Genomic DNA, 56,741 nt, shown 5'->3' with positions numbered 1-56,741 from the left:
GCGGCCTCACCGCCGCCGACGCCCACGCCGTCCTCGACGTCAACGTCATCGGCGTCGTCCGCACCACCACCGCGTTCCTGCCGCTGCTGCGCCGCTCGGGCGAACCCGTGATCATCAACGTCAGCAGCGGCATGGGGTCCCTCGCCCTCACCCACGACCCCGGCCGGCCCGAGTCCCACGTCATCGCGCCGCTGTACACCTCGTCGAAGGCGGCGCTGACGATGTTGACCACGCAGTACGCCAAGGCGCTCGAGGGCATCCGCGTCAACGCCGCCGACCCCGGCTACACCGCGACCGACCTCAACGGTCACAGCGGCCCCCAGACCGTCACCGAGGGCACGGACGCGATCGTCGCCCTCGCCACCGAGGAACCCGGCGCCGGTACCGGACGCTTCGTCTCCCGCCATGGCGAGATCGCCTGGTCCTGAGACACCGACCCGGGTCACCCAACGGCGTCGGTGGCTCAGGCTGCCGCCAGTGCGGTGGGCCGGTCCTCCTCCCCCACTGCCTCAAGGGCGTGGGAGGTGCCCCCGTCGTCCAGCAGGTCCATCAGGGTCGCCCGGGCACGGGCCACTCGGGAACGGACGGTGCCGACCGGGCAGTCGCTGACCGCGGCCGCCTCCGCGTAGGGCAGGCCGACCAGTTGGGTGAGGACGAACGCCTCCCGGCGCTCGTCGGGCAGGGCGGCCAGCAGGTCCAGCAGGGCGATGCCGTCGTCGAAGCCGGGCAGGTCCAGCGGTTGGGCCAGCTCGACGGCCATCTGCCAGTCCGGCACGTGGGACAGCCGGGGCCGGGCGGCGGCGTACCGGTAGCTGTCGATGACCGCCCGGCGGGCGATGGACAGCAACCAGGCGCGCGCCGAGGAACGGCCCTCGAAGCGGTGGAGGCTGCCGAGCGCGCGCAGGAACGTGTCCTGGGCGAGGTCGTCGACGGCCTGGGGATCGCCGCACAGGTGGGCGACGTAACGCTGGACGTCGCGGTGGAGGGCGCGTACGAAGTGCTCGACCGCGTCCGGGTCGCCGCCTCGGGCGGCGAGCGCCCAGGCGGTTATCGAGTCGTCGTTCAGGGCAGTGGTGATCACCTGGTGTCCTTCGCGGATCCGTGATCCGGACCGGGGCGCGCGAGGGCGCGGACGGTCCGGTGAGCGGGGAGACGGCCTTACGGCGCGGAGGCGCTGCGACACGGAGGCGCTACGGCGCTTGCGCGGGCGTACGGCCGAGGCCCGGGGCGCGCACGGGCAGCCCCGGGAATCCAGCTGTCGTCAGATGACAGCCGTCCCCACCGGTGGCCCCCGGGAGGTGATCGCGTGGACGAGGAGGAGAAGGCCCGGCGCCCGGTCCGAGCGGGGGCGCCGAGGCCGGGCGAGCGGGCGGCACGGCGGGACGGGCAGCGCGAGCAGCAGCCGCAGTGGCGCCGCCAGCCGTCCGGCGACGGCCCGCACGATGCGGAAGGCTGCCTTCTCCCCGTACGCCAGCCACAGGCCGGTCAGGAGCGCGGCGAGCAGGTGGGCGGCGAGCATGCCGGACGACGACGAACCGCCGCCGCCGGCCAGTGACTGCCCCATGTCCGTCATGTGGCCCGTGGAGGACATGGAAGGCATGGAAGGCATGGAAGACATAGGGGGCATGGAGCTCATCCCCATGCTCCCCATGTCCATGGAGTCCATCCGCATGGAGCCCATGGACATGGCGCCCGGCCCGCCCGACGACGGCTGCGCGAGCCAGAACGCCTCGTGCAGCACGGTCTGGACGGCGACCACGACCGTCACGATCAGCGGCAGGCCCCGTTCCCGGCCCGCCAGGCACCAGCCCGCGGCGCCCGTCCCGGCCACTGCGGCGGCCAGCGCCCATACGGGCACGCGGCTGCCGGACATCATGACGTGGCCCAGGGCGGCGAGCACCACACAGACGGCCGCGAACACCACGGCCCGTACTGTGCGAGAACACCACCCTGCTGTCATGGCGCCTCATCCTCGCACTCGGGCACGGTCGACATGCGGAGGTACGGAAATCCACAGGGGGCCACGCTCAATCCACAGCCTGTGATCCAGGTCTCGCGCCGCTCGGCGGACGCCGACGGCACCGCGCCCGCGCCGGAGGAGGGCCGGCGGGACTCCTTCATGCTTCAGGAGTCGGGTGAGGCTGGAAGGAAGTTCCCCGGGCCGGGCCCGGTCAGGAATCGAGAAGCGCCGGCCCCCGAGCCGCCTCTAGGGTGCGTGCATGGCCACGAACACGGACACCCAGCCGCCCGCGTCGCACGTAGCCGACAGCCACGATCTGATCCGGGTGCACGGCGCGCGCGAGAACAACCTCAAGGACGTCAGCATCGAGATCCCGAAGCGCCGGCTGACGGTGTTCACCGGTGTCTCCGGCTCGGGCAAGAGCTCGCTGGTGTTCGACACGATCGCCGCCGAGTCGCAGCGGCTGATCAACGAGACGTACAGCGCGTTCGTCCAGGGCTTCATGCCGAACCTGTCGCGGCCCGAGGTCGACGTCCTCGACGGTCTGACCACCGTGATCAGCGTCGACCAGCAGCGGATGGGCGCCGACCCGCGCTCCACGGTCGGCACCGCGACCGACGCCAACGCGATGCTGCGGATCCTGTTCAGCCGGCTCGGCAAGCCCTACGTCGGCCCGCCCGGAGCGTTCGCCTTCAACGTGCCCTCGGTCTCGGCCTCCGGTGCGATCAAGGTGGAGCGGGGCGCCAAGAAGGCGGAGAAGGTCACCTTCAACCGGGTCGGCGGCATGTGCCCGCGCTGCGAGGGCCGCGGCTCGGTCTCCGACCTCGACCTGACCCAGCTCTACGACGACAGCAAGTCGGTCAACGAGGGCGCCTTCACCATCCCCGGCTACACCGGCGGCGGCTGGAACACCCGGCTCTACGCGGAGTCGGGCTTCTTCGACCCGGACAAGCCGATCCGCGAGTTCACCAAGAAGGAACTGCACGACCTCCTGCACCGCGAGCCGACCCGGATGAAGATCGCGGGCATCAACATGACCTACGAGGGTCTGATCCCGCGCATCCAGAAGTCGATGCTGTCCAAGGACAAGGAGGCGATGCAGCCGCACGTCCGGGCGTTCGTGGAGCGCGCGGTCACCTTCGCCACCTGCCCCGAATGCGACGGCACCCGGCTCGCCGAGCACGCCCGCGCCTCGAAGATCGGGAAGATCTCCATCGCGGACGCCTGCCGGATGGAGATCAGGGACCTGGCCGACTGGGTACGCGCCCTCGACGAGCCGTCGGTGGCGCCGCTGCTCACCGCGCTCCAGCAGAGCCTCGACTCGTTCGTGGAGATCGGCCTCGGCTACCTCTCGCTGGACCGGCCCGCGGGCACGCTGTCGGGCGGTGAGGCGCAGCGCGTCAAGATGATCCGCCACCTCGGTTCGTCACTCACCGACGTCACGTACGTCTTCGACGAGCCGACCGCGGGTCTGCACCCGCACGACATCCAGCGGATGAACGGCCTGCTGCTGCGGCTGCGGGACAAGGGCAACACGGTGCTCGTCGTCGAGCACAAGCCGGAGGTCATCGAGATCGCCGACCACGTGGTCGACCTCGGCCCCGGCGCCGGTACGGCGGGCGGCACCGTCTGCTTCGAGGGCACCGTCGGCAAGCTGCGCGGCAGCGACACCGTCACCGGCCGCCACCTCGACGACCGCGCCTCGCTCAAGGACGAGGTGCGCCGGCCCACCGGTGCCCTGGAGATCCGCGGCGCCTCGGCGAACAACCTCCGGGACGTCGACGTGGACGTCCCGCTCGGCGTGCTCACCGTGATCACCGGTGTCGCGGGGTCCGGCAAGAGCTCGCTCGTACACCGGTCCATCCCCACGGACCTCGGGGTCGTCTCGGTCGACCAGAGCCCGATCCGGGGTTCGCGGCGCAGCAACCCGGCGACGTACACCGGTCTCCTGGAGCCGATCCGCAAGGCGTTCGCCAAGGCCAACGGGGTCAAGCCCGCCTTGTTCAGCGCCAACTCCGAGGGCGCGTGCCCCACGTGCAACGGCGCCGGCGTCATCTACACCGACCTGGCGATGATGGCCGGGGTCGCCAGCACCTGCGAGGACTGCGAGGGCAAGCGGTTCGACGCCTCGGTCCTCGAATACCGCCTCGGCGGCCGGGACATCTCCGAGGTGCTCGCGATGCCGGTGTCGGAAGCCCTGGAGTTCTTCGCCGAGGGCGAGGCGCGCACCCCGGCCGCGCACAAGGTCCTGGAGCGCCTCGCGGACGTCGGGCTCGGCTACCTCACCCTCGGCCAGCCGCTCACCACGCTCTCCGGCGGTGAGCGGCAGCGCCTGAAGCTGGCCACGCACATGGCGGAGAAGGGCGGCGTCTACGTCCTCGACGAGCCGACCACCGGTCTCCACCTCGCCGACGTCGAGCAACTCCTCGGTCTGCTCGACCGGTTGGTCGACTCCGGCAAGTCCGTGATCGTCATCGAGCACCACCAGGCGGTCATGGCGCACGCCGACTGGATCATCGACCTCGGCCCCGGCGCCGGCCACGACGGCGGCCGCGTCGTCTTCGAGGGCACCCCCACCGACCTCGTCACCACCCGCACCACCCTCACCGCCGAACACCTCGCGACGTACGTCGGCGCCTGAGCCGCGACCGGCCTTGGCCAGGGCCAGGGCCGGGGCCGGCGATCGGTGCACGACAGCCGCCGGGCACGACAGCCGCCGGGCACGGCAGCCGCCGGCACGGCTACCGACCGCCTCCGCGGCCACGGCGGACGCGGCCCCGGCCGGGCGATCTCCCGGCCCGCCCGCCTGCGGGCCACGCCCGGCGGCGCACAGCGGCGCACGCCGGCACACGGCGACCGTCGGCTCCACGGCGCCGGCGGACGACAGTCCGCCGTGCCGAGACCACGGCCGGACGCCGGCCGGACCCGCCGGGTGGGCGCCGTCGCCCCCGCGCGGCCGGGGCGGGCCGACAGGTGTCATCGCCCGCGCCGCCGGTCACGGCGAACGCCGCGCACCGTCGCGGCAACGACGCGGCGGCGGTGCGGCCGGAGAGCCGCACCGCCGCCCGGCGGGTCCTGGACCCGGGTTCCCTCCGGCGGATCACGCCGCGGACGCGGGGCCCGGCGTGCCCCTCGCGCTGAGGGGCACGGCCCTTCCCGCGGCCTGATCCGCCGGACAGGCGCTACCCGGACAGGCGCTACGCGGAGGGGACCGCGTCGCGTGTCCGCCCGAGGCGTTCGCGGACCAGTGCGACGGCCACCACGCCGACGGCCACCAGCGTGGACAGGACCACCTGGTCGCGGCCGCCGCCGTCGGCGGTGTCGGTGAGCATGTAGCCGAGCACGAAGACGATCAGGGTGATGGTGGCCCAGGTCAGGTAGGGGTAGAGCCACATCCGGACGATCAGCTTCTCGGGCGTCTCCCGCTCGATGATCTTGCGCATGCGCAGCTGGGAGAAGCAGATGACCAGCCAGACGAAGAGGGCGATCGCGCCGGAGGAGTTCAGCAGGAACTGGAAGACGGTGTCCGGCCACAGGTAGTTGAAGGCGACGGCGACGAAGCCGAAGACCACCGAGGCGAGGATGGCCGTACGGGGGACGCCCCGGTCCGTGGTGCGGCCGAAGGAGGCCGGCGCGTCGCTGCGGCCGCCGAGGGAGAACGCCATCCGGGAGGCGGTGTACAGGCCCGAGTTGAGACAGGACAGCACCGAGGTCAGCACGATGGCGTTCATGATCTCACCGGCGTGCGGGATGCCGATGGAGCTCAGGGCGGCGACGTACGAGCCGTCCTTGAGGATCGCCGGGTCGTCCCAGCGCAGCAGCGACACCACGATGAGGATCGAGCCGAGGTAGAACACCGCGATCCGCCAGATCACGCTGTTGGTGGCCTTGGTGACCGCGCCGCGCGGGTCCGCGGACTCGCCGGCGGCCAGGGTGACGATCTCGCTGCCCATGAAGGAGAAGACGACCATCAGGACGCCGGTGAGGATGGCGCCGGGGCCGTGCGGCAGGAAGCCGCCGTGCGCGGTGAGGTTGGAGAAGCCGGACGCCGGGTGGTCCGAGCCGGGCAGCAGGCCGAAGATCGCGAGGGCGCCGAGCACGATGAACGCGGCGATGGCGACGACCTTGATGCCGGCGAACCAGAACTCGAACTCGCCGTAGGAGCTGACCGAGGCCAGGTTGCTGGCGGTGAGGACGAGCATGACGATCAGTGCCCAGCCCCACTGCGGGACCGCCGGGACCCAGCCGGCCAGGATCTTCGCGCCGGCGGTCGCCTCGACCGCGAGCACCACGACCCAGAAGAACCAGTACAGCCAGCCGATGGTGAATCCGGCCCAGCGGCCGAGCGCACGGTCGGCGTAGGCGGAGAACGAGCCGGAGGTCGGGTTGGCCGCGGCCATCTCGCCCAGCATGCGCATGACGAGGACGACGAGGGCGCCGACGAGGGCGTACGAGATGAGGATGCCGGGGCCGGCGGCGGCGATGCCGGAGCCGGAGCCGACGAACAGGCCGGCGCCGATGACACCGCCGATGGCGATCATCGACAGATGGCGGTTCTTCAGTCCGGCTTGCAGGCCGGAGCCCGCCGAGGTGCTCTCGGCGGTGGTGCTCGGCTGGTCCGTGTCGGGGAGCGGGGGACGCGCGGTCATCTCGACATCCTGGGAGGAAGTGGGGACGAGGACATGCGTCCGGAAATTAGTTCAGTGCGATCTAAAAAAACAAGAGCTGTTCGCCTTGTTTAAGTGTTCAGTGTGCTCTATTTTTCACGCATCCCCGCTCAGCAGGACGGTTAGGGTGACGCCGTGGCGAATGCAGCGGGCAAGTTCGGACCCTACGGCGGCGCGGACACCCGCCTCCTGCCCGGCAGGGGGCCCACGGGATCGGAACTCGTCCGGTCCCGGATCGCCCTGCGGGTACGTCTGAAGGCCGTCTCCCCGGGAGACCGGCTGCCGGACGTCGGCGTCCTCGCCGAGGAACTGGGGATCAGTGAGATCACCGTGCGCCGCGCACTGGAGGGAATGTGCCAGGACGGCCTGCTCGACCGCCGGCGGGGCCGCGCGGGCGGCACCTTCGTCGCGCCGGACTGGGACACCGTCGTCGCCCTGATGCACGACCCCGACGAGGCGGCCGCGCTGGACGGTTTCCACCTGCTCCTCGAGTGCGGCCTGGTCGCCCACGGGGCCGGCGAGGTCCCGGCCGGCCGGCTGGACGGGCTGCGGTCGCTGGTCGACGCGATGGACATGGTGACCGACCCGGCCCGGCTGGTCGAGATGGAGACCCGCTTCCACCTCGACCTCGCCGAAGCGCTCGGCGGCGCCGGGGTCCGCGAGTTCGCCGCCGACCTGCTCGGCCGGCAGTGCCTGCTGCGGCCCGCCCCGGAACCCGACGTGGTACGGGCACGCAACCGCTGCCACGCCGACCTGCTCACCGAACTCGACCGCGGCGCCCTGGGCCCGGCCGTGCGCGCCGTCAAGGCCCACCGGCACGCCCGCCCGGACTGACGCCGTACCGACCGCCCCCACCGCAGAAGGAGCCGCCGCCATGTCCGACCTCGGAGCCGCCGGCCCGTCGTCGACGCCGGGCCCCGCCGGCGGCACGCCCCAGCGTCTGCGCGGCGGCGTCCTCGGCATGGCGGACATCGCCGCCGCCACGATGGCCAACGTCGGCCCGGCCATGAGCTTCTTCTTCGGCTTCGCCTTCCTCGCCACCACCGCGGGGATCGCGTCACCGCTGACCATCGTGGCCGCCGGCATCGCGGTCGCGCTGCTGGGCAACACGCTCGCCGAGTTCTCCCGGGCACACCCCTCCGCGGGCAGCTTCACCACGTTCGTGGGCAAGACCTTCGGGCCGGTCAGCGCGGTGACCACGGCCCTGCTGGCCGGGCTCGGCTACATCATCGCGATGGCCTCCGTCATCGCGATCTCGGGCGGGTTCGTACAGATCACCCTGTACCACTACACCGGCGTCGACCTGCCCTGGATCATCTGGACGCTGCTGCTGACCGGGCTGGCGGTGGTGCTGATGCTGCGCGGAGTGGTGGTCTCCACCAAGTGGGCCGGCTACTTCTTCGGCGTGGAGATGCTGGTGCTGGTCGTGGTCTCCGTCGCGGCGCTCGTCGAACACCGCGGCCACCTCTCCGCGGACCCGTTCCTGCCCGGCCACATCAGTCACGGCCTCAGGGGCCTGGCCGCGGGCTTCCCGCTGGCGGTGTACCTGTTCATCGGCTGGGAGAACTCGGCGGCACTGGCCGAGGAGACGGAGAACCCGCGCCGCAACGTCGGCCGCGCCGTGTTCTTCTCCGTCGCGATCATGACCGTCAGCTACGTCCTCTTCTCCTACGCCACGGTGACCGGCTTCGACTACGACGTGGCCAGGCTCGGCGACGCCCGCATCCCCTTCGTCGACGTCGCCCACGACACCCTCGGAGGACTCGCCTTCCTCGCCTACCTCGGGGGCCTGACCTCCACCCTCGGCGTGCTGATCGCCGGTATCAACTCCCAGGCCCGCCTGGTGTTCAACGCCGGACGCGAGGGCCTGCTGCCGTCCTTCTTCGGCTACGTGCACCCCACCCGCCGGACGCCGACCAACGCGATCGTCACCTTCACCGCCATCTCCCTGCTGATCATCGGCGGCTGGGGCCTGGGTCATCTGCTCGGGGCGGACGGCGGGCCGATGAACCCCGTGGTCTTCTTCGCCGAGTCCTCCAGCCTGGGCTCCATCCTGATCCTGCTGGTCTACCTCGCGTCCAACATCGCCCTGCCGCTGTACTACCGCCGCTACCGGCCGCAGGAGTTCCGGACGGTACGGCACCTGGTGCTGCCCGCGACCGGCGCCCTGGCCATCCTGGTCCCGCTCTACTACCTCGCCAAGCCCGGTCAGCCCGCGCCGTACAACTGGTTCCCCGTCGCGGCGCTCGTCACCCTGCTGGCCGCCGTCGGCTACGCCACGCTCCTGGTCCGCCGCGATCCGAGCCTGGCCGAACGGGTCGGTTCCGTCGTCGCCGACGCGGCGGAGTGAGCGAGGCTTCGGGGGTGGTCCGGGGCAGTTCTGCCCCGCCGCTCGTGGGCAGTTCTTTCCCTTGATCCACTCGCGCGGAAGCCGGACGTTGGGAGGGAAGCCGACAAGCTAGGAGTAGCCATGCGCCATCGCATCGCCATTCTCGCCGTCGCGGCGGCCCTCCCCCTGACCGGCGTGACCGCGCTCGCGGCGGCGGGCCCCGCGGCGGCCGACCCGGGAAGCGGAGTGGTCACGGTCTCGGGATCGGTCGACGACTGCGCCGACGGGGCCTCACCCGTCAGGGTGTCGATGACGGCGGGCTCGGAGACCCGGGTGGACCAGCGAGCGGACCTGGCGGACACGAACGACTACTCGGTCACCTTCAAGAGCATCACCCAGGACCCGCGGGGCACGATGGCCGTAGCGATCGTGAGCTGCGCGAACGGCTCCTCCTACACCGCGAAGAGCTTCACGATCACGCGGCCGAACGGCACCGCGACCAGTATGGAGCGCCATCTCCAGTCGCCCGGCTGAGGCCCTACGTATTGTAGGTTCCCAACCGCTTCCGGGTAGAGATGGACCCGGAGACGGACCGGCAGGCGATGATCAACGGCGGCGGTTCACACGTATCCGTGCCCAGGCATCTGTTCGACGGGGGAGATCATGCAGGACACACGGGAAGCCTGTCCGCCGCAGCCGGGCATGCCGCCGGCCGCGCGGGTGCTGGCGCCGACGGTCGTCGTGCTCGTGGTGAGCCTGACGATCGCCGCCGCCGGGGTGTACGAGTTGTGCGGGTTCGGGCTGCACAGCCTGGACCGGCGGCCACACCTGTTCAGCGACGGGCTGACCACGGCCGGGGTGATCGCCGCCGTGGTGGCGGCCGGGGCCGCGGTGGGCAACCTGGCCTGGCTGCTGACGACGGCCCGGCGCCGCACGGAGCAGCGGAGCGACTAGGGTCTGTCCGGCCCGGACCGGTCCGGGCCGCTCGCCGGTTGGGTCCGTGGTCACGGACCGGCGCATCAACCGGCGCGTCAACCGCCGCACACGCCCCCGCGCGCCCCTGTCCGCGTGGCGCGTTACCGAGGGTGCGGGACGGCGCAGCCCTATCCGCAGTACCCTACAAAATGTAGGGTCTGCGGTGGCCCGGGCGCACGACGGACCGCGCGACCGGCTGCCCACCCGTCCCCCGAACCGCCCCGTCCCAAGGTGACCGGTCACCATGCCCCCACTGCCCGCTCAGCAGTCGACCACGCACCCGCCGCGGCCCTCCGCCCAGCACCCCCCACGCCGTACGCCCGGGTTCCCCGGCCCGCGGCTGCGGGCACGGGCGGCCGCGGCCACCGTCTGGTACCTGCGGGTCCTCGCCGCGCTGAACATCGCCGCGGTCATCTCCCTACCCTTCCGCGAGGAGGTACACGAGCACAACGCGGGCGAGTACTTCACGCCGTACCTCGCCACCGCCGGCCTGGTCTCGGCAGCGCTGGCCTCCTTCCTCGCCCTCGTGATGCGGCGCCGCAAACGGGCCGCCTGGGCCTTCAACCTGCTGCTCTCCGGCGCCCTCCTCGGCCTGTACACCCTCGCGCTCACCCGCGACTCCTACCGCGAGCACCTGTTCAACTGGCTCTCCGCCCTGCTCACCGCCCTGTTCGTGGCCGCACTGCTGATCGGCCGCCGGGAGTTCGACGCCATCGGCGACCGCTCCAACCCCAGGCTCGCCCTGGCCGTCGGCGCCGGCGGCATCCTGGTCAGCGCCACCCTCGGCACCCTGCTGGTCGGCGCGACGAACAAGGTGCCCGGCGCCACGCTCCAGGACCGGATCGCGTACACCCTGCTGCGCGGCATCAGCGTCGGCCCGCTCGCCGACCGGATCGACACCGTGCACGCCCCCCGCTGGGTCGACGTGATCATCAACGTCCTGATCGCCGCGACCTTCCTCCTCGTCCTCTACGCCTGCTTCCGCGCCCCGCGCGGCCAGGCACTCCTCGGCGAGGACGACGAGAAGCGCCTGCGGGACCTCCTCGACCGGCACGGCGACCGCGACTCCCTCGGCTACTTCGCCCTGCGCCGCGACAAGGCCGTCATCTTCTCCCCCAGCGGCAAGGCCGCCATCGCCTACCGCGTCATCGGCGGCGTCAGCCTCGCCTCCGGCGACCCCATCGGCGACCCCGAGGCGTGGCCCGGCGCCATAGACGCCTGGCTCGCCGAAGCCCGCAGGCACGCCTGGACACCCGCCGTCATGGGGGCCGGCGAGGAGGCCGGCACGATCTACTCCCGCCACGGCCTGGACGCCCTCGAACTCGGCGACGAGGCGATCGTCGACCTCGCCGACTTCACCCTCGAGGGCCGGGCGATGCGCGTGGTCCGCCAGGCCCACAACCGTGTCCGCCGGGCCGGCTACACCGTCCGCGTCCGCCGCCACGAGGACATCCCCGAGGCGGAGATGTCCCTGCTCGTCGACCGCGCCGACCACTGGCGCGACGGCACCACCGAACGCGGCTTCTCCATGGCCCTCGGCCGCCTCGGCGACCCCGCCGACGGCCGCTGCGTGATGCTCGAATGCCGCGACGCCCAGGGCGAACCGCGCGCCCTGCTGAGCTTCGTACCGTGGGGCGAACACGGCCTCTCCCTCGACCTGATGCGCCGCGACCGGGACTGCGAGAACGGCCTGATGGAGTACATGGTGGTGGAACTGCTGCTGCGCGCGGAGGAACTGGGCGTACGCCGGGTGTCCCTGAACTTCGCCATGTTCCGGTCGGTGTTCGAACGCGGCTCGCGGCTCGGCGCCGGGCCGGTGCTGCGCCTGTGGCGGTCGGTCCTCACCTTCTTCTCCCGCTGGTGGCAGATCGAGTCCCTCTACCGCGCCAACGCCAAGTACCGCCCGGTGTGGGAGCCGCGGTTCCTGCTCTTCGCCAAGAGCGGCGACATCCCGCGCATCGGCCTGGCCAGCGCACGGGCGGAGGGGTTCCTCACGGCACCGGCTCTGCCGGGGCTGCCCGGTCTTCGGGGACGCCGCAGGTCCGCACCCTGCCCGTGACCGCGACGGCCGGGCCTGTCACGGCCCGCCGCGCGCCGCCCACCGCCCCGGACAGCCGCCCGCGCATCCCGATCCGCTCGTGCGCGGCGACCGCGGCGGCGTCCCCCGCGGCCACCATCAGCGCCGCGGGCCCGTGGTCCCGTACGAGCCGGTCGACCACGAGACGACCACTGCCGCCAGGAAAGCGCGGTCCCTGGCGGACCAGGCGCCGGCTGCCACCGCCGGGGGCCCGCCGCGTCCCCGCCGTCCTCGGTGCGGGCGCCCGTCCAGCGCCGCGCCCCGGGCGTCCGGCCAGGTGACACGGGCGGGTAGCACGCCGGGCCACCGCGTCCTCGCCTGCTCCCGGGCGGGCCCGGCCGCCGCAGGTGCCCCTCAGCTCCCGCCGTGCGTCCCGCCCGCGGCGCCGCCGCCCACCGTGAAGCCGATCACCGAGCCGCCGCCCTCGCGCCGGAACGCGAACGGGGACCCGCCGTGCGCCATGGCCACCTCCCGCACGATGGACAGCCCGAGACCCGAGCCGGGCAGGGAACGGGCGTCCGCGGCGCGGTAGAAGCGGTCGAAGATGCGGATGAGGTCACCGTCGGAGACACCGGGACCGCGGTCGAGGACCTCGATCCGGACCATGCCCGACCGGGCGGGACCGGCGAGGCTGACCTCGATGGGGGCCTTGCCGTCGCGGTCGAACTTGGCGGCGTTCTCCACCAGGTTCGACATGGCGCGCTGGAGCATGCCGGGGCGGCCGTCCGTCGTCGTGTCGCCGCACGCCCGCAGGACGATGTCGCGGCCGGTACGGCGCCGGGCGAGGCCCACCACGTCCTCGGCGATGTCGGCGAGGTCAACCCGCTGCGGCGGCTCGCTGTCGGACTGCCCGGCGGCGAGATCGACGAGCTCGTTGACCAGGTCGGTCAACTCCCGGGCCTCCTGGGTGAGGTCGGCGACGAGGTCCTCACGGGTGGCCGGCGGGAGCTCGTCGATGCGGCGCAGCAGCGAGATGTTCGTACGCAGCGAGGTCAGCGGGGTGCGCAGTTCGTGGCCCGCGTCCTGGACCAGGCGGCGCTGGTCCTCCTCGGACTGGGCGAGCCGGCCCAGCATGCGGTCGAAGGCGCGGCCGAGGCGGCCCACCTCGTCGTATCCGGCGACGGGCACCTCGATGCCCAGCTGCCGGGTGCGGGCGACGTCCTCGGCGGCCGAGGTGAGGCTCACCAGGCGGCGGGTGATGCGGCGGGCCAGCCACCAGCCGAACAGACCCGCGGCGACCACGACCGCGGACATCAGCGCCAGCGTGCGCTGCTGGAGCGCCCGCAGCAGGTCCTCGGTGTCGCTGAACTCCTGCGCCACCTGCACCGCGCCCCGCCCGTCACCGAGCGCGACCGTCGCGACGCGGAAGAGGTCCTCGCCGACCCGGACGTCCTTGTGCTCGACCAGCTTCCCGGCCGCGGCCGCACCGGCGATGCTCCGGTCGCGGGCGGTGACGGGCAGTACGGGACTGCCGTGGTCGACGATCTCGCCCTCGGCGCCGAGCACCTGGACGTCGGTGCGGGCCGGCCGGACGACGTCGTGGCCGGGGCGGGAGGAGGAGAAGTCGTCCGGCACCATGTCGTGCTGCCGTACCTCGTCCTGCACGTCCTGCACGACCTGCGTGAAGACCGACTGCTGGTCGACGCGGACCAGGCGGGCGGCGGCACTGTAGGAGAGGATGCCGACGAGGATCGTGACGGCGGCGGTGACGGCCGCGAAGGACACGGCGAAGGTCGTGCGCAACGACACCAGCTTGGGCCGGCGCCGGGCCAGCAGCCGCCCGAGGCGGCCCACTCAGTCCTCCCGCAGCACGTAACCGACGCCTCGGACGGTGTGGATCAGCTGCGGCGCGCCGGGCTCGTCGAGCTTGCGGCGCAGGTAGCCGACGTAGACGGCGAGGTTCTTGGAGCCGGGCCCGAAGTCGTAGCCCCAGATGCGGTCGTAGATGGTGGAGTGGTCGAGGACGATGCCCGCGTTGCGGACGAGCAGCTCCAGCAGCTCGAACTCGGTCCGGGTCAGCTCCAGCTCGCGGCTGCCCCGCCAGACCCGGCGGGCCTGGAGGTCCATGCGCAGCCCGGCGGCCTCGACCTGCCGGTCGGAGATCTGGGGGTCGGCCCTGCTCACCTCGGGGGCGCCGCCGTTGCCGCCCGCGGGGCCCGCGGCACCCGCGGTGACCGGGCTGGTGCGGCGGAGCAGGGCACGCAGGCGGGCGAAGACCTCCTCGACGTCGAAGGGCTTGACCACGTAGTCGTCGGCGCCGGCGTCCAGGCCCGCGATGCGGTCGGCGGTCTCCACCAGCGCGGTGAGCATCAGGATCGGGGTGCGGTCGCCCTCGGCGCGCAGGACCCGGCAGACCTGGAGGCCGTCGATGCCCGGCATCATCACGTCCAGGACGAGGACGTCCGGCGGGGTCCGGTGCGCCTGCGCGAGCGCCTCGACGCCGTCGGCGACCGCCGTGACCTCGTAGCCCTCCAGGCTCAGGGCACGCTCCAGGGCATGACGGATGGCACGGTCGTCTTCGGCGAGCAGCACAGTCTGGGGCACGTTCCCAGTCTGCCAAGGCCTCCGGCGGTTCGGCCGGGGCGAGTGGGCCTACGATCACCCTTTTTACCTGGCTCTCACCGTGTGCCAGGCAACCGCCTGGGGGCTGCCGCCCCCAGACCCCCGCTTCGGCCTGAACGGCCTCGTCCTCAATCGCCGGACGGGCTGAGTGATCCTGACCCCGGTCAGTTCCTCAGCGCCGCCAGCTGCTCCTCGAACGGCACCACCGCGAGCCCGCCGTCGTCCTCGGCCCTGGCCGAACCGACCCCCGACAGCCCCGCCATCAGCGCGGCCAGCTCCCCACCGGCCCGTTCGATCCGCTCGGCCAGCCCCTCCGCACCCCAGTCCTCGGAGGCCGCGTACACGGCGGTCGGGACGACCACGGCACGCAGGTAGGCGAACAGCGGGCGCATCGCGTGCTCCAGCACGAGCGAGTGCCGCCCCGTCCCACCCGTCGCCGCGATCAGCACCGGCTTGCCCGCCAGGGCGTCCTTGTCGAGCACGTCGAAGAAGGACTTGAACAGCCCGCTGTAGGAGGCGGTGAACACGGGGCTGACGACGATCAGACCGTCGGCCGAGGCCACCGCGTCCAGCGCGTCCGCCAGCGCCCGCCCGGGAAACCCGCTGGTGAAGTTGTGCGCGATCTCCACCGCGAGGTCCCGCAGCTCGATCACCCGCACCTCCGCCGGGGTCCGCTCGGCGGTGGCGTTGGCCAGCCGGTCGGCGAGCAGCCGGGTGGAGGACGGGACGCTGAGTCCCGCCGAGACGACTACGAGCTTCATGCGACGGTCACCTCTTCGGAAGCGGCGGCGAGCAGGGACTGGTGGGTGGGCGCGTCCGGCACGTCGGCCGGGCGGCCGACGGCGAACTCCTTGCGCAGGACCGGCACGACCTCCTCGCCGAGCATGTCGAGCTGCTCCAGCACGGTCTTCAGGGGGAGCCCGGCGTGGTCCATCAGGAACAGCTGGCGCTGGTAGTCGCCGGCGTACTCGCGGAAGGACAGGGTCTTCTCGATCACCTGCTGCGGCGAGCCGACGGTCAGCGGGGTCTGCTCGGTGAAGTCCTCCAGGGACGGGCCGTGCCCGTACACGGGGGCGTTGTCGAAGTACGGGCGGAACTCGCGCACCGCGTCCTGCGAGTTCTTCCGCATGAACACCTGGCCGCCGAGGCCGACGATCGCCTGCTCGGGCGTGCCGTGGCCGTAGTGGGCGTACCGGGTCCGGTACAGCTCGACCATCTGCTTGGTGTGGTCGGCCGGCCAGAAGATGTTGTTGTGGAAGAAGCCGTCGCCGTAGTACGCGGCCTGCTCGGCGATCTCCGGCGAGCGGATGCTGCCGTGCCAGACGAAGGGCGGGACCCCGTCCAGCGGGCGCGGGGTGGAGGTGAAGCCCTGGAGGGGGCTGCGGAACTTGCCCTCCCAGTTCACCACGTCCTCGCGCCACAGCCGGTGCACCAGGGCGTAGTTCTCGATGGCGAGGTTGATGCCCTGGCGGATGTCCTGGCCGAACCAGGGGTAGACCGGGCCGGTGTTGCCGCGGCCCATCATCAGGTCCACCCGGCCGTCGGCCAGGTGCTGGAGCATCGCGAAGTCCTCGGCGATCTTCACCGGGTCGTTGGTGGTGATGAGGGTCGTGGAGGTGGAGAGGACCAGCTTCTCCGTCCGCGCGGCTATGTAGCCGAGCATCGTGGTCGGGGACGAGGGCACGAACGGCGGGTTGTGGTGCTCGCCGGTCGCGAAGACGTCCAGGCCGACCTCCTCGGCCTTCAGCGCGATGGCGACCATGGCCTTGATGCGCTCGCGCTCGGTCGGCGTACGCCCGGTGGTCGGGTCCGGCGTGACGTCGCCGACGCTGAAGATCCCGAACTGCATGGTCGCTCAACCTCCAAGTTGTTGACCGTTCAACTATAGCCCTCCAACAGGTCCCAGTGTCCGTCTATTCCGACCCCTCCGGCGGGTCCCTCCGTGCACAGCCTCAGGGGACGAGCACCAGCCGCCCCCGCACCCCGCCCTCCGCCTGCCGGGCGTGGGCCTTGGCCGCCTCCTCCAGGGGGTACGTCTCCGCCACCCGCAGGGTCAGCACCCCCTCGTCCACCAGGCGGACCAGCTCGGCGAGCCGGGCACCGTCGGCGCTCACCTCGACGGCCGCCGTACGCACCCCGCGGGCCGGCGCCGGCTGGGCCTGCGGGATGACCCCGACGTACACGCCCCCGTCCCGCACCCACTCCAGCGCCGTCTCACCCAGCACCGCCGCGTCGAGCACCGCGTCGAAGCCCGCCGGCGCGAGGTCGCCGGACGTGAAGCCGGCGGAAATGAAGTCGGCGGCGCCCAGGGAGCGCACGAACTCCTCGTCGGTTTCCCGGGCCAGCGCGGTCACCGAGAAGCCCTGGCGCGCGGCGAGCTGCACGGCGTACCCGCCGACCGCGCCCGCCGCACCCGTCACCAGCAACGACCGGCCGGGCGCCGGCTCCAGCAGGTCCAGGGCCTGGGCGGCGGTCAGCGCGTTCAGCGGCAGGCCGGCCGCGTGCACCGCGTCCACCGTGACGGGCGCCTTCGCCACCGCGTCCGTGGACACGACGACGTACTCGGCGTGCGCGCCCAGCGGCTTCACCATGCCGTAGTCGAGCGCCACCACCTCGTCACCCACGTTCCAGGCGCTCGCCACACCCACCGCGTCCACCGTCCCGGCGACGTCCCAGCCGAGCCCGATCTGCTTGCCGGCCCCGCCGAAGGCCCCGGACCGCGTCCCCGCGTCCACCGGGTTCAACGCGCTCGCCGCCACCTTGATCCGCACCTGCCGCGCGGCCGGCTCGGGCACCTCCGCCTCCACGACCTCCACGGCCTCGGGACCGCCGAACGTCCTCACCACAGCAGCACGCATGTCAACTCTCCTCGGGTAGTGGGCAGTTCGCCCTCGTTCGCGGTGCTTCCCGACCGCTGCGACAACCCTAGGAAGAGCTACTATCCATTGGTAAGTAGTTACCCAAAGGTGCGTAGAGGACCCGGAGGAGAGCCCATGGCGACCATGACGGCGGCCCAGCGCCGCGAGCAGGCCCGCGCCGAGTACGACGCCTTCATCCGCAGCTGCCCCACCAACCAGCTGCTCGGCCGGCTCAGCGACAAATGGGTCAGCCTGGTCGTCGCCGCCCTCTCCGCCGGCCCCATGCGCTACAGCGACCTCGGCCGCAAGCTCGCCGGCGTGAGCCCCAAGATGCTCACCCAGACCCTCCGCTCCCTGGAACGCGACGGCATCCTGACCCGCACGGTCACCCCGTCCGTCCCGGTCCGCGTCGACTACGAACTCACCCCGCTGGGCAGCAACCTCGCGCTGCTGCTGACCGCGGTCAAGGACTGGGCGGAGACCCACTTCGACGAGGTACGGGCGGCGCGGGAACGCTACGACGCGGAGTACGCGGAGGACGCAGTGGAGGCTCCGGAGAGCCAGGCGGTCTAGACGCGGCCCTCCCGGAGCCGGGCGATCTGCTCCCCGCTCAGCTCCACCGTCCGCCTCATGTGCCGGACGATCAGCGCGAGTTCGGTGTCGTCCAGGTCGTCGAAGAGCGTCTCCCAGGTGCCGCCGAGGCGGTCCCACACCCGCCCGAACTCGGCGACCTTCTCCGGCACGGTCGCCACCAGCACCCGCCGCCGGTCCACCGCGTCCCGCTCCCGGACGACGTACCCGGCCTTCTCCAGCCGGTCCACCAGCCGCGTCGCCGACCCCGTGGTCAGCCCCGTCAGCTCCGCGATACGGCCGGTGGTGACCGGGGCCTCCTCCAGGGTGAGCAGATTCAGGCACTGCAGGTCGGTGGGGTGCAGGCCGAGATGGTCGGCCACGGCCTGGTTGAACAGGGCGTACGACGCCATGTACCGGCGGGAGACCGTGGACAGCTCCGCCAGCAGCCGCGACCGGCCGCCCCCCGCACCGCTCCCGGACATGACCGCCCCTTTCCTCCGCGCCGTGATCATCTGCGCCGTGCAGATATCGTACGGCGCAGTGTCCGCGCCGGCCCGGCGCCCCGGCTCAGAACGCGTACGTGTCGCCGGTGGCCAGCACCAGCACCCGCTCCACGTCATGCGCCTTGCCGGCATCGGCGGCGCCGCCGTGCCACGCCGTCTCGACCTCCATCGTCACCTCCGACGGCTGCCCCTTCAGCCGCACCGAGAGGGCGATCTGCTCACCCAGCCCGTGCGCGGCCAGCGCCCCCGTGCGGCACACCACCGCCCGCTCGTCCGTGCGCGCGCACCCCGCCGGGAGCTGCTGGAGATCCGCGAGCTCCGCCGACCAGCGCAGCCGCACGCTCGCCTCCGGCACGGCGGACGGCCCGTCGTTGCGCGGGGTCAGCCACACGTCCACCTGGTCACCGACCAGCACCGCGGAACCGTGATAGGCCAGGCCGGCCGAGGGATCACCGGAACCGGCCCAGGCGGCCCCACCACCCGCGACCACGGCCGGCCCGGACACGGCCAGCCCGGACACGACGAGACCCAGCAGACTCCGCAGACCCCGCACACCGCGCACGACACCCATCTCCTCACATACAAGTACCTGACGCGCCTGACATATACGTATCTACGGGATATATGCCACGATAAGCGGGCGGCAGGCGCCCTCCATCAGGTGACGCGCCCGTGCGAAGCTGCCCCCATGCTCGTCCTCCGCTCCGCCGCCCTCTTCGTCGTCGCCGCCGTATTCGAGATCGGCGGCGCCTGGCTCGTCTGGCAGGGCGTGCGCGAACACCGGGGCTGGCTCTGGGCGGCCGGCGGCGTGCTCGCACTCGGCGCCTACGGATTCGTCGCCACCTTCCAGCCCGACGCCCACTTCGGCCGCGTCCTCGCCGCCTACGGCGGGATCTTCATCGCCGGCTCCCTGCTGTGGGGCGTGATCGCCGACGGCTACCGCCCCGACCGCTGGGACATCACCGGCGCGCTCATCTGCCTCGCCGGCATGGCCGTCCTCATGTGGGCGCCGCGCAGCGGGGGCTGACCGCCCGCAGGGCGGACGGCCCCGCCGTGGGCCCGGCGCGGTCACCTACCCTTGGGCACGGACCGATCACCGTACGCACGAGGAGCCGCCCCATGGCCACCGCAGCCCCGTCCGCCGCCTCCCGCATCGCCGTCGTCACCGGTGCGAGCAGCGGAATCGGCGCCGCCACGGCCCGGCAGCTCGCCGCGGCCGGCTACCGCGTCGTCCTCACCGCCCGCCGCAAGGACCGCATCGAGGCACTCGCGGAGGACCTGACGGCGGCCGGCCACTCCGCCACCGCGTACCAGCTCGACGTCACCGACCGCGCGGCCGTCGACGAGTTCGCCGGCGCCTTCAGGACCATCGGCGTCCTCGTCAACAACGCCGGCGGCGCACTCGGCGCCGACCCCGTCGCCACCGGCGACCCCGCGGACTGGCGCACGATGTACGAGACGAACGTCATCGGCACCCTGAACCTGACCCAGGCCCTGCTGCCCAAGCTCGTCGCGAGCGGCGACGGCACCGTCGTGGTGGTCTCCTCCACCGCCGGCCACGGCACCTACGAGGGCGGCGGCGGCTACGTCGCCGCCAAGCACGGCGCCCACGTCCTCGCCGAGACCCTCCGTCTGGAGATCGTCGGACAGCCGGTCCGCGTCATCGAGGTCGCGCCCGGCATGGTCCGCACCGACGAGTTCGCCCTCACCCGCTTCGGCGGCGACCAGGAGAAGGCGGCCAAGGTGTACGAGGGCGTCGCCGAACCCCTCACCGCCGACGACGTCGCCGACACCATCACCTGGGCGGTGACCCGCCCCAGCCACGTCAACGTCGACCTCCTGGTCCTGCGCCCCCGCGCCCAGGCCTCCAACACCAAGGTCCACCGCGAACGGTGACACCCGACGACGACAACACACTGGAACGGCGCCGCCTGGACCAGGAGACGAAGGACGAGCGCAAGGTCTGGTACTTCCTCGCCTACTTCCTCTTCGGCATCCACTTCGTGGCCTTCGTCATGATCTACGCGGTGCGCCACGCCCATTGAGCACACGAGTGCACACTGGGGTGTGGACAGACACATACCTTTCGACTGCCTGCACAACTTCCGTGACCTGGGCGGCTATCCGACCCCGGACGGCCGCCACCGCATCCGCCCCGGCCGCCTCTACCGCGCCGACTCCCTGGGCAAGCTGACCGAGGGCACCCCCGACTGGGACCGCTTCCTCGCCCTGGGCATCGGCACGGTGATCGACCTGCGTCACGACCGGGAAGTGGAGGCGCGGGGCCGTGTCCCGGCGCACGACTCCTTCGCCTACCAGAACCTCAGCATCGAGCACCGCCCCTACGACCAGGCGGCCCTCACCCCCGACACCGCCCCCGGCCCCTACCTGGCCGAGCGGTACATGGAGGTCGCGGAGGACGGCACCAAGGAGATCCGCGCGGCACTCGAACTCATCGCGGGGGCGGCCGAGTCGGACACCGCGCTGGTCTTCCACTGCGCCTCCGGCAAGGACCGCACCGGCCAACTGGCCGCCCTCGTCCTCTCCCTCCTCGGCATCCCCGAACCCACGGTCATCGAGGACTACACCCTCACCGAGCTCGCCACCCCGGCCCTGCTGGCCGCCTGGCAGTCCAGGAACCCCGGCCGCACCCCCACCTGGCCGGCCTGGGGCCACGCCCCCGCCTCGGTCATGCGCCTGTTCCTGGCCGCCCTCACCGCCCGCTACGGCTCGCCCGAGGCATATGTGAGCGGCGCGCTGGGCCTGGACGCGGAGTCCCTCACGGAGACCCTGCGCACCCACCTACTGGAACCCACGCCCACGTCCTGGCCCCCACTGACGTTCCGCAAGGCCACCCCCGCCGACGTCCCCGCCCTGGTCCGCCTCCACGACACGGCCGCCCTGTGGCAACTGGCCCGCGGCATCGACCAGTGGAAGCCGGGCGCGAAGGACGAGGCCCACTTCCGCACCCGCATACGGGAAGGCGAGGTCTGGCTGGCCCACAGCGGCGACCACCTCGCGGGCGCCTGGGAACTCTGGTGGGACGACCCGGCCGCCTGGGGCCCCCGCCCCCCGGACGCCGGCTACGTCCACCGCCTGATGGCGGCCCCGCACACGGCTCCCCCCGGAACGGGCCGCCGCATGCTCGCCGAAGCCGAATCCCGCATCGCCGCCGCAGGCCGCCCCTACACCCGCCTGGACTGCCTCGCCTCCAACCCCCGCCTGCGCACGTACTACGAGGCGGCGGGCTACACGGTGGCCGGCGCACAGGCCGCGAAGGACGGCGGCTCGGGCAGCCCTTACGCGGTGACCCTGCTGGAGAAGCGGCTGAAGTGACTCAGCCCTTCACGCACACGACCTGCTTCAGCTTCGCCACGACCTCGACCAGGTCCCGCTGCTGGTCGATGACCTGCTCGATCGGCTTGTAGGCGCCGGGGATCTCGTCGACGACGCCGGAGTCCTTGCGGCACTCCACACCCTGCGTCTGCTCTTCGAGATCCCTGGTCGAGAAGCGACGCTTGGCCGCGTTGCGGCTCATGCGCCGACCGGCGCCGTGCGAGGCCGAGTTGAAGGACTTCTCGTTGCCGAGACCCTTCACGATGTACGAACCCGTGCCCATGGAGCCGGGGATGATCCCGTACTCGCCGGAGCCCGCGCGGATCGCGCCCTTGCGGGTGACGAGCAGGTCCATGCCCTCGTAGCGCTCCTCGCTCACGTAGTTGTGGTGGCAGGAGATCTCCGGCTCGAAGGTCGGCTTCGCCTTCTTGAACTCCCTGCGGATCACGTCCTTCAGGAGCGCCATCATGATCGTGCGGTTGTACTTGGCGTACTCCTGCGCCCAGAACAGGTCGTTGCGGTACGCCGCCATCTGCGGGGTGTCCGCCACGAACACGGCGAGGTCTCGGTCGACCAGGCCCTGGTTGTGCGGGAGCTTCTGGGCGACGCCGATGTGGTGCTCTGCGAGTTCCTTGCCGATGTTCCGGGAACCGGAGTGGAGCATCAGCCAGACAGAACCGGTCGAATCCGTGCAAACTTCGACAAAGTGGTTGCCCGATCCAAGCGTTCCTATCTGCTTTTCCGCCCGATCATGACGGAACTTGACCGCTTCCGCGACCCCGTCGAACCGCGCCCAGAAGTCGTCCCAGCCCCCGGTCGGGAACCCGTGCAGTCGCCCGGGGTCGACAGGGTCCTCATGCATCCCCCGCCCCACCGGAATGGCCTGCTCGATCTTCGACCGCAGCCGCGACAGATCCCCCGGCAGATCGTTCGCCGTGAGTGACGTCTTCACCGCCGACATGCCGCAGCCGATGTCGACGCCGACCGCCGCCGGGCATACCGCGCCCTGCATGGCGATGACCGAACCGACCGTCGCGCCCTTGCCGTAGTGGACGTCCGGCATGACCGCCAGGCCCTTGATCCACGGGAGGGTGGCGACGTTGCGGAGCTGCTGGAGGGCCACGTCCTCGACCGTCGCGGGGTCGGTCCACATGCGGATCGGGACCTTCGCGCCAGGCATTTCCACGTACGACATGTCTTCCTCATTCCCCCGGGGGTGCAACAAAAGTCTCAAGAAGTGCAAAACGCAAAAGCAGCGCCAAGGTCAGCGAAAAGGGACAGCGGACCGGCGTTCACAGCAGTGCGTGCGATACACATTGTCTCCAGTGGGCGCCCCGCCGCGGCAAGCGAATTACCAGCGGGGACACTGGATGACCCATCGCCCGGGACACCGTCGAGAGGAGCCTGACCGTGCAGCGGAAGGCGTATGTAACCGGCACCGCCGCCCTCCTCGCGGCACTGCTGGCCGGCTGCACGAGCGGCTCGGGCGACAAGGGCTCGACGGACGACGCGAACCCGGGCGACGCCGCCACGGCGACGGCGGTGGCGCAGCCCGGCAAGTACCGCACGCTCCCCGAGCCCTGCAGCGCGATCGATCACGACACGCTCGACTCGCTGCTGCCCGGTGTCAAGCAGATCGCCGACCAGGACCAGCAGGACAAGGCGTACCAGGGCGAGGCGACGCTCACGTACGACACGGACCGCAAGGTGGGCTGTCGCTGGAAGGTCGGTTCCACGGACGCGACCGATCATCTCCTGGTCGATTTCGAGCGGGTGGTGTCGTACGACAACTCGGTGAGTGACGACAGTCAGGCGGAGAAGCTCTTCGGGGAGCAGCAGACCGCGGCCGATCTTCCCGCGCCGCAGGTCTCGGCGTCGGACTCGCCGTCGGACTCCCCTTCGGGGTCCGCGTCGGGGTCCGGTTCCGGGTCTCCTTCCGGGTCTCCTTCCGGGTCTCCTTCCGTGTCCTCGTCCGCCTCGGCCGCCGGTGGGGAGTCGACGTCGACGGTGGCGCCGTCGGCGACCGCTTCCCCGAGTGCCTCGCCGTCCGACTCGGCCGATCTCCAGCCCCGTGTTCTCGACGACCTCGGCGACGAGGCGTTCATCGACGACCAGCTGACGAGCTCCGGTTCGACGGCGGAACAGCGGACGGTGACTGTGGTGTTCCGCACGTCCAACGTGATCGTGACCATCGAGTACGCGGAGCAGCCGACGGCGATCGGTGTCGCCCCGGACAGCAAGGAAATGCAGGACAGGGCCCGTAATCTGGCCGCCGAACTGGATGACGTGCTGAACGGCTAGGGGTGCCGCGAAGGCCCTGGGGGGCCGTACGCAAAGCCCGTGAAGGGAAGCCGCACAGCTCGCTCAACGCGTACCGTGACCCATCGGACCCGATCCGACCGCAGGAAACACGAGCGTCATGAGTGAAGGAACCATGCAGCGAGCAGCCCAGCGAGACGACCAGCGTGCCCAGCGAGTCCAGCTCCTCCCCCGCCTCCTTGTCTGCGCGGCGGCGGTCCCCGTGATGCTGGTGGCGGCCGGCTGTTCGTCGGACTCCGGGTCCGACGAGGGTGCGAAGGGGTCGCAGCAGACCGCCGCGGCCGGTGCGGACGCCGGCAGTGCCTCCGCGAGTGCCTCTCCGACCGTGCAGGCGGCCGCGTACGCGAAGTTGCCCGAGCCGTGTGCGGTGTTGTCGAAGAAGACTCTGGGCGAAATGGTGCCCGAGGGTGCGAAGTCGGGCAAGGAGGGCACGTCGAGCGACACTTCGTCCCGGTCCAGCTGCTCCTGGAGCAGCCTCGACAACAACGGGGTGAAGGGCTCACAGTTCCGCTGGCTCAACGTCTCGTTGCTCCGCTTCGACTCGGACGCCGGCCGCGGTACGGGTGAGAAGCAGGCGCAGGCGTACTACGCGGACCAGGTCAAGGCCGCGCAGTCGGTGTCGGGTGCGAAGAACTCCAAGACGGAGCCGGTCGCCGGTACGGGCAACGAGGCGTCGGTGGTGCACTACGACCTGAAGAAGAAGGAAGGCAGCTTCAAGCAGCAGACCGTGGTCGCCCGGGTGGAGAACGTCGTCGTCACCCTCGACTACAACGGTGCGGGTCTGGCGGGTGAGAAGACTCCGGACGCGAGCGGTCTGACGAAGGCGGCCGAGAAGGCGGCCAAGGAGGCGGTGGCCGCCGTGCCGAAGGCCAACGGCCAGGGTTCGGGCGGCAGTTCGGACACGGGCTCGGGTGCGGGCTCCGGCGGGGCGAGCTCCTCGCCGTCGAAGTCGGCCTCCAAGTCGGCGTCCCCGTCGTCGTCGGCTTCGCCTTCCAAGAAGGCGTCCGCGAGTGCCTCCCCGTCGAAGTCGTCGGTCTCGAAGGGCTGACCGGCACCACGTTTGCCGTACAGGTGTGCCACCCTATGCGCGCAACAACACGCACTGGGAGGGGAGTGACGAGTGGCCGCGCCACTGCAGCTGACTCGGATGCACCGCATTCTCATCGGTGTGGTCGTGACCGGCGCGGTGATCATCGCCGGCATCGGCTTCGCCGGTTCGTACGCGGCCGTCCGTGAGTTGGCCATCAAGAAGGGCTTCGGGAATTTCTCCTACGTCTTCCCGATCGGCATCGACGCGGGCATCTGTGTCCTGCTGGCCCTGGATCTGCTGCTGACGTGGATCCGGATCCCCTTCCCGTTGCTGCGTCAGACGGCGTGGCTGCTGACGGCGGCGACGATCGCCTTCAACGGTGCCGCGGCCTGGCCGGACCCGCTGGGTGTGGGCATGCACGCGGTGATCCCGGTGCTGTTCGTGGTCGCGGTCGAGGCGGCCCGGCACGCGATCGGCCGGATCGCCGACATCACGGCCGACAAGCACATGGAGGGCGTGCGTCTGACGCGCTGGCTGCTCTCCCCGGTGCCGACCTTCCTGCTGTGGCGTCGTATGAAGCTGTGGGAGCTGCGCTCCTACGACCAGGTGATCAAGCTGGAGCAGGAACGTCTCGTCTACCAGGCGCGGCTGCGTTCCCGGTTCGGCCGGGCGTGGCGGCGGAAGGCTCCGGTGGAGTCGCTCATGCCGCTGCGGCTCGCCCGGTACGGGGTGCCGCTGGCGGAGACGGCTCCGGAGGGTCTGGCGGCGGCGGGCATCGAGCCGCCGGTGCTGCCCGCGGCGCGTGCGGTGGAGGTCTCCGTACCCCCGCGGGCCGTCGAGGCGGCGCCGGCACCCACGCCCGCCCCCGCGCCCGCTGCCGTACCTCGGCAGACGGCGCCTGCCGAGGAGCAGCACCGGCCCGAGCCGGCGGAGGACCAGAGTCCCTGGTTCAACGTTCCCCAGCAGGTCGAGTACCAGGGCGGCTACGACCCCACGTACGACCCGGCGGAGCAGTACGCCACGTGGTACGCGGAGCAGCAGCAGGCCGAGCAGTACCAGCAGCAGCAGCTTCAGCAGTTGCAGCAGCTCCAGTACGAGGAGCCCTCTGCGGAGGAGACCGGCAGCTTTCCCATTCCGGTGAGCCCCGGCCGCACCCGTGAGCTCGGGGAGGGCGGCGGGTCTCCGGAGCCGGACGAGGACGCGTACTACCAGGTGTTCAAGCAGTCGATCAACGGCAGCTACCCGACGCCGCGTGAGTTCGGCGAGAACGTCGAGGCCGAGTTCAGCATCGGCCTCGCGCCGGATGACGCCAAGCGCATGGTCAACCGCTTCACGAACCGCTACAACGCGGAGCTGGAAGAGGACCACATCGCCTAGAGCCGGTGGATCCGCCGAGCGGAACATGCGGAAGGCGCCCGGTGCTGGAGAGCACCGGGCGCCTTTCGCTTGGCCGTACGGCCTTACTCCCCGAGCAGGGCCCGCACCCGCTCCTGGCCCACCGCGAGCAGCAGCGTGGGCAGCCGCGGGCCGGTGTCGCGGCCGACGAGCAGGTGGTAGAGCAGGGCGAAGAACGTCCGCTGGGCGGTCTTGATCTCCGGCGGCAGCTCCTTGGGCGTGGCGTCGGCGGAGAACCCGGCCTGCACCTTGGGCACGCCGTAGACGAGGTGGGTCAGTCCGTCGAGCGACCAGTGGTCGGCGAGCCCGTCGAGCAGCAGCCGGATCGACTGCTGGGAGGGCTCGTCGAGGGACTTCAGCAGCTCGGCGTCGGGTTCGTCGCGGACGATGGTGCGCTGGTCGGCCGGGACGTGGGTGTTGATCCAGGCCTCGGCCTTGTCGTAGCGGGGCCGGGCCTCGTCCAGGGTGCTGAGCGGGTTGGCCGGGTCGAGCTCGGACAGGATGCGCAGGGCCTGGTCCTGGTGGCCGGCGGTGATGTCGGCGACGGAGGCGAGGGTGCGGTAGGGCAGCGGGCGCGGGGTCCTGGGCAGCTCACCGGTGGCGGTGCCCGTGGCCCGGGTGTACGCGGCGACGTCGCCCGGCAGGGCGGAGCCGTCGGCCACCTTGCCGGCGAGCTTGTCCCACTCGTCGTACAGCCGCTGGATCTCCTGGTCGAAGGCGATCTTGAAGGACTGGTTGGGCCGGCGCCGGGCGTACAGCCAGCGCAGCAGCTGCGGCTCCATGATCTGGAGCGCGTCGGCCGGGGTGGGCACACCACCGCGCGACGAGGACATCTTCGCCATGCCGCTGATGCCGACGAAGGCGTACATCGGGCCGATGGGCTGCTTGCCGCCGAAGATCCCGACGATCTGCCCGCCGACCTGGAAGGAGGACCCCGGCGAGGAGTGGTCGACGCCGGAGGGCTCGAAGACGACCCCCTCGTACGCCCAGCGCATCGGCCAGTCGACCTTCCAGACCAGCTTGCCGCGGTTGAACTCGCTGAGCCGGACGGTCTCGGTGAAGCCGCACTCGTTGCAGGTGTACGACAGCTCGGTGGTGTCGTCGTCGTACGAGGTGACCGTCGTCAGGTCCTTGCCGCAGCCGCCGCAGTACGGCTTGTACGGGAAGTACCCGGCGGAGCTGCTGCCGTCGTCCTCGGCCGCGGCGCCCGAACCCTCCTCGGCCTCCAGCTCGGCCTCGTCGACGGGCTTCTGCTGCTGCTTCTTGGCGGCGGGCTTGGCCTTGGTGCGGTACTGGGCGAGGATCGCGTCGATGTCGCCGCGGTGCTTCATGGCGTGCAGGACCTGGTCGCGGTACACGCCGGAGGTGTACTGCTCGGTCTGGCTGATCCCGTCGAACTCGACGCCCAGCTCGGCCAGCGACTCGGTCATGGCCGCCTTGAAGTGCTCGGCCCAGTTCGGGTACGCGGAGCCCTCGGGGGCGGGGACGGCGGTCAGCGGCTTGCCGATGTGCTGCTGGTAGGCCTCCTCGTCGACCCCGGGGATGCCCTTGGGCACCTTGCGGTAGCGGTCGTAGTCGTCCCAGGAGATCAGGTGCCGGACCTGGTACCCGCGGCGGCGGATCTCGTCGGCGACCAGGTGCGGGGTCATGACCTCGCGGAGGTTGCCGAGGTGGATCGGACCCGAGGGGGAGAGCCCGGACGCGACGACAACCCGTTTGCCGGGGGCTCGACGCTCCGACTCCTCGATGACCTCATCCGCGAAACGGGAGACCCAGTCGGTGGTCTCGGTGCTCTGAGCCACGATCGGCACGTCCTTCTTTCTGAACGGGGTGACACCCCATTCTCACAGACCCGCTCGCGCCCGGGAAAACGGCTTTACCCACCGTGGGATACTGGCTGGGTCTATCCATTCCCACGAGGAGAACGGCACCCATTCCTATGGCCTCGGTCACGTCCCTCAGCGACTCCGTCCAGCAGCAGCTCGCGTCCGCCCTCTCGGCCACCCTGCCGGAGGCCGCCGGCGCGGACCCGCTGCTGCGACGAAGCGACCGGGCCGACTTCCAGGCCAACGGGATCCTGGCGCTCGCCAAGAAGGCGAAGGCGAACCCGCGGGAGCTGGCGACGCAGGTCGTGGCGCGGGTGGAGTCCGGTGACGTGATCAAGGACATCGAGGTCTCCGGGCCCGGCTTCCTGAACATCACGATCGCCGACAAGGCGATCACGGAGAACCTGGCAGCGCGGTACGCCGACGAGTCCGGCCGCCTCGGCGTGCCGCACGCCGCGAACCCGGGCACCACGGTCATCGACTACGCCCAGCCGAACGTGGCGAAGGAGATGCACGTCGGGCACCTGCGGTCGGCGGTGATCGGCGACGCGGTGGTCCAGCTCCTGGAGTTCACCGGCGAGAGCGTGGTCCGCCGCCACCACATCGGCGACTGGGGCACCCAGTTCGGCATGCTCATCCAGTACCTGGACGAGCACCCGCACGAGCTGGACCACAAGCAGGACCAGGTCAGCGGTGACGAGGCGATGTCCAACCTCGACCGCCTGTACAAGGCGGCGCGGAAGCTGTTCGACTCGGACGAGGAGTTCAAGACGCGGGCCCGCCGCCGGGTCGTGGACCTCCAGGCCGGCGAGCCGCACACCCTCGCCATGTGGCAGAAGTTCGTGGACGAGTCGAAGATCTACTTCTTCTCCGTCTTCGAGAAGCTGGACATGGAGATCCGGGACCCCGACATCGTCGGCGAGTCCGGGTACAACGACATGCTCGCCGAGACCTGCCGCCTCCTGGAGGAGTCCGGCGTCGCCGTCCGCTCCGAGGGCGCCCTCTGCGTCTTCTTCGAGGACATCAAGGGCCCGGACGGCAACCCGGTCCCGCTGATCGTGCAGAAGTCCGACGGCGGCTACGGCTACGCGGCCACCGACCTCTCCGCGATCCGCGACCGCGTCTTCAACCTGAAGGCGGACACGCTGCTGTACGTGGTGGACGCACGGCAGTCCCTGCACTTCAAGATGGTCTTCGAGACCGCGCGCCGGGCGGGCTGGCTGGGCGAGGACGTCACGGCGCACCAGCTGGCCTTCGGCACGGTCCTCGGCAAGGACGGCAAGCCGTTCAAGACGCGTGCGGGCGAGACGGTCAAGCTCCAGGACCTCCTCGACGAGGCCGTCGACCGGGCCACGGCGGTGGTCCGGGAGAAGGCCGAGAAGGTGGGCCTGACCGAGCAGGAGATCACCGAGAACGGCCGGTACGTGGGCATCGGCGCCGTGAAGTACGCGGACCTGTCCACCTCGGCGGTACGGGACTACAAGTTCGACCTGGACCAGATGGTCTCGCTGAACGGCGACACGTCCGTGTACCTCCAGTACGCGTACGCCCGTATCCAGTCGATCCTCCGCAAGGCGGGCGAGGCGCGCCCGGCGGCCCACCCGGAGCTGGCGCTGGCCCCGGCCGAGCGGGCCCTCGGTCTGCACCTGGACCAGTTCGCCGAGACGGTGCTGGAGGTCGCGGCGTCGTACGAGCCGCACAAGCTGGCCGCGTACCTGTACCAGCTGGCGACGCTGCTCACGTCGTTCTACGACCAGTGCCCGGTCCTGAAGGCGGAGACGCCGGAGCAGGTGGAGAACCGCCTGTTCCTGGTCGACGTGACGGCCCGCACGCTGCACCGGGGCATGGGGCTGCTGGGGATCAGGACGCCTGAGCGGCTCTGATCATCCGCGTCGGCGCTGCTCGTCCAAGTCCTTTTCCTTGATGAGGTCTTCGAGCGCGCCGATGCTGACGCGGGCCAGATGTCGTTCAGTCACCAGTGCGGCGACACGTTGGTCGACCTGCGCGCAGTCGTAGCCCCGGCTTACGAGTTCGAAACTCTCCGGACGGGGGGCGCCCCGGATCTGGCGTGCGAACAACTGGCGCTCGGCCCGGCGGTATGCGTCGGCGATGAGGCCCTGGGCCGACGCGCCCAGCCACGCGCCGCCGGCTTTCTGCACCACGTGCCGTTCCAGCTCGGCCACGCGGGCAAGGGCGCTGTCCCGATCGGACACGAGCTTGGCGAGGCGCTCGTCCACTTGATCGCGGTGGTAGCCCCGCCGGGCGAGCTCGAAGCCGGGGAACTCGGGCCGCACGAAGTCCGGCACCGTGAAGTCGGCGATGCTCGGCCCAGGCCGCGTGCTCGCCGCTCTCCCAAGGGCCGGTGCCGACCGGGCGGTCAACGCCTCGGCGACCGCGTCGGCGCGCAGCCGGCCGGCCTCGGCCGCCGCCTCCTTGCGCACCCGCTCGGCCTCGTCGGCGGCTGCCCTGGTGATGGCCGCGGCCTTCTCGGCCGCCTTGTCGAGGGTGCCCTGGGCAAGGCGGTCGACTTCGGCGAACCGCGTCTCGATCTCCGTGGCCGCCTCGTCCAGCAACCGCTCGGCTTCCGCACGGGCCCTGCGGAGCATTTTCGCGGCCTCCGCCTCCGCTTCCGCCCGCCGGGCCGCGTTCTGCGCCTCCGTCCGCTGTCGCAGCTCCCAGGCCTTGCCCAGGATCCGCCCGGCGAGGGAGTCGGCGCGCGAGAGCTGGGCGGTCTCCAGGACGGTGCCGCCGGAGAGCGCCACGGACTCCTCCAACAGGAGCGTGCTCAGGGCGTCGTGGACGGCGGCGGCGTCGGCCGGGCGGTCCTCGGGACGTTTGGCGAGCAGGCTCAGGATCAGGTCGTTCAAGGGCTCGGGGAGACCCTCGGCCAGGGTGCGCGGCGGGGCCGGGAGGTCGTCCATCTGCATACGGGTGACGGCCCATTGGTTGCCGGCGACGAAGGGCGGACGACCGGTCACCGCGTGGTACAGCAAGCAGCCCAGGGAGTAGAGGTCGGTGCGGTGGTCGATCTCCCGGACGCCCTCGACCTGTTCGGGGGACATGTACTCCGGGGTGCCGAGCTGGGCTCCGGTGGCGGTGAGGTCGTGGACGCTCAGGGTGTCGCCCATGAACTTGGCGATACCGAAGTCGAGGACCTTCGCGGTCCCCTCGGGGGTGAGCAGCACGTTGGCCGGCTTGATGTCCCGGTGGATCACGCCCCGGCTGTGCGCGTCGTCCAGGGCCTCGGCGATCTGCGCGGCCCAGCCCACGGCGAGCGGCCAGGGCGGGATCCCCTCGTTGAGCCTCCTGGCCATCGTGACGCCCCGCACGAGTTCCATCACGAGGAAGAAGGCCTGACGTCCGCCGAGTTGCGCCTCGCCCCAGTCGTGGACGGTCACGATGTTCCGGTGGGACAGCCGCCCCGCCAGCTGGACCTCGCGCTGGAACCTGGCCTGCGTCGCGGCCTCCCGCGTCGGGACCGTGTAGACGAACTTGACCGCCACGTCGCGCCGCATCCGCTCGTCCTGCGCGACCCAGACCTCGCCGAAGGCACCCGCGCCGAGCAGTTCCCCGATCCGGAACCGCTCAGCCAGCACTCTGCCCTCCACCGGCCACCTCCCCCGCCCCCGGTCCATCCCGGGATGTCCGTACGAATATCACCGCTTCAGTAACCCGCCGAGTCGCCCGAGCTCCCGTACGACCCGCCCGCCAGCCGGCGCAGCCGGCGCGCCTCGTCCTCCAGGCGGCGGGCGACGCCTGCCGTGCCGTCCGCGCCGTTGGCGAGGCCGCTGGCGTTCAGCTGCGCGGCAAGAGACGTGAAGTAGTGGGCCGTGGAGAAGAGCCGGCCCTCAGGGTCGACGGGCGGCACACCGCCCGAGGGGACGGCGTTGGCGTTGCCCAGGACCCGGTTGATCTCCCGTGTGATCTCGTCCCGGGCGTCCTGCGTGAGCGCCACGGCCCGTCCCACCTGGGCGAGGACGGAATGGCAGGAGCGGCCGACCTCCTGCAGCAGCCGGTCGTCCCGGTTCTGGAAGCTGTTGCCCGTCGACACGGTTCCGAAGACGACTCCGCCCTGCACCAGGCGGTCGCCGGCCACGATCGGCTCGTACCGTCGCAGGGGAACCGCCCTGGTGGCACCCAGCGCCGCCCGGAAGCACGGATGGACGTGGAACTCCGTCTCGTGCGGCTGCACCGGAAGATCGTCCTCCCCGGCGAACACCACGTCGTTGCCGCGCCGAACTCCCAGGAAGCCGACCCCGTACAGGACGTCGATGACACCGAAGAGCGTCAGCGCGTCGGCATACGCCGGGAACAGCCCGTGCAGGGACTCGGCCGCCGCCTCGAAACGGCCTCGCAGAGCAGCGCGGGAGACGACGTACCCGTCGTTCTGGAAGAGCGGGAACAGGTGCTTGAGGAACGGGTGGGCGACCAGGTACTCCAGGGAGAGGTCCTTGAGCTTCCACGCGGAGAACTGCCGGGCCGCCTGAAGGACGTCCGCCTCCGTGATCCGGTCCCGGCCATGGATCAGCCAGGCGGTCTCCTGGCAGAGGTTCAGGAACTGGATGGCGTCGCGGGGCCGGGGCAGACAGCGGCGGAAGAGGTAGGCCGGTGTCTCCTCGTTCTCCACGGTCGACGGGAAGATCTCCCGCCACAGCTGCTCGGCGGTCAGGCCCGGACCGACGGAGGCCCGCGCCCGTGCCAGGGCCAGATCCCGCAGCGCGGACTCGGTCCAGACGATCCGCAGCTCGTCCCCGTGGAACTTGTCGCCCTCGCCGAACGACAGCGAGTCGTAGATGTCGGCCCGCAGGAACAACAGGATCCGCACGGACCGCCCGTACAGGCTCGCGGCGTGTTTGGCCGCCAACAGCAGCCCGATCACCATCGAGTTGCTGTCGGGCTCGGCCGACCACACCAACTCCAGCTGGTCCACCATGAGGAGCACGGGCGAGTGCCCGCCGGCGCAGCCGAGTTCGGTGAAGGCCTTCGCCACACCCTGCTCGACGACGTCCAACTGACGTGTGGCCCGGGCACCTTCCGACGGCGCCTGCGTGAGGTCCAGCCCCGCCTTGACGCCGAACGCCTCCAGGGACAGTGAGGTCTGCAGCCCCCTGGCGTTCCGCGCCAGGCGGTCCCCCAGCCGGTCGCCCGACAGCTCACCGTTCTGCTTCAGGAACCTGGCGAGCGCCTTCACCGAGTCGGGCCTGCGGCCGTGCGCGTCCTTGGCGTGCGCCACCAGGTGGCGGGCCGCGTGCACGGCGAACAGGTACCGCCAGATCAACGCCCGCGCCGAGTCACCCGGCAGCCCCTGCAGCTCGAACCGCCGGATCTCCTCGCCCGCGGTCTCGTCCGGGGTGATCAGAACCTTCCCGGCGTGGTCGCCGCCGTCCGCCGTCAACTGCATGCAGATGGCGCTCTTGCCGGCGCCCTTGCGGCCGATGATCAGCATCTTCCGTCCGGCCACCGCGGCGCGGTACGCGGCGTTGGGCAGGAACCCGCCGCGTAACAGCAGCCCGTCGGTCACATCCCGCTCGGCGTCCTCGCGCCCGAAGTGCAGGTGCGCGAGAAGCGGCCCGTCGGCCATCCCGTCCCCCCAGATGTCGCCCGGAAGCCGGGATCCGCAGCACGGATCCCGCTGGTCGACACCGTATCGGCAAGGCCGGGTCCCGCTCAGGCGTACCGCACGGTCCGTGCGCGGACCGGTCGTGCGCGGCCCCGGCGGCGGGCCCGGGCCGGCACTCGCGACGGAGGAGCCTCTCGCGGAAGAGAGGGGGGGCGTTCCCCGCCACGAGGTGACCGGCCTCTGTCAGTGGCTGCCCCTACAGTCACCGGCATGGCGACTCTTCCCAACCCTCTGCCCAAGCTGGCGTCCGACCCGAGCGGGCGTTCCCTGGGCCTCCAACTCCCGCCCGGCAGGCTCATCGACGCGACGATCGACGGGCCGTGGCCGGAGCCCCTGCTGTGGCACGCCGACAAGCAGGCGGGGCCCGGCACCTGGGCGGCGCTCGGTGTGCCCGCCGGCCGGGCGGGACTGCTGCCCGTGCTCGTCGAGACGGACCTCGGCTCCCAGGGCGGGCCGGAGCGCTGGCAGCTGAGCCCTGAGTACGCCTCGTACCCCGGGGACCACGACGCCGAGGAGGTGCTCGCGGAGTACTGGGAGGGCGACGGGGCGGAGGACGACGAGGAGTACGGGCCCGACGAGGAACTCGGCGAGCTGCAGTCGCCGTTCGGGCCCGTCTGGCCCGGCCTGGCGCCCGCGGGTTCGCTGACCGTCGACCCCGGCACCTGCGCCGCCCGGCTCGCCGACACGCTGACCGACGGCTCCGACGCCTGGTTCAAGGATCCGCGGCTCGCCCTCGTACCGGCCCGGCGGTCCGCCGACATTCCCGCCGCGATCGGCTGGTCCGGGCCGGTGAACCACGACAACGACGTGGCACGTCTCTGCGCGGTCCTCCGTTCCTGGGAGGACCGCTTCGGCATACGTGTCGTCGGCCTCGGCTTCGACACCCTGGCCGTCTCCGTGGCCGCCCCGCCCACCACCCTCGTCGACGCGGAGGCACTGGCCGCGGAGCACTTCGCGTTCTGCCCGGACAACGTGACGCAGAGCGGGGTGGGCTCGGTGGGCGCCTACGCCAAGGAGCTGGTCGGCGACTCCGTCTGGTACTTCTGGTGGGACTGACCCGGCCCGGCCGGCCTCACCCGAGGAGGGTCATCCCCTCCGGGGCGATGATGCCGAACTCCTCGTCGAGCAGCCGGCGCGCCTCGGCCTCGTCCGTCACCTCCTTCTCCGTGACCGTGCCGTCGGCCCGAGTCTCGGTCAGGAGACGGCCGGCCAGGAGCAGATGGCTGTCGGCGGTGACGCGCTGCACGTAGAGGCGCTGGGTGAAGGGGGAGCGCGGGTTGGTGCCGATGTGCCAGTTGATGACGTCGAAGTCGGGCTTCTCGAAGGGCTCGAGGGTGAAGGCGTACTGCCCGGCCCAGGCCCCTCCCCCGTAGGCCTGCAGCAGCCACATCTCCAGCGGGCCGTCGTGCGGCACGTGGACGAGGCGGTGGCGGCGCCCCGCGTCGTGGAACTCGACGCCCGTGGTCAGCGGCACGGGCTCCAGCAGCGCCCCGATCGCCCCGAAGCCGACGTCCGCCAGGTACGGCTGCGGGTCGCCGGGCACCTCGACCAGCAGGGCCATGTGGGTGCGCGGGCGGCTCACGATGTCGTCGGCGCCCACGACGACGCGTGCCGTCAGCCGGGTCACCCGGTAGCCCAGCGCCTCCAGGGCGAGCGCGAGGAGGGTGTTGTGCTCGTAGCAGTACCCGCCGCGCCGGCTGTGCAGCAGCTTCGCCACGAGATCGGCGGGCTCCAGGGAGGGCGCCGTACGGCGCAACGCGTCCAGGTTCTCGAACGGGATGCCCCGCATGTGCGCGAGATGCACCCCGCGCAGCGTCTCCACGTCGGCCCGCCGTTTCCCCTCCCAGCCGATCCGCCGGAGGTACGAGTCGAGTTCGAATCCCACTGTGTCGGCCATGCCCTCACAGTAGGCCCGTTCTGGATGGGCCCGTTCTAGATCCGCAATCCCTTCGCCAGCCTGCGCAGCCCCTCCGTGATCTCCTCCGGTGTCTGGGTCACGAAGCAGAGGCGGAGGGTCGAGCGGTCGGGTTCGGCGGTGTGGAAGGGGGCGCCGGGGACGTAGGCCACGTCGTGCCGTACGACGTCGGGGAGCAGGGCCGTGGTGTCGTACGGCTCCGGGAGGCGGGCCCAGAGGAACATGCCGCCCTCGGGGCGGTTCCAGGTGGAGCCGGCGGGGAGCGCGCCCGGCAGGCCCGCGAGCATGGCGTCGCGACGGTCGCGGTACGCGGCGGCGACCCGGGTGACGTGGGCGTCCAGGTCGTTGTCGGCCAGGTAGCGGGCCGCGGCGAGCTGGTTGACCGTCGGCGTGTGCAGGTCGGCCGCCTGCTTGGCGACCGCGCAGGCCCGGCGCAGCTCGGCGGGGGCGCGCAGCCAGCCGAGGCGCAGGCCGGGCGCCATGACCTTGGAGAAGCTGCCGAGCAGGACGGTGCGGTCCTGGCCGCCGGGGTACGTGGCGATCCACGGCACGCGCTCGCCCTCGAAGCGGAGCTCGCCGTAGGGGTCGTCCTCGACGATCCACAGGCCGTGCCGTGCGGCGACGGCGGCGACCGCCGCGCGGCGTACGGCCGGCATGGTGCGGCCGGTGGGGTTCTGGAAGGTGGGGACGGTGTAGAGCAGTTTGGGGCGTTCGCGTGCCACCAGCTGCGCCAGGGCCTCGGGGTCGACACCGTGGGCGTCGGACGGGACGGGCAGGATCCGCGCGCCCGCGAAGCGGAAGGCCTGGAGTGCCGCGAGGTAGCAGGGGTCCTCGACGAGGACGGTGTCGCCGGGTTCGAGGAGGGCGGTGGCGAGCAGGGACAGCGCCTGCTGGGAGCCGGTGGTGACGAGGATGTCGTCGGGGTCCGTGGGCAGGCCGCGCACGGTCGTACGGTCGGCGAGCGCGGTCCGCAGGGCGGGCTCGCCCTCCGTGGTGGAGTACTGCAGGGCGCGGGCGGGCAGTTCGGTGAGCACCGCGCGGTACGCCTCCGCTATCCCCGCCGTGTCGAACAGCTCCGGTGCCGGCAGCCCGCCCGCGAAGTTGATGACCTCGGGGCGGGCGGTGACGGCGAGGATGTCCCGTACGGGAGAGCCGCCGACCGAGCGGGCCCGCGCCGCGAGCGGCGGCACGGGGGCGGAGGTGGGCGCGGGCTCGACGACCGTCATGGCACGGCTCCTTGGGCTGCGGTGACTTCTCGTGCCCGCAGCCTAAAGATGTACGTGCCCTCTACAAGCAGGTTTCCGGGATGCGGACGCGGCGGCCCGTTCGGGCCCGGTCACCGCCGGCCGGTGCTCAGCGCAGCTTCCGCGCGGCCTCGGTCGCCCAGTAGGTGAGGATGTTGCGCGCGCCGGCCCGCTTGATGCCGGTCAGCGTCTCCAGGATCGCCCGGTCGCGGTCGAGCCAGCCCTTCTCGGCGGCGGCCTCGATCATCGAGTACTCGCCGGAGATCTGGTAGGCGGCGACGGGCACGTCCACGGCGTCCGCGACACGGGCCAGGACGTCGAGGTAGGGGCCGGCGGGCTTGACCATCACCATGTCGGCGCCCTCCTCCAGGTCCAGCTCCAGCTCCCGCAGGGACTCGCGCCAGTTGGCGGGGTCCTGCTGGTAGGTCTTGCGGTCGCCCTGGAGGGAGGAGGCGACGGCCTCGCGGAAGGGCCCGTAGAAGGCGGAGGAGTACTTGGCGGTGTAGGCGAGGATCGCGACGTCCTCCCGGCCGATCTGGTCGAGCGCGTCGCGGACGACGCCGATCTGGCCGTCCATCATGCCGCTGGGCCCTACGACATGGGCGCCCGCGTCGGCCTGCACCTGGGCCATCTCGGCGTACCGCTCCAGCGTCGCGTCGTTGTCGACGCGGCCCTCGGCGTCCAGCACCCCGCAGTGGCCGTGGTCGGTCGTCTCGTCGAGACACAGGTCGGACATGACGAGCAGGTCGTCCCCGACCTCGGCGCGCACATCACGGATCGCGACCTGGAGGATGCCGTCGGGGTCGGTGCCCGGGGTTCCGAGGGCGTCCTTCTTCGACTCCTCCGGCACCCCGAACAGCATGATCCCGGAAACGCCGGCCTCGACCGCCTCCAGCGCGGCCTTCTTCAGGCTGTCGCGGGTGTGCTGTACGACACCGGGCATGGCGGCGATCGGCACGGGCTCGCTCACGCCTTCCCGGACGAACGCCGGGAGGATGAAGTCGGCGGGGTGCAGCCGCGTCTCGGCGACCATCCGCCGCATGACGGGCGACGTCCGCAGCCGCCGGGGACGCGTACCGGGGAAGGATCCGTACTTCGTCATGCCCCCTACGCTACGCCCGCCCGGCCCCCGCCTTTGCCGACGCGCTGTCGGCCCAAGAAGGGCGTAGCGGAACCCCGATACGAAGTTCTTGCGCGCTCCTGGCCGTCCCTGGAACCACCCGACTCCGCCGCAGTGGACGAGCTCCGCACCCACGCAGCGGATCTCGCGGCGGCCCGCCCGACCACGGTCGCGGCCTGAGACCATCGGACCCATGGGCAAGCACTCCCGACCGGGACCGCCGAACCAGCCGTCCCGCGCGATCCCGAGCCTGGGCGAGGACGCCCGTCTCGCCGCGTACAACAAGCGGCGCCGCCCCCCGCTCGACGTCCACCGCCGGCACCGGCCGCTGCACGGCGGTGGCGGGCACCTCCGCCCCGAGGAGCCGCGGGCCCTGGAGGAGTGGAACGGATTCTCGTACTTTCTGCCGTACGCCTCCGGGCGCTGACGCGCCCCAACACCCCACGCGAAACGCGCGATGGCGGGACGTGCCCCTCGGCACGTCCCGCCACCCGCTCACGCTCACGGCGTCACGTAGTCGACCGACGCCTCCGCGCCCCAGGACGCCGCTCGCTCGGCCGAGTCACCGGGTCCCCCGCTGCCAGCGCGGCAGCCCGGCGTTTGGTGCCGAAGTCCGCCAGGGCCTCCGCCAGCTTCAGCACGGACGGCTCGGGGGCCATCACGTCGACGCGCAGGCCGTGTTCCTCGGCCGTCTTGGCGGTGGCCGGGCCGATGCAGGCGATCACCGTGACGTTGTGCGGCTTGCCGGCGATGCCGACCAGGTTCCGGACCGTGGACGAGGACGTGAAGAGGACCGCGTCGAAGCCGCCGCCCTTGATCGCCTCGCGGGTCTCCGCCGGGGGCGGCGAGGCGCGGACCGTGCGGTAGGCCGTGACGTCGTCGACCTCCCAGCCGAGCTCGATCAGGCCGGCGACCAGGGTCTCCGTGGCGATGTCGGCGCGGGGCAGGAAGACGCGGTCGATCGGGTCGAAGACCGGGTCGTAGGGGGGCCAGTCCTCCAGGAGGCCGGCCGCCGACTGCTCGCCGCTCGGGACCAGGTCCGGCTTCACGCCGAAGGCGATCAGGGCCTTGGCCGTCTGCTCGCCCACCGCGGCCACCTTGATGCCCGCGAAAGCCCGAGCATCGAGGCCGTACTCCTCGAACTTCTCGCGGACCGCCTTCACCGCGTTGACCGAGGTGAACGCGATCCACTCGTAGCGGCCCGTCACCAGGCCCTTGACCGCTCGCTCCATCTGCTGGGGCGTGCGCGGCGGTTCCACGGCGATCGTCGGGACCTCGTGCGGGACGGCGCCGTAGGACCGCAGCTGGTCGGAGAGCGACACCGCCTGCTCCTTGGTGCGCGGTACGAGGACCCGCCAGCCGAACAGCGGCTTGGACTCGAACCACGACAGCTGGTCCCGCTGGGCGGCGGCGGAACGCTCACCGACCACGGCTATCACCGGCCGGCCGCCCTCGGGCGAGGGCAGCACCTTGGCCTGCTTCAGCGTCTGCGCGATCGTGCCGAGCGTGGCGGTCCAGGTGCGCTGGCGGGTCGTCGTACCGGCGACGGTGACCGTCAGCGGGGTGTCCGGCTTGCGGCCGGCGGCGACCAGTTCACCCGCGGCGGCGGCCACGGAGTCCAGCGTCGTGGAGACGACGACCGTGCCGTCGGAGGCGCCGACCTCGGTCCAGCAGCGGTCGGATGCCGTACGGGCGTCCACGAAACGGACGTCCGCGCCCTGCGCGTCCCGCAGCGGCACACCGGCGTACGCGGGCACGCCGACGGCGGTCGCGATGCCGGGGACGACCTCGAAGGGCACCCCCGCGGCGGCGCAGGCGAGCATCTCCTCGGCGGCGTACGCGTCGAGTCCGGGGTCCCCGGACACCGCACGGACGACCCGCCTGCCGCCCCGCGCGGCCTCCATGACAAGATGAGAGGCATCCCGCGAGGACGGGACGGCAGCGGTTGTTGACGTGCCGTCAACTACCGTCAGCTGGGGCGTGCCTGTGCCCGGATACGGGTCCCCGGAAGGATCCGTGTCCGTACGTAGGACGGAGACGTTTTGCCTGGCGTGTACGCGGATCACGTCGAGCACATCGTGCTCGGCGACCAGGACGTCCGCGCTCGCCAGCGCCTCGACGGCGCGCAGAGTCAGCAGTCCCGGATCCCCGGGTCCGGCACCCAGGAAGGTGACGTGCCCGTGTTCAAGGCCGGCGGGAAGGGTGGTGGGGCTCAATGTGCTCGCTCCCCCATCAGACCGGCCGCGCCCTGGGCAAGCATCTCGGCGGCGAGTTCGCGACCGAGCGCCATCGCCTGGCCGTGTGTCTCGGGCACGGGACCGGTGGTGGACAACTGCACCATGCGCGTGCCGTCGGTCGTACCGGCGACGCCGCGCAGGCGCATTTCCTTGACAATCTGCCCGTCGGCCAGCAGGTCGGCCAGCGCGCCCACAGGTGCGCTGCAACCGGCCTCCAGGGCGGCGAGCAGTGACCGTTCGGCGGTCACTGCGACCCGGGTGAACGGGTCGTCGAGTCCGCCGAGAGCGGCGATCAGCTCCGCGTCGTGCGCGGCGCACTCGATCGCCAGTGCCCCCTGGCCGGGGGCCGGCAGAACCGTGTCGACCGACAGGAAGTCGGTCACCTCGTCGATCCGGCCTATTCGGCTCAGGCCGGCGGCGGCGAGGACGACGGCGTCGAGTTCGCCGTCATGGACGTATCCGATCCTCGTGTCCACGTTGCCGCGGATGGGGACGGTCTCGATGTCCAGCCCGTGGGTGCGCGCGTACGCGTTCAGCTGCGCCATGCGGCGCGGCGAACCCGTGCCGATCCGGGCGCCCCGGGGCAGGTCGGTGAACTTCAGTGCGTCCCGGGCGACGATCACGTCGCGCGGGTCCTCGCGGACGGGAACGGCGGCCAGCGCCAGTTCCTCGGGCTGCGTGGTGGGCAGGTCCTTCAGCGAGTGCACCGCGACGTCGACCTCGCCCCTGAGCAGCGCGTCGCGCAGCGCGGTGACGAAGACGCCGGTGCCGCCGATCTGCGCGAGGTGCTCGCGGGAGACGTCGCCGTACGTGGTGATCTCGACGAGCTCGACCGGCCGTCCGGTCAGTCGGCGCACGGCGTCCGCCACCTGCCCGGACTGGGCCATGGCGAGCTTGCTCCGCCTGGTCCCCAGCCTCAGTGCCCTGGTACTCATGCTGGCCCTCGGTTCCTGGCCTCGTTCTCGGTGCTGTCCCCGGCCCGGGAGACGGCGGCCACCGTCTCGGGGTCGAGGTCGAACAGGGTGCGCAGCGCGTCCGCGTACCCGGCGCCGCCTGGCTCGGCCGCGAGCTGCTTGACCCTGACGGTCGGCGCGTGCAGCAGCTTGTCGACGACGCGGTGCACGGCCTGGCGGATCTCGCCGCGCTGGCGGTCGTCCAGGTCGGGCAGCCGCCCGTCGAGCCGGGCGATCTCGCCGGCGACGACATCGGCGGCCATCGTACGCAGGGCGACCACGGTCGGCGTGATGTGCGCGGCCCGCTGGGCGGCGCCGAAGGCGTTGACCTCGTCGGAGACGATCCGGCGGACCTGGTCGACGTCGGCGGCCATCGGTGCGTCGGCCGAGGCCTCGGCCAGCGACTCGATGTCGACCAGCCGCACCCCGGCCAGACGGTGCACGGCCGCGTCGACGTCGCGGGGCATGGCCAGGTCGAGGAGGAAGAGGACGGGGGCCGGGCGCGATGTCCCGGTCACCGGCTCGGGCCGGCGACGCTCGGGGATACGGCCGACGGTGGCGGCGGTCGCGGCGAGCGCGGTGATCAGCTCGGCGTCGGCCTCGGGGGTGCGGCGGGCGGCGTCCCGGCGGTCGACGGTGCCGTTGTCCACCCAGGCGCCGTGCTGCTCCAGCGTCGCCGCGTCGATGCCGGCCACGGCGGCCTCGCCCATCACGGAGAAGCCGGTGGCGCCCTGCACGGCGGACAGGTCGAGGGGGCAGCCGTCGTCGGTGCCGATGCTGGTGGGCGGCAGCGGGGCGGGACGTACACCGGTCCGGGCGGGCGTACCGCCGTCACCGTCGGCCGCCGCCGTGGGCTCGCCGGTGCGGCCCTCGACCGCGCCCGCGATGGCGGCGGCCGTCAGGACCAGGCCCGTCGCGCCGGTACAGGAGACGGCGATGTCGGCACGTGTCAGCTCCGGCGCGACGGCGTCCATCGACACCGCGCGGGCCCGTACGTCGGTCTCGGCGGCCTCGCCGAGTATCTGTGCCAGGCGCTCGGCGCGGTCCTGGGTGCGGTTGGCGATGACGACCTCGGCGACCCCGGCACGCGCGAGCGTGGCCGCGGCCAGGGAGGACATCGAGCCGGCGCCGATGACCAGGGCCTTCTTGCCCTTGGCCCAGGCCTGCACGTCCGTGCCCGCGGCCAGCTGCTCCAGGCCGAAGGTGACCAGGGACTGGCCGGCGCGGTCGATGCCGGTCTCGGAGTGGGCACGCTTGCCGACCCTGAGGGCCTGCTGGAACAGGTCGTTGAGCAGGCGTCCGGCGGTGTGCAGCTCCTGCGCCCTGGCCAGGGAGTCCTTGATCTGGCCGAGGATCTGGCCCTCGCCGACGACCATCGAGTCCAGCCCGCAGGCCACCGAGAAGAGGTGGTGGACGGCCCGGTCCTCGTAGTGGACGTAGAGATAAGGAGTGAGCTCCTCCAGGCCGACGCCGCTGTGCCGGGCGAGCAGCGTGGACAGCTCGGCGACACCGGCGTGGAACTTGTCCACGTCGGCGTACAGCTCGATGCGGTTGCAGGTGGCGAGCACCGCGGCCTCGGTGGCCGGTTCTGCGGCGACCGTGTCCTGCACCAGCTTGAGCTGGGCGTCCGCGGTGAGCGCGGCGCGTTCCAGGACGCTGACCGGGGCGCTGCGGTGGCTCAGGCCCACGACGAGGAGACTCATGCCGGCATCACGGCGGGCACGTCCCCGTCGGGTCCCTGGTCGGCGGACTTCTCGCGGGTGGCGGCGGGCAGCGCGCCGTCACCGGCGGCGGTCTCCTCGCCGGCCTTGCGCTGCTCGTGGAAGGCGAGGATCTGGAGCTCGATGGAGAGGTCGACCTTGCGCACGTCGACGCCGTCGGGGACGGACAGGACGGTCGGCGCGAAGTTCAGGATGGAGGTGACGCCGGCGGCGACCAGGCGGTCGCAGACCTGCTGGGCGGCGCCCGCGGGGGTGGCGATCACGCCGATGGAGACGCCGTTGTCCTCGATGATCTTCTCGAGGTCGTCGGTGTGCTGCACGGGGATGCCCGCGACGGGCTTGCCGGCCATCGCCGGGTCGGCGTCGATGAGCGCGGCGACGCGGAAGCCACGGGAGGCGAACCCGCCGTAGTTGGCGAGGGCGGCGCCGAGGTTGCCGATACCGACGATGACGACCGGCCAGTCCTGGGTCAGACCGAGCTCGCGGGAGATCTGGTAGACGAGGTACTCGACGTCGTAGCCGACACCGCGCGTTCCGTAGGAGCCCAGGTAGGAGAAGTCCTTGCGCAGCTTCGCGGAGTTGACTCCCGCGGCGGCGGCCAGTTCCTCCGAGGAGACCGTGGGTACCGAGCGCTCCGACAGTGCGGTCAGGGCTCGGAGGTACAGCGGAAGCCTGGCGACGGTGGCCTCGGGAATCCCTCGGCTGCGGGTCGCCGGTCGGTGAGTTCGGCCAGTTGCCACGGTGCTCCTGCGGGTAGAGCGGGGCTGCGGGCGGTCACACGTTCCCGGACCGCCCCGTCGAATGCAGGCTATGTCTTTGTGAACGCGTGCACAAAGATGGTGTCCGATTTGCCCGCCCAACGTGACCGGGCTCACGCGCCTCGGTGGTGGTGCCACCGGTGGCGCGACCGGTGGGGCCGCTGGTGGGGGCAAAACGGACACACTCCTCAAGAATCCCGCCCCCGAGACCTGTTCGCCGTCGATCCTAAGCCAGGTTCCGCATGACTTGGACTACTCGGTCAGTTCCTTGCGCAGACGGCCCTCGTCCACGCGCCAGAACGTGTGCTGCCTGCCGTCGACGAGGACCACGGGGATCTGCTCCCAGTACTCGTCGTGGAGCCGCCGGTCCTCGGTGATGTCCTTCTGCTCCCAGGGCACGCCGAGATCGCCGCAGACTTTCTCCACGACCGCTTGAGCGTCGTCGCACAGATGGCAGCCCGGCTTACGGATGAGTGTGACGAACCGGTCACGCGGGTCGGCCTTACGCCGAAAGAGGGGACTCATGCGGGCCATTCTCGCGCTTCTTTAACGGCCAGGTCGCGGAGAGTTCACAGCCTTCAAACCTCACGACTCCGGAACCACCGAACAAAATGGCTATGCTCACGCCATGGCCGCTCTCGGATGGCTCACTCCCCGTAGGCGCTCCGCCACGGCGCGGAGCGTGTTGGCAGGCGAGGCCTCGGCTGAGGCCGCGCGCAAGTCCTCGCAGGACGCCCAGGACACACAGGACGCCCTGGACGCCCTGGACGCCCGGGACGTCACGGACCGGGAACCGGAGTTCCCGGTGCTCGGCGACGACAAGGCCGCCGCGTTCTTCGACCTGGACAACACCGTGATGCAGGGTGCCGCACTGTTCCACTTCGGGCGCGGCCTGTACAAGCGGAAGTTCTTCGAGACCCGGGACCTGGCGAAGTTCGCCTGGCAGCAGGCCTGGTTCCGGCTGGCCGGCGTCGAGGACCCCGAGCACATGCAGGACGCGCGCGACTCGGCGCTGTCCATCGTCAAGGGCCACCGCGTCGCCGAGCTGGAGTCGATCGGCGAGGAGATCTACGACGAGTACATGGCCGACCGCATCTGGCCGGGCACCCGGGCGCTGGCCCAGGCCCACCTGGACGCGGGCCAGAAGGTCTGGCTGGTCACGGCGGCCCCCGTGGAGATCGCACAGGTCATCGCGCGCCGGCTGGGCCTGACGGGCGCGCTGGGCACGGTGGCGGAGTCGGTCGACGGGGTCTACACCGGCAAGCTGGTCGGCGAGCCCCTGCACGGCCCCGCCAAGGCGGAGGCGGTGCGGGCGCTGGCCGCGGCGGAGGGCCTGGACCTGACCCGCTGCGCCGCCTACAGCGACTCCCACAACGACATCCCGATGCTCTCCCTCGTCGGCCACCCCTACGCCATCAACCCCGACGCCAAGCTGCGCAAGCACGCCCGGGACAAGGACTGGCGCCTACGGGACTACCGCACCGGCCGCAAGGCGGCCAAGGTCGGCATCCCGGCGGCAGCGGGCGTGGGCGCCGTAGCGGGCGGCACCGCGGCAGCGATCGCCCTGCACCGCCGCCGCCGGTAGCCACGTGCCTCGGGGCTCGGCCGGCACGGATGGCCGACGCGGGGCCGGGACACGGGCCGGGACACGGGCCGGGACACGGCTGAGCCGCGCGCTGAGCCGCGGGTCGAGGAACGCTGGGGCCGCGGGACGAGACGCGGGGCCAGGACGCGGCTCGCGTCAGGGTCGGAGACGCCGGTCGGGGCACAGCTGAAGCCGCAGGCCGCGACGCGAGGCCACGGCACCGGTCGAGATACGGCTGGGGCCGCAGGCCGAAACTCGGGCCGAGACGCGGGACCGGGACACGGGTCGAGCCAAGGTCGGAGACACCGGTCGAGACACGACCCAAGCCGCAGGCCGGGACGCGAGGCCACGGCACGGGTCGAGACGCAGGCCGAGACGCCGGCCGTGACGCGGCTGGAGCCGCAGGCCGAAACTCGGGCCGAGCCACGGTCGGAGACGTCGGTCGCGACGCGGCCGAGACGCGAGGCCAGGGCACGGGTCGGGGCACGGCATGAAACGCGGGTCGAACACGGGTCGGACGGGAATACCTGACCGGTGCCCCAACACGCCCGGAGGTTGCCGCAACGCGCACTTTTCCGATCAACAAGCGCTCAGAATACGGCACTTGAACGGGCGTCAAACGATTACGGAAGCGACGTAATCGGTGTTTTGAGCAACTGGGTGTAGCAGTGCCTGCACGAAGCGTTATTCTCCTGGGACGCAAACCGGCACCCCTCCGTCGCTACGACGGGTGAAAGGTCCGGCACTGCACGTGATGGAAGCTCTGCCTCTGGGAGTCCCGTGTACCCACACGTCGGGGTTGACGCCTCGGGCCTGGCTACGCTCCGCGCGACAGTCGCGACGGTCAAAGCGACGTTGCGCGGCTTCGTCCCCACCGCGTACGCCGTCCCCGCCTTCGCCACGGCCGCGCCCGTAGGCCCGTGCTACGCACTGGCCGAGGGCGGCGCCGCGGTCGGCAGACGGGGGCGCTCGGCGGGCTCGGCCACCACGCGCCGGCCGGCCGCGGACAGCGACAGCGCCCGGATGATGGATCTCGTGGAGCGGGCCCAGGCCGGCGAGGCCGAGGCCTTCGGCCGGCTCTACGACCAGTACAGCGACACGGTCTACCGGTACATCTACTACCGGGTGGGCGGCCGGGCGACCGCCGAGGACCTCACCAGTGAGACCTTTCTGCGCGCCCTGCGCCGGATCGGGACCTTCACCTGGCAGGGCCGCGACTTCGGCGCGTGGCTCGTCACCATCGCCCGCAACCTCGTCGCCGACCACTTCAAGTCCAGCCGCTTCCGCCTCGAGGTCACCACCGGCGAGATGCTCGACGCCAACGAGGTCGAGCGCTCCCCGGAGGACTCCGTCCTGGAGTCCCTCTCCAACGCCGCCCTGCTGGACGCCGTACGACGGCTCAACCCACAGCAGCAGGAGTGTGTGACGCTCCGCTTCCTCCAGGGTCTTTCCGTCGCCGAGACCGCCCGCGTGATGGGCAAGAACGAGGGCGCCATCAAGACCCTCCAGTACCGGGCCGTGCGCACGCTGGCCCGGCTCCTGCCGGACGACGTGCGCTGACGACCGCCACCGCGCGGACACACCGCGCGCGGGAACGCCGGGTGGCGCTCAACTCACGCCCGGTAAAGGCAAGTTGACTTTCCGAACCGGGTGCCCGTCGTCCGTAACCCAAGTGCCGCGCCAGTCGTTGTGCGGGATACAGGCTCCCTGTGGTCACGCCCCGGTCGGCCCTGATCACTCGATCAGGTGGATCGGTCGAGGGCGTGCAACCCTCAGGACCCCCTGGGGAGTCGACCGTCATGACGAGAGGAGGTGCCGCCAGTGATCGCGAACGTATCGGCGCACCGGCGGGCGAACGCCTTCGCCCAGGCCCTGGAGGAGCAGTCCGACCGGGACACGGTGGCCGAGCAGACCGAAGGACCGGCGCAGCCGGACCCGGCCGCCGCGGAACAGACCGAGCAGGGCCGGCTGATGGCCCTCGCGGGATGTCTCGGCGCACTGCCCAAGCCGCAGCTCGACCCCGACGTCAAGGTCGTCCAGCGGGCTCAGCTGGTGGCCGCGATGGAGGCCATGCTGCGGGAGGGCACCGCGGGCGAGGCGGCTGACCCTTCGGTCCCCGGACAGCGTTCCGAGCGGGGCCGTGGCGCCCACCGGGCGAGCCCGCTGGGGAAACTGCGACCGCGTTCACGGCTGACCAAGGGACTCGCCGCCGGCGGGCTCAGCGTCGGTGTGGCCGCGGGGGCGTTCGGCGGAGTCGCCGCCGCGAGTTCCGACGCCCTGCCCGGCGACTCGCTGTACGGCCTCAAGCGCGGCATCGAGGACTTCAAGCTGAACTACCTGGACGACGGGGACAACGAACGCGGCCAGAGCTACCTCGACCAGGCCTCGACCCGGCTGAGCGAAGCCCGGCGGCTGATGGAGCGCGGCCGCGGCGGCCACCTCGACCACGAGTCGATCGGCGAGATCCGCCGCACGCTGTCCGGCATGCAGCACGATGTCTCGGAAGGCCACCGGCTGCTCCACGCGGTGTACGAGCGCGATCCCGACTCGCTGGGCCCCATCCAGGCCCTCTCCGCCTTCTCGCGGTCCCACCGCGAGGCCTGGGGCGCGCTCCGGGACAAGCTGCCCGTCCAGCTCGGGGACGTCAGTAAGCAGGTCTCGTCGGTGTTCGACGCCATAGACGAAGAGGTCGCCCCGCTCCAGTCCCTGCTGCCGCAGCCCGCCCAGCCCGGCGACGGCAAGCGGCACAGCTCCGGCACGACGCCCAGCGGCTCCGCCGGCACACACCGGTCGACCACGCCCGGCACCGGCGACGGCTCCGCCCCCGGCCACCAGTCGAGCAGCGGCAGCCCCAGCGGCTCCGCCTCCAGCAGCACCGGCGACGGTCTGCTCGGCGGCAACACGGGCGGCCTCCTCGACCCCCCGAAGAGCAGCGGCAGCGCCTCCCCGTCCGCCGGCAAATCCCCCACCACCGCCCCGGACGTCACCCTCCCGCCCCTCCTACCGGGCCTCCTCCCCGGCCTGGGCATCGACGGCGAGGACAACGGCAACTAGAACCAGCGGCGGGGGCACCCCTCTCGGAAGGGGTGCCCCCGCCGACGTACTGCTCAGAAGAACACCGACCGCCGCTGCACCAGCAGCTTGGCCCCTCCTGCCGGCTGCACTCGCACAGCTCCGCAGGCTTCGCGACAGCCGCGCCGGACTCTCGCCGGCGGCTCCACGCGGCCGACACCCGGCGCTCCCCGGCGCCCGATCCACGAAACCGCCACCGCCACCGGCACCCTCAGAAGAACACCGACCGCCGCTGCACCAGCAGCTTGTAGAGGGTGTGCTGGATCTGTTCCCTGACCTGGTCGGTCAGGTTGAACATCAGCATCGGGTCCTCTGCGGCCTCCGGCGGGTAGCCGTCCGTGGGGATGGGCTCACCGAACTGGATGGTCCACTTGGTGGGCAGCGGGACCGCGCCCAGGGGGCCCAGCCAGGGGAAGGTGGGCGTGAGGGGGAAGTACGGGAAGCCGAGGAGGCGGGCCAGGGTCTTGGCGTTGCCGAGCATCGGGTAGATCTCCTCCGCCCCGACGATCGAGCAGGGGATGATCGGAGCGCCCTTGCGCAGGGCCGTGGAGACGAAACCGCCCCGGCCGAACCGCTGGAGCTTGTAGCGCTCGCTGAAGGGCTTCCCGATGCCCTTGAAGCCCTCCGGCATCACCCCGACCAGCTCGCCCTGCCCGAGCAGCCCCTCCGCGTCCTCGGTGCACGCCAGGGTGTGGCCCAGCTTGCGGGCGAGCTCGTTGACCACCGGCAGCACGAAGACCAGGTCGGCGGCGAGGAGGCGCAGGTGCCGGCCCGCCGGGTGGTGGTCGTGGACGGCGACCTGCATCATCAGGCCGTCCAGCGGCAACGTCCCGGAGTGGTTGGCGACGATCAGCGCACCGCCCTCGGCGGGGATGTTCTCGACGCCCTTCACCTCGACCCGGAAGTACTTCTCGTACACCGGCCGCAGCAGGGACATCAGGACCTGGTCGGTGAGCTCCTCGTCGTAGCCGAAGTCGTCGACCTCGTAGTCCCCGGTGAGCCGGCGGCGCAGGAAGGCCAGCCCGCCGGCGATCCGCCGCTCCAGACCGCCGTCACCGCCCTCGGCCCGCGGCTTCTCGAGCGGCGTCTCCTCGCTGGTCACGGGAACATCATCCGGCGCGGGTGCCCGGTTGGGCAGGGGCTGGACCTCGCGGACCAGGCCCCCTTCTCCGTTCTTCAGCCTGCTCCCCGCGCTCCGGCGCCGCGGCGGCCGCTGCACGGCACCCCCGCGGGACCGGTCGTCGTCGAACGGAATGACCTTGGCGTCAGCCATCGTTGCTGCGCTCCTCAGTTGGCGCTCTGCGTCGGGAGGTGGCCGCTGCCCCGCAGGGTCAGCCCGGAGATCCGGTCGACGGCCCCGGCGAGGGCCTCCGGCGGCAGCAGCCCGGGGCCGTGGCTGCGGGCGAAGTCCGCAAACGTTTCAGCAGTCGTGTACTTGGGCTGGAATCCGAGCGTCTCGCGCATCTGGTCGGTCGCCACCACCCGCCCGTGGGTGAGCAGCCGGATCTGCTCGGGTGAGAAGTCCGTCATTCCCAGCGTACGCACCAGGGACCCGGCCCACGTGACGGCGGGCAGCAGCAGCGGCACCGTGGGGCGGCCCAGCCTCCTGGAGCACTGCGAGAGCAGCAGGACGCCGTCCCCGGCGATGTTGAAGGTGCCGCTGTTGAGCGTGCCGCGGCGCGGCTCGTGCGAGGCGATCCGCAGCACCTCGATCACGTCGTCCTCGTGCACGAACTGGAGCCGGGGGTCGTAGCCGAACACGGTCGGCAGGACCGGCAGCGAGAAGTACGAGGCGAGCGGGGTGTCCGCGGTCGGCCCCAGGATGTTGGCGAACCTCAGCACGCACACGGCGACGTCCGGCCGCCGGCGCGCGAAGCCCCGTACGTATCCCTCGACCTCGACCGTGTCCTTCGCGAAGCCACCGCTGGGCAGGGACTTCGGCGGGGTCGTCTCGGTGAACACCGCCGGATCGCGGGGCGCGGACCCGTACACGTTCGTACTGGACTTCACCACCAGCCGCTTGACCGTCGGGGACTTCTGGCAGGCGCCGAGCAGTTGCATGGTGCCGATGACGTTGGTCTCCTTGACCGTGGTCCGGCTGCCGGTGCCCAGCGCGGTGCCCGTCACGTCCATGTGGACGACCGTGTCGGCGCCCGTCTCCGCGAGCACACGCGCGATGGTGGCCTGCCGGATGTCGGCCTGGATGAAGTCGGCGCCGCCCAGGTGGTGCTCGGGCTGCACCGCGTCCACGGCCACGACCCGGTCCACCTCGGGGTCACGCTGGATCCGTCGTACGAAACGGCCCCCCAATTGACGGGCCACTCCGGTCACGAGCACGACCTTTCCCAAGATCAGCGCCTTCCTTCCAGCCCTCGTCACAGACTTCGCCCAGCCCGCGTTCCCCGTGTGCGGCCAACTTAGCGGGTCGATGTTGCGCTGTGATGACCGCCCAACGCGGCACGTGACGGAAATTCCCCCTTCGGAATATGACTGTGGCCCCCCACCGGTTTCCCGTGGGGGGCCACAAAGCCACGCTCTCGGCGTCGCTTACTTCTTGTTGCGACGCTGAACGCGCGTGCGCTTGAGCAGCTTGCGGTGCTTCTTCTTGGCCATCCGCTTGCGCCGCTTCTTGATAACAGAGCCCACGACTACCCTCGCTCACTTCTCATCACTCGGTGCTGGGCGCCATGGGCCCATACGACCTACGAGGGGCTAGCCTACCCCCGCAGGGCGCCGAGCTTGTAATCGAGGTGTTCCGGAGGGTTCTCCGGCGGTCGCCGTCAGGCGGTTTCCACCCCCACATAGCTCTCTCGGAGGTACTCGTGTACCGCTTGCTCCGGGACGCGGAACGACCTCCCGACCCGGATGGCGGGCAGATGACCGCTGTGCACCAGCCGGTACACGGTCATCTTCGACACTCGCATCACCGAGGCGACTTCCGCCACGGTAAGGAACTGAACCTCGTTCAGAGGCCTCTCGCCAGCTGCAGCCATGACACACCTGAACCTTCCGCACTCGACGGCCACCGGCTTCCCCTTCCGGTGACTCTTCGTCGTTGCGTGCTCACTCCCCAATGTAGGGGCGGGTGATGCGAGTGGGGAAGAGGTGCACCCATCGGCGGCCTACTGTGACAGACACGCTCGATTGAGTACGTAGCGGGTAAGCGGACGGTAGTAAGGGGACCGCACACCGTCATCAAGTGGAACGACCACCGACACCGACCCCTCGGCCTCTCCCACGAACAGCGCAGGGTCGTCCGTATCCGCCAGCCCGATGGCCTCGAAACCCAGCTGACCTGCGCCGCAGACCCACCCGTGGTCCCCGATCACCAATTCCGGCAACGGGCCTCCCGCCTCGGCCGCCGCCGCCAGCGCGGTCCGAACCGGGAGCGGTGAGTGCGTGTGTGCGCCGGGCTCACAACCGGGGCGTTCGGCCTCCGGATCTCGCATCAGCCCGACGCCCCGTACGTAATCAAGGTTGTGCGTGCGTAGGCCGAACCGGGTCGTTATGTCGACACAGCGACCCTGCGCCGGTGTGAGGACCTCACATCCCGCCGCCGACAGGGCGTCCGCCAATGCGGCGTAGAAACCGAGCAGCCGATGAGGGTGCCCGGTACCCAGCAGCACCGGTCCCCGCCGCCGGGCGGCCGACCCGACCCGCTCCGCGAAGGCATCCAGCGCGGCCAGCGTGAGCTCAGGGTCGATCACATCATGCCCTGAAGTGTGCGCCGGATCGGCCGAAACCCCACACTTGTCCGCCATCAACGCGATCAGATCCCGCTCGCCCCAGTTCCACTCGGGATCTATCCCGATCAACACCCTCGGATCGCCGGCCGCGAAGAGCCGATAACTGCGCAGGCTCACCTCCCTGGACGTCGCCACCGTCCCGGCCAGCCGAGCAGCCAACAGATGCGCCCGGAGCGCTCCCGTGCTCAACACGGGAGCGATGCTGACGGACGGGACGGGCGGGAAGCCGGGGAACAGGGGAAGACCCCACGGTTGGCCTAACGCCGGCCGGTATTACTCAGCCCGTCCGGCGTTTGAGGGCGAGGCCGTTCAGGCCGAAGCGGGGGTCTGGGGGCGGCAGCCCCAGCGGGGTTGCAGGGGCGGAGCCCCTACGCCAGCAACCCCCGCAACGGAAACACCGCCCGCCGCGTAGCCAACACGGCCTGATCCAGGCGATCAGCCGGGTCGTACCCGTCCTCCCACGCCGCCCACCCCACCGGCCACCGCCCATCAGTCATCCGCGCCGGCGCCAACTGCCGAGTCCGCGCGAACACTTCCTGCCGCCACCCGTCAGGGATCATCGCCTCCGGCGCGACCTCGTGCCCCGCGGCGACCCCCACCAGATGCGTCCACGACCGCGGCACGACCTCCACCACCGCGTACCCGCCCCCACCGAGGGCGACCCACTTCCCCCCGGCGTACTCGTGCGCCAGCGAATGACACGCCACCTGCACGGCCCGCTGCGCGTCCAGCGACACCGCGAGATGAGCCAGCGGATCCTCGAAATGCGTGTCGGCCCCGTGCTGGGTCACCAGCACCTGCGGCCGGAAATCAGCGATCAGCTCCGGCACCACCGCATGGAACGCCCGCAACCACCCCGCGTCCCCGGTCCCCGCCGGCAGGGCCACGTTCACGGCCGACCCCTCCGCCGCCCCCGCCGCGCCCGTCTCCTCCGGCCACCCCGTCTGGGGGAACAACGTACGAGGATGCTCGTGCAGCGACACCGTCAGAACCCGCGGGTCCTCCCAGAACGCCGCCTGCACCCCGTCCCCGTGATGCACGTCGACATCCACGTACGCGACCCGCTCCGCGCCCAGCTCCAGCAGCCGCGCGATCGCCAGCGCCGCGTCGTTGTAGACGCAGAACCCCGAGGCGCCGCCGGGCATGGCGTGGTGCAGCCCGCCCGCGAAGTTCACGGCGTGATCCGCGTCCCCCCGCCACACGGCCTCCGCCGCTCCCACCGACTGCCCCGCGATCAGCGCGGACACCTCGTGCATACCGGCGAAGGCGGGATCGTCCATCGTCCCGAGCCCGTACGACCCGTCCGCCGACCCCGGATCCGCCGACGCCGCCTTCACGGCCTCGATGTAGTCCTCCCGGTGGACCAGCCGCAGCGTCGACTCCCCGGCGGGCTTCGCCGCGACGACCTCCACCTCCCGGTCGAGCCCGAAGGCACCCACCAGTCGCCGGGTCAGCTCCAGCCGGACCGGATCCATCGGATGGTCCGGGCCGAAGTCATAGCCCGTTACTGCCTCGTCCCACATCAGCTGTGCGCGGCCGCTCATGCCCGCCACCGTATCGGTCCGGTTGAGCGGCGAACGACCTGGCGTACACCAACGTCACCAGCACCAACACCATCGGCACAAGCATGGCCCCCCGGTAGCTCCACGCATCGCCCAGCGCCCCCACCAACGGCGAACCGACGAGGAAGCCGACGTAGTTGAAGATGTTCAGCCGAGCGATGGCCGCGTCCGAAGCCCCCGGGAACAGCCGCCCCGCCGCCGCGAAGGTCTGCGGCACCAAGACGCACAGCCCCAGCCCCAGCAGGGTGAACCCGAGCATCCCGACCCACGCCCCCGGCGCGCCCGCCACCACCGCGAACCCGAGCGCCGCCACCAGGGCCCCCAGCCGCACGACCGTCGCGGCCCCGAACCGCCGCACCCCGAGGTCCCCGATGGTCCGGCCCAGCAGCGTGGTCACCATGTACACGTTGTACGGGACGGTCGCCAGCTGCTCCGAACTGCCCAGCGTGTCCTGAAGGTACTTCGCACTCCAGTTGGAGACGGTCGAGTCCCCGATGTAGGCGAACGTCATCACCAGGCACAGCGGCAGCAGCAGCTTGAAGACAACGCTCCCGCCGTCCTCCTGGCCCCGTTCCCCCTCCCCTTGGCCGTCCAGGGCCGCCGGGTCACCGTCGACGTACCACCGGCTGCCCACGACAACCGCCGGCAGCAGCACCGCCACCACCGGCAGGTACGACACCCACAGCGCCAGATGCCAGTGCGCCCCCACCCAGGCCAGCGAGGCCCCGACGATCCCGCCCAGGCTGTACGCGGCGTGGAAGCTGAGCATGATGCTGCGCCCGTACGTCCGCTGGAGGCTCACGCCGAGCATGTTCATCGAGGCGTCCAGCGCACCGACCGCGAGCCCGAACGCGGCCAGGGCCACCCCCAGCTCGGCCATCTGCCCGCCCGCTCCGACACCCAGCAGCGCCAGCAGCACCACGGGCTGGGACCAGCGCAGCAGCCGGCTGGGCCGTATTCGCTTCACCAGCTGTTCGGTGGTCACACTGCCGACTCCGGCGAGGATCGGCACGGCGGCCAGGAAGACGGGCAGCAGCCCGTCGGACACGCCGTACCGGTCCTGGATGCCGGGGATGCGCGTCACCAGCAGCGCGAACGTGGCGCCCTGCGCGAAGAAGCTGAACGCCAGCGAGGCCCTGCCGCGCCGCAGCACATCTGTCATGGCGGCGAGCGTAGGGCCCCGGCGTACCGGTGGGTAGATCAAGTAGAAGGTGAATTCCGCTCAGCTTTGCTTCGCCGCTCAGCCGGCGAGTACGACCTCACGCTTCTCGGCCTCCTCGGCCGCGTTCTCCACCTCGGCCCGCACCAGCTCCTCCATCGGCCCGGCGGCCAGCGCACCGCTGAACAGCATGCCCAGGACGATCGCGACGGCCATGATGACCCCGCCCAGCCACACCATGGTGTCGACGGGGATCGTGTAGGCACCCACGGCCCGTGCGACGCACTCGGCGAGCAGTGCCACGCCCCAGACGACGGAGAAGACCCGCTCCTTGCGCAGGAAGACCGCCGAGCCGGCCACGGCGCCCGAGGCCAGCCGCTCCCAGGCGGCCTCCTTGGCGGCGTCGTTCTTCACCAGGAACGGCTTCAGACCCGCGGTCATCATGGGCTTGCCGAGCGCCACGGAGACCAGGACGCCGATCGCGACCGTGCTGCTGACCGCGCTGTCCTTGGCGAGCATCAGCCGCGGGTCGCCGGAGACGAAGCTGAGCAGGAGGGAGACGACGTTCACCACGAGGATGAGCCCGGCGAGACCGTTGGTCCTGCGCTCCTTGACCGCGCTCCACACGGTCCGCGCGGCCGGCACCACGCTGCTCCAGGCGAGCGCCGCGAAGGTGCTCATCCCGAAGGCGTCCTTGAACAGGTAGTACGAACCGAGAGGCACCGCCACGTCCACGATCAGCGGGGCGAAGGGGTTCTTCTTGCTCGTCTTCGTCGTCATGCCCTCAGCTTCGCGCAGCGGGCCCGTACCGCAGTAGAAACGATCGTCCAGGGCTCGGCATGACATTTGTCAGCGCAGCAGGGCTGACAACTCACCCATGTCGGAGAAGAGTTGACCGGCACCCGCGAGCTTCGCCGGAGGCGTCATCGCGGTGAACCCGTACACCTCCATCCCGGCCGCCCTGGCCGCCTGGACCCCCAGTGGGCTGTCCTCCACGACCACACACCGCTCCGGCGCGACGCCCATCCGCTCGGCCGCGTACAGGAACAGATCGGGTGCCGGCTTGCCCCGCCCCACGTCCTGGGAACTGAAGATCCGCGACTCCTCGAACCACCGGTCCAGGCCGGTCGCCCGATGCCCCACCCGGATCCGCTCATGACTCCCGGACGAGGCCACGCAGTACGGCACCCCGTCGGCGGCCAGCTTCTCCAGTACGTCACTCACGCCGGCCACCGGCTTCAACTCCCGCTCGAACGCGGCGAAGACGCGGCCGTGGAAGACGTCGTCGAACTCGTCCGGCAACCGCTGCCCCGTGCGCTCCAGGACCAGATCGTGGATCCGGTGCATCGCGGACCCCATGTAGTCGCGAATGGAGTCCTCGTAGGTCGTCGGGTGCCCGAGCTCGGTCAGATAGGCGGCCAGCAGCCGGTTGGAGATCGGCTCGCTGTCGACGAGGACGCCATCGTTGTCGAAAATGATCAGGTCATAGCGCATAGCTAGACCCTAAACGCAGAAAACCCCCGCACCGTGAGGTGCGGGGGTTTTCCCAATATTTGTTCGGCGGTGTCCTACTCTCCCACAGGGTCCCCCCTGCAGTACCATCGGCGCTGTGAGGCTTAGCTTCCGGGTTCGGAATGTA

52 protein-coding genes and 1 rRNA gene (1 of these 53 running past the window's edge) are annotated in these 56,741 nt (G+C 71.4%); 21 read left to right on the top strand and 32 right to left on the bottom strand.

Going from position 1 to position 56,741, the window contains the following annotated elements; genetic code table 11:
• On the top strand, positions 1-428 hold the 3' portion of the coding sequence (locus ACFY01_RS38115; protein ID WP_390740368.1) for an SDR family NAD(P)-dependent oxidoreductase. 271 nt of this gene lie to the left of the window's left edge; 428 of the gene's 699 nt are visible here — the last part of the coding sequence; the start codon falls outside the window, past its left edge; it ends in the stop codon at positions 426-428.
• 35 nt (positions 429-463) lie between these two features.
• Here ACFY01_RS38115 and ACFY01_RS38110 read toward each other — a convergent pair whose 3' ends face one another.
• Both ACFY01_RS38110 and ACFY01_RS38105 read right to left on the bottom strand, forming a co-directional pair.
• Entirely contained in the window at positions 464-1,081 is a 618-nt protein-coding gene (locus ACFY01_RS38110) for a sigma-70 family RNA polymerase sigma factor (protein ID WP_390740367.1), read from the bottom strand.
• Positions 1,082-1,261: 180 nt separating this feature from the next.
• Positions 1,262-1,960, bottom strand: a complete 699-nt coding sequence (locus ACFY01_RS38105) for a hypothetical protein (protein ID WP_390740366.1) — start codon at positions 1,958-1,960, stop codon at positions 1,262-1,264.
• 259 nt (positions 1,961-2,219) lie between these two features.
• Between ACFY01_RS38105 and ACFY01_RS38100 the strand changes: the two genes are divergently transcribed.
• A complete protein-coding gene (locus ACFY01_RS38100; RefSeq protein WP_390740365.1) occupies positions 2,220-4,601 on the top strand; it encodes an ATP-binding cassette domain-containing protein in 2,382 nt (793 codons plus the stop codon).
• Positions 4,602-5,157: 556 nt separating this feature from the next.
• Here ACFY01_RS38100 and ACFY01_RS38095 read toward each other — a convergent pair.
• Entirely contained in the window at positions 5,158-6,609 is a 1,452-nt protein-coding gene (locus ACFY01_RS38095; RefSeq protein ID WP_390740364.1) for an amino acid permease, read from the bottom strand.
• Positions 6,610-6,762: 153 nt separating this feature from the next.
• Here ACFY01_RS38095 and ACFY01_RS38090 point away from each other — a divergent pair, with 153 nt between their 5' ends.
• The 5 genes from ACFY01_RS38090 (at position 6,763) to ACFY01_RS38070 (ending at position 11,990) form a co-directional block, all read left to right on the top strand.
• Entirely contained in the window at positions 6,763-7,461 is a 699-nt protein-coding gene (locus ACFY01_RS38090; RefSeq protein ID WP_390740363.1) for a FadR/GntR family transcriptional regulator, read from the top strand.
• Positions 7,462-7,501: 40 nt separating this feature from the next.
• On the top strand, positions 7,502-8,977 hold the full coding sequence (locus tag ACFY01_RS38085; protein ID WP_390740362.1) for an APC family permease: 1,476 nt from the start codon (positions 7,502-7,504) through the stop codon (positions 8,975-8,977).
• Between the two features lie 120 nt (positions 8,978-9,097).
• Positions 9,098-9,490, top strand: coding sequence for a hypothetical protein (locus ACFY01_RS38080; protein WP_390740361.1), 393 nt, complete (start codon positions 9,098-9,100; stop codon positions 9,488-9,490).
• 129 nt (positions 9,491-9,619) lie between these two features.
• Positions 9,620-9,910 carry a hypothetical protein gene (locus tag ACFY01_RS38075; protein WP_390740360.1) on the top strand — a complete coding sequence of 97 codons (291 nt, stop codon included), beginning with the start codon at positions 9,620-9,622 and terminating at the stop codon, positions 9,908-9,910.
• A 265-nt stretch (positions 9,911-10,175) separates the two neighbouring features.
• Positions 10,176-11,990, top strand: a complete 1,815-nt coding sequence (locus ACFY01_RS38070; protein WP_390740359.1) for a phosphatidylglycerol lysyltransferase domain-containing protein — start codon at positions 10,176-10,178, stop codon at positions 11,988-11,990.
• 372 nt (positions 11,991-12,362) lie between these two features.
• Here the strand turns inward: ACFY01_RS38070 and ACFY01_RS38065 are convergent, their stop codons facing one another.
• The 5 genes from ACFY01_RS38065 to ACFY01_RS38045 all read right to left on the bottom strand — a co-directional run bounded on the left by ACFY01_RS38065 (position 12,363) and on the right by ACFY01_RS38045 (position 17,428).
• Entirely contained in the window at positions 12,363-13,802 is a 1,440-nt protein-coding gene (locus ACFY01_RS38065) for an ATP-binding protein (RefSeq protein WP_390740358.1), read from the bottom strand.
• Positions 13,803-14,552, bottom strand: a complete 750-nt coding sequence (locus ACFY01_RS38060) for a response regulator transcription factor (RefSeq protein WP_390740357.1) — start codon at positions 14,550-14,552, stop codon at positions 13,803-13,805. It lies immediately after the preceding gene.
• 182 nt (positions 14,553-14,734) lie between these two features.
• Complete coding sequence (locus tag ACFY01_RS38055) at positions 14,735-15,331, bottom strand: FMN reductase (protein ID WP_390740356.1); 597 nt, start codon at positions 15,329-15,331, stop codon at positions 14,735-14,737.
• Positions 15,328-16,419 carry an LLM class flavin-dependent oxidoreductase gene (locus ACFY01_RS38050; protein WP_390740355.1) on the bottom strand — a complete coding sequence of 364 codons (1,092 nt, stop codon included), beginning with the start codon at positions 16,417-16,419 and terminating at the stop codon, positions 15,328-15,330. The genes ACFY01_RS38055 and ACFY01_RS38050 overlap by 4 nt, the downstream gene beginning before the upstream one ends.
• A gap of 103 nt (positions 16,420-16,522) precedes the next feature.
• Positions 16,523-17,428, bottom strand: coding sequence for an NADP-dependent oxidoreductase (locus ACFY01_RS38045; protein ID WP_390740354.1), 906 nt, complete (start codon positions 17,426-17,428; stop codon positions 16,523-16,525).
• 135 nt (positions 17,429-17,563) lie between these two features.
• On the opposite strand from ACFY01_RS38045, the gene ACFY01_RS38040 reads away from it, so the two are divergent.
• Positions 17,564-18,001: a winged helix-turn-helix transcriptional regulator gene (locus ACFY01_RS38040; RefSeq protein ID WP_390740353.1), complete on the top strand. Its 438-nt coding sequence runs from the start codon at positions 17,564-17,566 to the stop codon at positions 17,999-18,001.
• Here the strand turns inward: ACFY01_RS38040 and ACFY01_RS38035 are convergent.
• Positions 17,998-18,483 (bottom strand): MarR family winged helix-turn-helix transcriptional regulator, encoded by a 486-nt coding sequence (locus tag ACFY01_RS38035; RefSeq protein WP_390740352.1) that lies wholly within the window; start codon positions 18,481-18,483, stop codon positions 17,998-18,000. The genes ACFY01_RS38040 and ACFY01_RS38035 overlap by 4 nt on opposite strands.
• An 85-nt stretch (positions 18,484-18,568) precedes the next feature.
• Entirely contained in the window at positions 18,569-19,075 is a 507-nt protein-coding gene (locus ACFY01_RS38030; RefSeq protein WP_390740351.1) for a hypothetical protein, read from the bottom strand.
• Between the two features lie 117 nt (positions 19,076-19,192).
• On the opposite strand from ACFY01_RS38030, the gene ACFY01_RS38025 reads away from it, so the two are divergent.
• From ACFY01_RS38025 to ACFY01_RS38010, 4 genes are all read left to right on the top strand, one after another.
• On the top strand, positions 19,193-19,531 hold the full coding sequence (locus ACFY01_RS38025; protein WP_390740350.1) for a YnfA family protein: 339 nt from the start codon (positions 19,193-19,195) through the stop codon (positions 19,529-19,531).
• A gap of 92 nt (positions 19,532-19,623) precedes the next feature.
• On the top strand, positions 19,624-20,400 hold the full coding sequence (locus ACFY01_RS38020; RefSeq protein WP_390740349.1) for an SDR family NAD(P)-dependent oxidoreductase: 777 nt from the start codon (positions 19,624-19,626) through the stop codon (positions 20,398-20,400).
• Positions 20,397-20,549, top strand: coding sequence for a hypothetical protein (locus ACFY01_RS38015; protein ID WP_390740348.1), 153 nt, complete (start codon positions 20,397-20,399; stop codon positions 20,547-20,549). The genes ACFY01_RS38020 and ACFY01_RS38015 overlap by 4 nt, the downstream gene beginning before the upstream one ends.
• Positions 20,550-20,571: 22 nt before the next feature.
• Positions 20,572-21,840: a tyrosine-protein phosphatase gene (locus tag ACFY01_RS38010; protein ID WP_390740347.1), complete on the top strand. Its 1,269-nt coding sequence runs from the start codon at positions 20,572-20,574 to the stop codon at positions 21,838-21,840.
• A 1-nt stretch (position 21,841) separates the two neighbouring features.
• Here ACFY01_RS38010 and ACFY01_RS38005 read toward each other — a convergent pair whose 3' ends face one another.
• Complete coding sequence (locus tag ACFY01_RS38005; protein ID WP_390740346.1) at positions 21,842-23,035, bottom strand: RtcB family protein; 1,194 nt, start codon at positions 23,033-23,035, stop codon at positions 21,842-21,844.
• A gap of 215 nt (positions 23,036-23,250) precedes the next feature.
• Between ACFY01_RS38005 and ACFY01_RS38000 the strand changes: the two genes are divergently transcribed.
• From ACFY01_RS38000 to ACFY01_RS37990, 3 genes are all read left to right on the top strand, one after another.
• A complete protein-coding gene (locus tag ACFY01_RS38000) occupies positions 23,251-24,141 on the top strand; it encodes a DUF3558 domain-containing protein (protein WP_390740345.1) in 891 nt (296 codons plus the stop codon).
• Positions 24,142-24,259: 118 nt separating this feature from the next.
• Complete coding sequence (locus ACFY01_RS37995) at positions 24,260-25,207, top strand: DUF3558 domain-containing protein (RefSeq protein ID WP_390740344.1); 948 nt, start codon at positions 24,260-24,262, stop codon at positions 25,205-25,207.
• Positions 25,208-25,306: 99 nt separating this feature from the next.
• Complete coding sequence (locus ACFY01_RS37990) at positions 25,307-26,566, top strand: DUF2637 domain-containing protein (RefSeq protein WP_390740343.1); 1,260 nt, start codon at positions 25,307-25,309, stop codon at positions 26,564-26,566.
• An 83-nt stretch (positions 26,567-26,649) separates the two neighbouring features.
• On the opposite strand, the gene lysS is transcribed toward ACFY01_RS37990, so the two are convergent.
• Positions 26,650-28,395 (bottom strand): lysine--tRNA ligase, encoded by a 1,746-nt coding sequence (gene lysS / locus ACFY01_RS37985; RefSeq protein ID WP_390740342.1) that lies wholly within the window; start codon positions 28,393-28,395, stop codon positions 26,650-26,652.
• 128 nt (positions 28,396-28,523) lie between these two features.
• On the opposite strand from lysS, the gene argS reads away from it, so the two are divergent.
• Entirely contained in the window at positions 28,524-30,293 is a 1,770-nt protein-coding gene (gene argS / locus ACFY01_RS37980; RefSeq protein ID WP_390740341.1) for an arginine--tRNA ligase, read from the top strand.
• On the opposite strand, the gene ACFY01_RS37975 is transcribed toward argS, so the two are convergent.
• Both ACFY01_RS37975 and ACFY01_RS37970 read right to left on the bottom strand, forming a co-directional pair.
• Positions 30,294-32,018 (bottom strand): protein kinase, encoded by a 1,725-nt coding sequence (locus tag ACFY01_RS37975; RefSeq protein ID WP_390740340.1) that lies wholly within the window; start codon positions 32,016-32,018, stop codon positions 30,294-30,296.
• A gap of 56 nt (positions 32,019-32,074) precedes the next feature.
• Positions 32,075-33,991, bottom strand: a complete 1,917-nt coding sequence (locus tag ACFY01_RS37970; RefSeq protein ID WP_390740339.1) for a P-loop ATPase, Sll1717 family — start codon at positions 33,989-33,991, stop codon at positions 32,075-32,077.
• A 249-nt stretch (positions 33,992-34,240) separates the two neighbouring features.
• Here ACFY01_RS37970 and ACFY01_RS37965 point away from each other — a divergent pair, with 249 nt between their 5' ends.
• Positions 34,241-35,086 carry a DUF4253 domain-containing protein gene (locus tag ACFY01_RS37965; RefSeq protein WP_390740338.1) on the top strand — a complete coding sequence of 282 codons (846 nt, stop codon included), beginning with the start codon at positions 34,241-34,243 and terminating at the stop codon, positions 35,084-35,086.
• A 16-nt stretch (positions 35,087-35,102) separates the two neighbouring features.
• Here the strand turns inward: ACFY01_RS37965 and ACFY01_RS37960 are convergent, their stop codons facing one another.
• The 3 genes from ACFY01_RS37960 to hemB form a co-directional block, all read right to left on the bottom strand.
• Positions 35,103-35,927, bottom strand: coding sequence for an arylamine N-acetyltransferase (locus ACFY01_RS37960; protein ID WP_390740337.1), 825 nt, complete (start codon positions 35,925-35,927; stop codon positions 35,103-35,105).
• A gap of 35 nt (positions 35,928-35,962) precedes the next feature.
• Positions 35,963-37,171, bottom strand: a complete 1,209-nt coding sequence (locus tag ACFY01_RS37955; protein ID WP_390740336.1) for a PLP-dependent aminotransferase family protein — start codon at positions 37,169-37,171, stop codon at positions 35,963-35,965.
• Between the two features lie 127 nt (positions 37,172-37,298).
• A complete protein-coding gene (hemB, locus tag ACFY01_RS37950) occupies positions 37,299-38,291 on the bottom strand; it encodes a porphobilinogen synthase (protein WP_390740335.1) in 993 nt (330 codons plus the stop codon).
• Positions 38,292-38,502: 211 nt separating this feature from the next.
• Here hemB and ACFY01_RS37945 point away from each other — a divergent pair, with 211 nt between their 5' ends.
• Positions 38,503-38,736 (top strand): hypothetical protein, encoded by a 234-nt coding sequence (locus tag ACFY01_RS37945; protein WP_390740334.1) that lies wholly within the window; start codon positions 38,503-38,505, stop codon positions 38,734-38,736.
• 82 nt (positions 38,737-38,818) lie between these two features.
• Here ACFY01_RS37945 and ACFY01_RS37940 read toward each other — a convergent pair whose 3' ends face one another.
• The 5 genes from ACFY01_RS37940 to ACFY01_RS37920 all read right to left on the bottom strand — a co-directional run bounded on the left by ACFY01_RS37940 (position 38,819) and on the right by ACFY01_RS37920 (position 44,512).
• Entirely contained in the window at positions 38,819-40,525 is a 1,707-nt protein-coding gene (locus ACFY01_RS37940) for a uroporphyrinogen-III synthase (protein ID WP_390740333.1), read from the bottom strand.
• Positions 40,522-41,481 carry a hydroxymethylbilane synthase gene (hemC, locus tag ACFY01_RS37935; protein ID WP_390740332.1) on the bottom strand — a complete coding sequence of 320 codons (960 nt, stop codon included), beginning with the start codon at positions 41,479-41,481 and terminating at the stop codon, positions 40,522-40,524. Before hemC ends, ACFY01_RS37940 begins: the two co-directional genes overlap by 4 nt.
• Positions 41,478-43,202 (bottom strand): glutamyl-tRNA reductase, encoded by a 1,725-nt coding sequence (locus ACFY01_RS37930; RefSeq protein WP_390740331.1) that lies wholly within the window; start codon positions 43,200-43,202, stop codon positions 41,478-41,480. The genes hemC and ACFY01_RS37930 overlap by 4 nt, the downstream gene beginning before the upstream one ends.
• Complete coding sequence (locus ACFY01_RS37925; protein WP_390740330.1) at positions 43,199-43,960, bottom strand: redox-sensing transcriptional repressor Rex; 762 nt, start codon at positions 43,958-43,960, stop codon at positions 43,199-43,201. Before ACFY01_RS37925 ends, ACFY01_RS37930 begins: the two co-directional genes overlap by 4 nt.
• Positions 43,961-44,230: 270 nt before the next feature.
• Positions 44,231-44,512, bottom strand: coding sequence for a glutaredoxin family protein (locus tag ACFY01_RS37920; protein WP_390740329.1), 282 nt, complete (start codon positions 44,510-44,512; stop codon positions 44,231-44,233).
• A gap of 94 nt (positions 44,513-44,606) precedes the next feature.
• Here ACFY01_RS37920 and ACFY01_RS37915 point away from each other — a divergent pair, with 94 nt between their 5' ends.
• The 3 genes from ACFY01_RS37915 (at position 44,607) to ACFY01_RS37905 (ending at position 48,617) form a co-directional block, all read left to right on the top strand.
• The gene (locus ACFY01_RS37915; RefSeq protein ID WP_390740328.1) at positions 44,607-45,563 is read left to right on the top strand and encodes an HAD family hydrolase; all 957 of its coding nucleotides are present in this window, start codon (positions 44,607-44,609) and stop codon (positions 45,561-45,563) included.
• Positions 45,564-46,343: 780 nt separating this feature from the next.
• Entirely contained in the window at positions 46,344-47,123 is a 780-nt protein-coding gene (locus tag ACFY01_RS37910) for an ECF subfamily RNA polymerase sigma factor, BldN family (protein ID WP_390740327.1), read from the top strand.
• A 261-nt stretch (positions 47,124-47,384) separates the two neighbouring features.
• Complete coding sequence (locus tag ACFY01_RS37905; RefSeq protein WP_390740326.1) at positions 47,385-48,617, top strand: DUF5667 domain-containing protein; 1,233 nt, start codon at positions 47,385-47,387, stop codon at positions 48,615-48,617.
• A 229-nt stretch (positions 48,618-48,846) separates the two neighbouring features.
• On the opposite strand, the gene ACFY01_RS37900 is transcribed toward ACFY01_RS37905, so the two are convergent.
• From ACFY01_RS37900 to rrf, 10 genes are all read right to left on the bottom strand, one after another.
• Positions 48,847-49,908: a lysophospholipid acyltransferase family protein gene (locus ACFY01_RS37900; protein ID WP_390740325.1), complete on the bottom strand. Its 1,062-nt coding sequence runs from the start codon at positions 49,906-49,908 to the stop codon at positions 48,847-48,849.
• Between the two features lie 14 nt (positions 49,909-49,922).
• Positions 49,923-50,984, bottom strand: a complete 1,062-nt coding sequence (locus tag ACFY01_RS37895; protein ID WP_390740324.1) for an NAD-dependent epimerase/dehydratase family protein — start codon at positions 50,982-50,984, stop codon at positions 49,923-49,925.
• Positions 50,985-51,182: 198 nt separating this feature from the next.
• On the bottom strand, positions 51,183-51,281 hold the full coding sequence (locus ACFY01_RS37890; protein ID WP_003948845.1) for a 30S ribosomal protein bS22: 99 nt from the start codon (positions 51,279-51,281) through the stop codon (positions 51,183-51,185).
• A gap of 134 nt (positions 51,282-51,415) precedes the next feature.
• Complete coding sequence (locus ACFY01_RS37885; protein ID WP_004984898.1) at positions 51,416-51,628, bottom strand: helix-turn-helix domain-containing protein; 213 nt, start codon at positions 51,626-51,628, stop codon at positions 51,416-51,418.
• 129 nt (positions 51,629-51,757) lie between these two features.
• On the bottom strand, positions 51,758-52,573 hold the full coding sequence (locus ACFY01_RS37880) for a phosphatase (RefSeq protein WP_390740323.1): 816 nt from the start codon (positions 52,571-52,573) through the stop codon (positions 51,758-51,760).
• 176 nt (positions 52,574-52,749) lie between these two features.
• Complete coding sequence (locus ACFY01_RS37875; protein ID WP_390740322.1) at positions 52,750-53,925, bottom strand: acetoin utilization protein AcuC; 1,176 nt, start codon at positions 53,923-53,925, stop codon at positions 52,750-52,752.
• Positions 53,876-55,105, bottom strand: a complete 1,230-nt coding sequence (locus ACFY01_RS37870) for an MFS transporter (RefSeq protein ID WP_390740321.1) — start codon at positions 55,103-55,105, stop codon at positions 53,876-53,878. Before ACFY01_RS37870 ends, ACFY01_RS37875 begins: the two co-directional genes overlap by 50 nt.
• 78 nt (positions 55,106-55,183) lie before the next feature.
• Positions 55,184-55,882, bottom strand: a complete 699-nt coding sequence (locus ACFY01_RS37865; protein ID WP_390740320.1) for a VC0807 family protein — start codon at positions 55,880-55,882, stop codon at positions 55,184-55,186.
• Between the two features lie 69 nt (positions 55,883-55,951).
• Positions 55,952-56,596 (bottom strand): HAD family hydrolase, encoded by a 645-nt coding sequence (locus tag ACFY01_RS37860; RefSeq protein WP_390740319.1) that lies wholly within the window; start codon positions 56,594-56,596, stop codon positions 55,952-55,954.
• A gap of 61 nt (positions 56,597-56,657) precedes the next feature.
• Positions 56,658-56,741: ribosomal RNA gene (rrf, locus tag ACFY01_RS37855) — 5S ribosomal RNA — on the bottom strand; the annotation flags it as partial.

The organism is Streptomyces sp. NPDC001480, from assembly GCF_042894725.1.
Lineage (GTDB): Bacteria > Actinomycetota > Actinomycetes > Streptomycetales > Streptomycetaceae > Streptomyces.
The sequence above is the reverse complement of the archived record's forward strand: the minus strand, read 5'-3'. Positions and strand labels throughout refer to the sequence as shown.

Coding starts and splice junctions, on each gene's coding strand:
- ACFY01_RS38105 (WP_390740366.1), bottom strand. CDS start 1,960: ATGACAGCAGGGTGGTGTTCTCGCACAGTACGGGCCGTGGTGTTCGCG.
- ACFY01_RS38100 (WP_390740365.1), top strand. CDS start 2,220: ATGGCCACGAACACGGACACCCAGCCGCCCGCGTCGCACGTAGCCGAC.
- ACFY01_RS38095 (WP_390740364.1), bottom strand. CDS start 6,609: ATGACCGCGCGTCCCCCGCTCCCCGACACGGACCAGCCGAGCACCACC.
- ACFY01_RS38085 (WP_390740362.1), top strand. CDS start 7,502: ATGTCCGACCTCGGAGCCGCCGGCCCGTCGTCGACGCCGGGCCCCGCC.
- ACFY01_RS38080 (WP_390740361.1), top strand. CDS start 9,098: ATGCGCCATCGCATCGCCATTCTCGCCGTCGCGGCGGCCCTCCCCCTG.
- ACFY01_RS38075 (WP_390740360.1), top strand. CDS start 9,620: ATGCAGGACACACGGGAAGCCTGTCCGCCGCAGCCGGGCATGCCGCCG.
- ACFY01_RS38070 (WP_390740359.1), top strand. CDS start 10,176: ATGCCCCCACTGCCCGCTCAGCAGTCGACCACGCACCCGCCGCGGCCC.
- ACFY01_RS38055 (WP_390740356.1), bottom strand. CDS start 15,331: ATGAAGCTCGTAGTCGTCTCGGCGGGACTCAGCGTCCCGTCCTCCACC.
- ACFY01_RS38050 (WP_390740355.1), bottom strand. CDS start 16,419: ATGCAGTTCGGGATCTTCAGCGTCGGCGACGTCACGCCGGACCCGACC.
- ACFY01_RS38045 (WP_390740354.1), bottom strand. CDS start 17,428: ATGCGTGCTGCTGTGGTGAGGACGTTCGGCGGTCCCGAGGCCGTGGAG.
- ACFY01_RS38040 (WP_390740353.1), top strand. CDS start 17,564: ATGGCGACCATGACGGCGGCCCAGCGCCGCGAGCAGGCCCGCGCCGAG.
- ACFY01_RS38035 (WP_390740352.1), bottom strand. CDS start 18,483: ATGTCCGGGAGCGGTGCGGGGGGCGGCCGGTCGCGGCTGCTGGCGGAG.
- ACFY01_RS38030 (WP_390740351.1), bottom strand. CDS start 19,075: ATGGGTGTCGTGCGCGGTGTGCGGGGTCTGCGGAGTCTGCTGGGTCTC.
- ACFY01_RS38025 (WP_390740350.1), top strand. CDS start 19,193: ATGCTCGTCCTCCGCTCCGCCGCCCTCTTCGTCGTCGCCGCCGTATTC.
- ACFY01_RS38020 (WP_390740349.1), top strand. CDS start 19,624: ATGGCCACCGCAGCCCCGTCCGCCGCCTCCCGCATCGCCGTCGTCACC.
- ACFY01_RS38005 (WP_390740346.1), bottom strand. CDS start 23,035: ATGTCGTACGTGGAAATGCCTGGCGCGAAGGTCCCGATCCGCATGTGG.
- ACFY01_RS37995 (WP_390740344.1), top strand. CDS start 24,260: ATGAGTGAAGGAACCATGCAGCGAGCAGCCCAGCGAGACGACCAGCGT.
- ACFY01_RS37990 (WP_390740343.1), top strand. CDS start 25,307: ATGCACCGCATTCTCATCGGTGTGGTCGTGACCGGCGCGGTGATCATC.
- argS (WP_390740341.1), top strand. CDS start 28,524: ATGGCCTCGGTCACGTCCCTCAGCGACTCCGTCCAGCAGCAGCTCGCG.
- ACFY01_RS37970 (WP_390740339.1), bottom strand. CDS start 33,991: ATGGCCGACGGGCCGCTTCTCGCGCACCTGCACTTCGGGCGCGAGGAC.
- ACFY01_RS37965 (WP_390740338.1), top strand. CDS start 34,241: ATGGCGACTCTTCCCAACCCTCTGCCCAAGCTGGCGTCCGACCCGAGC.
- ACFY01_RS37960 (WP_390740337.1), bottom strand. CDS start 35,927: ATGGCCGACACAGTGGGATTCGAACTCGACTCGTACCTCCGGCGGATC.
- ACFY01_RS37955 (WP_390740336.1), bottom strand. CDS start 37,171: ATGACGGTCGTCGAGCCCGCGCCCACCTCCGCCCCCGTGCCGCCGCTC.
- hemB (WP_390740335.1), bottom strand. CDS start 38,291: ATGACGAAGTACGGATCCTTCCCCGGTACGCGTCCCCGGCGGCTGCGG.
- ACFY01_RS37945 (WP_390740334.1), top strand. CDS start 38,503: ATGGGCAAGCACTCCCGACCGGGACCGCCGAACCAGCCGTCCCGCGCG.
- hemC (WP_390740332.1), bottom strand. CDS start 41,481: ATGAGTACCAGGGCACTGAGGCTGGGGACCAGGCGGAGCAAGCTCGCC.
- ACFY01_RS37930 (WP_390740331.1), bottom strand. CDS start 43,202: ATGAGTCTCCTCGTCGTGGGCCTGAGCCACCGCAGCGCCCCGGTCAGC.
- ACFY01_RS37920 (WP_390740329.1), bottom strand. CDS start 44,512: ATGGCCCGCATGAGTCCCCTCTTTCGGCGTAAGGCCGACCCGCGTGAC.
- ACFY01_RS37915 (WP_390740328.1), top strand. CDS start 44,607: ATGGCCGCTCTCGGATGGCTCACTCCCCGTAGGCGCTCCGCCACGGCG.
- ACFY01_RS37900 (WP_390740325.1), bottom strand. CDS start 49,908: ATGGCTGACGCCAAGGTCATTCCGTTCGACGACGACCGGTCCCGCGGG.
- ACFY01_RS37885 (WP_004984898.1), bottom strand. CDS start 51,628: ATGGCTGCAGCTGGCGAGAGGCCTCTGAACGAGGTTCAGTTCCTTACC.
- ACFY01_RS37875 (WP_390740322.1), bottom strand. CDS start 53,925: ATGAGCGGCCGCGCACAGCTGATGTGGGACGAGGCAGTAACGGGCTAT.
- ACFY01_RS37870 (WP_390740321.1), bottom strand. CDS start 55,105: ATGACAGATGTGCTGCGGCGCGGCAGGGCCTCGCTGGCGTTCAGCTTC.
- ACFY01_RS37865 (WP_390740320.1), bottom strand. CDS start 55,882: ATGACGACGAAGACGAGCAAGAAGAACCCCTTCGCCCCGCTGATCGTG.
- ACFY01_RS37860 (WP_390740319.1), bottom strand. CDS start 56,596: ATGCGCTATGACCTGATCATTTTCGACAACGATGGCGTCCTCGTCGAC.